Below are 55,884 nucleotides of genomic sequence, written 5' to 3'. Positions count from 1 at the left end.
GCTGCAGATAGGGCGGCAGCGTGCGCAGGTGGCGCACCGCCCGGCGCCGCTCGAGATGCGCTGCAAGCGCATCGATCGCCCGGCGGAAAAGGCCCGGGCCCCGCCGCGCGCCGCCGTCGACGGACAGGTGCGGCCGCAACGCGGCGGCACCGCCCTTGCCGTAGGCCGAATTCGGTTTCATGGCCGGTCGTCCCCCTTGGTTTCGCCGACGCGGCCCGGCGGGCCGCAGCAGTTGGGACGGCGGAAATGGGGGCCGGATGTTTCAGTCCAAGCACCGGCGGACGGCAATCTTGTTTCAGTTGTTTCCGCCGTCGGCGCGGCTCGATCGGATGCGGCCGGGGCTGCGCGGGCGCGACGTGGTCCGTGTCGCGCCGGCCTTGCCCGGAACCGGTCCGGGCAAGGTGCGCGGCAGGTCAGATGATCGTCGTGCTCAGCATGGTCGAGCCGTCCAGGGTGTAGAGGACCTGGTCGCCGATCGGGTTGCCGAGCACGAGGAACAGGGCAACCGTATCGGCGAGCGCCGGCGTCCCCAGGCGCAGGACGACTTGCTCGCCGTCGGACCACAGGTCGTACGCGTTGAAGTGGTGCGCCGCCTTCATCGCGTCGGTCCAGCCCGCGACGAGCGCGCTGAGGTCGATGTAGTCGCGTTCGAAGAAATTGTAGTCGGTGACAAGGTCGGGCCAGTAGTCGCCCGTCATGACGGCGAAGCCGTCGGCACCGGTGCCGCCGGTCAGGGTATCCAGTCCGTTGCTGGTGCGCAGCAGGTCGTTGCCGCTGCCGCCGAACAGCCTGTCGTCGCCTTCGCCGCCGTTCATGACATCGTTGCCGGCGCCACCGTCGAGATAGTCGTTGCCGGTGCCGCCAAGCAGAACGTCGTTGCCGGTGCCGCCGTAGATGGCATCGTTGTCGGCGCCGCCGTTGAGGGTGTCGTTGCCCTCCTGGCCGAGCATCCAGTCGGCGCCCGAACCGCCATAGGCCCAGTCGTCGCCGGCACCGCCGGCCAGGATGTCGTTGCCGGCATCGCCCCACAGCGAATCGTTGCCATCCTCGCCGAACAGTATGTCGTCGCCGATGCCGCCATGGACCTGGTCGGCATTGCCGCCGGCAAAGACGGTGTCGTTGCCGCCGTTGGCCCAGATCACGTCCTGCCAGCTGGTGCCGTGCAGGGTGTCGTTGCCTACGGTGCCGGTGAAGGTGAACGGGCTGATCGTTATCGGCCCCGGCATGTAAGGCAGCGGAAGAATGTCGAAGTCCGGCATCGCAATCTCCATTGCAGGTCTCGCCCCTCGGAATAGGACGCCGATGCGGCAATTCGCGTTCACCGATCCGGAGGTGGCCGCGCCGTCGCCCGGCGGCTCGGCGTGGATTGCGAGAGGGACAGGGGAGGCGCGATGCGCGCGCGCATTCGGCCGCGGCCGCGGCCAAGACGGTCAGGCGCGCAAAGGGCACGCGCCGCGAACGGCAAACGGTCTAACGTCCCGCGACCGAAGTGTCTAAAGTCCGATCCGCTGACAAAAAAACCGCCGGAATCGTTCGATCCGGCGGCCCAAGTCACAGGGAGGCTTCACGTCTGGGAGACATGAATGGATCGAAATCGACCCAATCTGCCCGAAACGTCGGAAACGTTTCGAACCGAAGCATGCAATAAATGACATCGGCGAGTTACATTTGCACGCCCCCGCAACGCAATGCAGCCATGCGCGCTGCGCATAGCACGGTCCGGTCCGGCCGCGTGAAATGCCCGCCGCACCGGGGACTTTAGCGGTTTAGTTTCCACGCGAAACGTCAGGGAGTTCGCCCTTGCAGGCCGACAAGGCAGAAAGATGCCCGACGGAGGGAACCGACGGCGACGCGGTCGGCGCCAGCCTCGTGCCCTGGCTGGCCGCCGACGTCCGCGACGCGCTGGGCGCATGGCTGCAATGGCTCGCGGCGGAGCGGCGCGCCTCGGCCCACACCGTTGCCGCCTATCGCCGCGACCTGATGGGGTTCACCCGCTTCGTCGCCGAGCATTGCGGCGGGTCGGTCGACTTCGCGTCGCTGGCCGGCCTGCGCGCCGCCGACCTGCGCGCCTGGCTGGCCGCGCGACACGGCGACGGGCGGGCGAAGACCTCGACCGCCCGGGCGCTGTCGGTGGTGCGCTCGTTCTATCGCCACCTGCGCCGCCGCCATGGCGTCGAGAATGCCGCCGTCGCCACCATCCGCAGCCCGCGCCTGCCGGTCACCGCGCCACGCCCGCTGAACGAGGCCGACGCCCGCGCCGCCATCGACCTCGCCGCGGCCTTGCCGGATCGGGAATGGATCGGGCTGCGCGACGCCGCGCTGGCCACCCTGCTCTACGGCTGCGGCCTGCGCATCGGCGAGGCGCTGGCGCTGGACGGCCGCGACCGGCCGGCCGGCGGCCTGCTGCGGGTGATGGGCAAGGGCGGCAAGGAGCGGCAGGTGCCGGTCCTGCCTGTGGTGACGGAGGCGCTGGCAGCCTATGAGGCGGCGTGCCCGTTCCCGCTGACCGCCGGCGCGCCGCTGTTCCGCGGCGCCAGGGGCGGGCGGCTGCAGCCGGCGGTGGCGCAGAAGGCGATGCGCCTGGTGCGCGGCGCCCTCGGTCTGCCGGCCAGCGCGACGCCGCACGCGCTGCGGCACAGCTTCGCCACCCACCTGCTCGCCGGCGGCGGCGACCTGCGCACGATCCAGGAACTGCTCGGCCACGCCTCGCTGGCCGCCACCCAGCGCTACACCGCCGTCGACGAAAGCCGGCTGCGCGCAGTCTACGACGCCGCCCATCCGCGGGCACGGGCCGCTCGCTCCAACGGCTGAGCGGCAGTCACTCGATGTCGATCTCGTAATAGCCGAGGGTCAAGCGGATCGGACCGTCAAGGTCGAGATTGCCGTCGTCGAGCAGGGCCGACCAGACGTCGACCCGGCCCACCGACTCCGCCCAGCCCTCGCGCGTCGCCGGGTCGGTCGCATGCGCCAGCACGCCGCGACGCACCGCCAGGAAGGCGCGCAGCCATGCGACCTCGTCGACACCATTCGATGGCCATCCGCCGACGGCGGCCTCGGTGGCATCGATCATCGACCACAGCGAGTCCGGGTCGTCGCCGTCGCCGTGCTGAATGATGGCGTCGTAGAGCGCCGCGCGGGCCAGCGCGGTCTGCAGCCCGAGTTCATCGGCGTAGCCGTTGACCGGGTCGAAATAGAGCTCCGCGTTGATCTCGTCCTGCGCCTGCCGGAAACCCGGATCTTCCGCCGCGGCGGCCCAGGCCGCCGCGAACCCCTGCAGTCCGCCGGTGTCGTCGTCCGCAGCGGCGGCGAGGCGTTCCAGCTCCGGCAGCCAGGCCAGGATCGGCGCATCGGGGCGCAACGTCGCGTAGCGCCGTACGACCAGCACCGCGTCGCCGGTCGCGGTGGTGAAGCCGGCACGGCCCGCTGTGATGCCGCGGCCGTCGCCGATATCCTCGGCATAGCCGTACTGGATGACCGGGGTCGCATTCTCGAAGATGCTGATCAGCTGCTCCGCCCGATGCAGCCGGACGCCGTCGAGGCCGCCGGCGCCGGCCGGCGCCGAAGCCAACAGCAGGACCGCCAGCAGCATGGCCGTCCGGCCTGCGACACGGCGGCAGCATGCGGTCATGAAGTGCCTCCCGGGGTGGTCCGGCTGCCGACGCCGCGTCGCTGCGAGGACCGCACACACGATAGCACGGCCAACGGGCGTTGCGCAGCCGGGCGCAACGTCGGCTACAGCCGGTCCCTCAGGCTGTACCACAGCATGCCCGCGACCAGCGCCGGCCAGCGCAGCAGCGCACCGCCGGGGAACCGCGGCTGCGGCACGCCCGCCAGCACGTCGAAGCGGGCCATCGTGCCCGCAGCCGCCTCGGCGATCAGCGCGCCGGCCAGCGTGGTCAGCGCCACGCCGTGGCCGGAAAAGCCCTGGGCGTGGAACACGTTGCCGTCGGCCCGGCCGAAGCTGGGCATGCGGTTCGGCGTCACGGCCAGCGTGCCGCCCCAGCCAAAATCCACCGGCGTACCGGCAAGCTGCGGGAAGACCTTCAACAGGTGCGGCCGCACGAACGCCGCGATGTCGGCCGGGAACCGCCGGCTGTAGGTCTCGCCGCCGCCGAACAGCAGCCGCCGGTCGGCCGACAGCCGGAAATAGTTGACCACGAACTTGGTGTCGGTGACCGCGACGTTGTCGCGGATCAGCGCGCGCGCTGCCGCCTCGCCCAGCGGCGCGGTGGCGACGATGTAGTTGTTGATCGGCATGATCGCGCCCATCAGCCGCGGCACCAGCCGGTCGAGATAGCCGTTGCAGGCGACGACGACGAAGCGGCAGCGCACGGTGCCGCTCGCGGTCGCCACCCGCGGCCGGTTGCCGCCGGCGACGGCGGTCGCCGATGTGCCCTCGTGCAGCACCGCCCCCGCCGTGCGCGCCGCCCGGGCCAGGCCCAGCGCGTAGTTCAGCGGGTGAAGGTGCCCGGCTCCTGTGTCGACGATGCCGCCATGATAGCGGACCGAGCCCAGCCGCTGGCGCACCGAGGCCGGATCCAGGCACTCGATCGCGTCATAGCCGTAGCGGCCGGCGAGGTGGTCGGCATAGGCGTGCAGTTCGCCCGTCAGCGCCGGCTTGTGCGCCACCGTCATCACGCCGGGGCGGTAGTCGCAGGCGATGGCGTGGCGGGCGATGCGGTCGCGCACGGCGGCCTTCGCCGCTTCGGCCAGGTCCCACAGCGCACGGGCGCGGTCGGCGCCGACCATGGCCTCCAGCGCCTCCTGGTCCTTGCGCTGGCCGGAGCCGAGCTGGCCGCCGTTGCGCCCCGAGGCGCCCCAGCCGACTCGCCGCCCCTCCAGCAGCCGCACCGAGAAGCCGGCCTCGGCCAGGTGCAGCGCGGCCGACAGGCCGGTATAGCCGCCGCCGATCACGCAGGCGTCCACGCTGCAATGGCCGTCCAGCGGCGGATAGCGGGTCCGGTCGTTCGCGGTCGCCGCGTACCACGACGGTGCGTGCTCGGTCGTCGCCATGGCCCAGGCTAGCGCGGCGCGGCTACAGCGGCCAGACCAGCAGCAGCAGCGGGGTCGCCACCAGCACGATCAGCACTTCCAGCGGCAGGCCCACCCGCCAGTAGTCGCCGAACTTGTAGCCGCCCGGCCCCATCACCAGCACGTTGTTCTGATGGCCGATCGGCGTGAGGAACGAACAGGAGCCGCCGATCGCCACCGCCATCAGGAAGCTGTCGGGGTTAACGCCGATCTGCCCGGCGATGGTCGCCGCGATCGGCGCCATCACCACCACCGTCGCCGCGTTGTTCATGATGTCCGACAGCGTCATCGTCACCACCATGACCACGACCAGGATCACCACCGGGCTGATCTCGCCGGCCAGCATCAGCACGGCATCGACGATCAGCTGGGTGCCGCCGGTGCTCTCCAGCGCGCCGCCAAGCGGAATCATCGCGCCGAGCAGCACGATCACCGGCCAGTCGATCGCCTCGTAGGCCGCGCGCGCGGTGATCGTCTGGCCGACGATCAGCAGCACCACCGCCAGCCCGAACGCCACCTGCACCGGGAACACGTTCAGCGCCGCCAGCACCAGAGCGGCGGCGAAGATCGCCACCGGCAGCCAGGCCCGGCGCTGTGAGGCCAGCTTCAGCGCGCGCGGCGCCAGCGGCAGGCAGCCCATCTCGCGCACGATGTCGGGCAGCGCGTCGATCTCGCCGTGCAGCAGCAGCACGTCGCCGGCGGCGAAGCGCACCTCGTCGATACGGTTGCGGAACGGCACGCCCTCGCGGGCGATCGCCAGCAGGTTGACGCCGAAGCGCCGGCGCATCCGCAGCCGCTCGGTCGAGCGGCCCTCGATGCGGCTGCCGGGCTGCACCACCGCCTCGATCACGCCGACCTCGTCGCTGCGCAGGTCGCCGGGATCGAAATCCTCGCGGCCGACGAAGTCGATCCCGCCCTTGCCGACCAGCTTCTTCAGGTGGCTGGGGTCGGCGCGCACGATGATGATGTCGCCGTCCGCGATCCGCTCCATGCGCAGGTTCTGATAGCGGCGCAGCTCGCCGCGGATCAGGCCGACCACCACGATGTGGCCCTCGCCGGCCGCCTCCAGCTCGCGCAGCTCGGTGCCGATCAGCTTGCAATCCTCGCCGATGCGCAGTTCCGAGACATAGTCGCGGATCTTGAACGCCTCGTCGGCCGACTGCCGGCCGCGCCGGTCCTTCGGCACCAGCCGCCAGCCGATCAGCACCACGAACGCGACCCCGGCCAGGGCGACCGCGACGCCGACCGGCGTGAAGTCGAACATGCCGAACGCTTCGCCGCCCAGCCGGGCGCGGTAGGTGGCGACCAGGATGTTCGGCGGCGTGCCGATCTGGGTGATCAGGCCGCCCAGGATGGTGCCGAAGGCCAGCGGCATCAGCACGTGCGACGGCTGCGCCTCGACCTCGCGCGAGGCGCGCAGCGCCAGCGGCATCAGCAGCGCCAGCGCGCCGACGTTGTTCATGAACGCCGACAGCAGCGCGCCGATCGCGGTCAGCGCCGCGATCAGCGTCACCGGCTTGTGCACCCAGTGCAGCAGCACGTCGGCGACCCGGTCGAGCACGCCGCTGTCCTGCAGCGCCCGCGAGATGATCAGCACCGCCGCCACCGTGATCACCGCGGGGTGTCCGAAGCCGGCGAAGGCCTCGTCGCCCGGCACCACGCCGGCCACCGTCGCCGCCATCAGCGCGCCGAACGCGACCACGTCGTAGCGGACCGGCCCCTTGACGAACAGCACGAGCGCCAGCCCGAGGACGGCGAAGATGATGATCTGGTCAGTGCTCACTCGGGCCCCTATGTTTGCCCTGCGTCCCTTGCGGCTCCGCCCGCCGGCGGCGCACCCGCCATCCCCGACGGCAACACTGGAACACCCCAGCCATGCCTCAGTTGCAGATTCACCAGGTGCCGGTGCTGAACGACAACTACGTCTACCTGGCCCACGAACCAGACAGCGGCGCCACGGCGGTGGTCGACCCGGCGGTGGCGGAGCCGGTGCTGGCGGAGGCCGTGCGCCTCGGCTGGACCATCACCCACATCCTCAACACGCACCATCACGGCGACCATGTCGGCGGCAACGCCGCAATCCAGGCCGCCACCGGCTGCACCATCGTCGGTCCGCGCGCCGACCGCAACCGCATTCCCGGCATCCAGGTCGAGGTCGGCGACGGCGACAGCTATGCGCTCGGCGACCAGGTGGCGACCGTGTTCGACGTGCCCGGCCACACCCGCGGCCACATCGCCTACTGGTTCGCGGATCTGCGCGCGCTGTTCTGCGGCGACACCCTGTTCGCGCTCGGCTGCGGGCGCCTGTTCGAGGGCTCGCCGGCGCAGATGTGGGCCTCGCTGGGCAAGCTGCGCGCGCTGCCGGGCGATACCCGCGTGTTCTGCGCCCACGAATATACCCAGTCCAACGCCCGCTTCGCGGTGACGGTCGACCCCGACAACGCCGCGCTGACGCGCCGTGCCGCCGCGATCGACGCCGCAAGGGCCAAGGGCGAGCGCACGGTGCCGTCGCTGCTGGCGGACGAGCTGGCGACCAACCCGTTCCTGCGCGCCGACGACCCCGCGCTTGCCGCCGCGGTGGGACTGGCCGGCGCCGATCCGGTGGCGGTATTCGCCGAGGTGCGCGGCCGCAAGGACCGGTTCTGAGGCGGGCGGCGCGGCCGGATCAGTCGCCGGCGTAGAGCTCGGTCTCGCGCAGGTACCCGGCCCAGGCGAACCAGTAGGCGACATGGCCGGCCACCCGCGGCAGGGTGGCGCCGTCGTCGCCGACCAGCGCGTCCTCGGTCACCGTCCAGCCCTGGCCGTCGGCCGCCAGCCTGTCGAGCCCGCCGTCGGCGGCGAAGTCGCGGCCCTCGCGGGCATAGGCGCGCACGGTCCGCGTCGCCGCGTCGCCGACCAGCACCACGTCGGAAAAGCCGACCCGGTCGTTGATCACCCGGCCGCCGGCGAAGACCGACAGCGGCCAGGCCTTGGCGCCGCCGGGCGCGCGGATGCCGAACACGAAATCCTTCGCCGCCAGCCCGCCTTCGGCCACCACCGCCGGGAACATCAGGTCCGGGCTGGCGAAATAGTCGGCATAGGCCGCACCGGGGGCGTAGTCGCGCTGATAGCCGGTGTCGAGCGACAGCACGGTGGTGTCGGGGTTGGCGTCGCGCCACGCCGCCCAGCTGGTGATCGCCACCGGCCGGATCGCGAGTTCGATGCCGCTGCCGGTCAGCGGGCCGACCACCGGCCGGCCGGTGAACTGGTTCCACAGGCTGCCGGTCTGGTGGTCGTACATCAGCTTGTTCGACCGGTAGAGCAGGCCCGACGAGCCGAAGGTGAACGGCGCGTCGCGGCCGGCGACCGTCGTCTCGAACAGGATGCCGGCGCCGCACAGCGTGCAATAGGCCAGCGATACCGGCACGCCGCCGACCACGTCGTTGAACATCTCGTGCCAGTCGAGAATGCGCAGCGGATAGGCACGCGCATCGCCGTCGATGGCGACGCCAAACACCAGGTCCTCGTCGCGCAGATAGCCGGCCTCGTCCGCCGGAACCTGGGCGGCGTTGACCAGCGCCGGGATGCCGTCGACCTTGACCCCGCCCCAGACGATCTCCTCCAGCCGGATCTCGTGGGCGACGCCGTCGGGCAGGAAGGCGGCGAAGCGCGGGTCGATCGCCTCCAGCACCGTGCGCTGCAGCGCGGGGAAGCTGGGGTGCGGGGCGAGCCCGGTCTCGCGCTCGCGCCAGACCATCCACTCGAACCAGCCGCCCCGGTCCGGCACGCCGGTAAGACGGCTCAGCGCGTCGCGCATCGCCTGCGGCGGCAGGAAGGTGTAGCGCATCGTCAGGATCAGGTTGTGCGCCACCCGCGGGTCGCCGTTCGCAACCAGCGCTTCCAGCGCCGTCGGCGCACTCGCGGCATCGCCGAATACCAGGTCCAGGCTGTCCAGCAGCACCTGGTTGTCGTTCAGCTGCGCCGCCGCCGGCCTGGCAAGGCCGACAAGCAGGGCAAGGCAGGCAAGCCATCGGGTCATCTTGGGAAGTCCGGCGCGGCGGCGATCGATCCACTAGACCCCGGAAGCGGGGCCCCCGCCAGGGGCCTTCACGCGCTTGTTGCCCGAAGTGACGCGCGGTGCCGGCCGGTCGTGCGTTGGCCACAATGTCCCGCTATGGCTACACTCCGCCCGGCCGCCCGCGCGGACCGGCCAGAAAAGGAGAGGGGCGCCATGACCATCGGAAAATCCACCGCGCTCTTTGCGCTGCTCCTGCTCGGACCCGGCGCGGCGACGGCGCAGTCGCCCGACCCGCTGGCCGGCTTCTACTACATCGCGCCGGGCGGCATCGGCGCCGGCTATGCCGACTACTATGCCCTGTTCGAGAACGGATTCTGGGAATATGGCGACGCCTATCTCTGCGCCGACGACGGGGCGTTGAACGAAGAGGCCGTCCCCTACCGCGCCGGCGGCTGGCGGCGCGACGGCGCCATCCTGATCCTGAACGAATCGGCGCGGACCGTGCACACCGGCGGCACCTGCGAATGCGACGCCATCGAGTGCCGCATCGTCGGCGGCACCGTCCGCACCCTGCATCCGATGCTCGACATCGTCGTCGACCCGGCCGCTGCCTGCGCCTCCGACCGCGACCCGATGGCCGATCTCGGCGTCGACCTGCCCTGCCTGACCATCAACGGCACCGGCTTCTTCCGGCTAGGCCGGGCCGAGGACTACCTGCCCTGACCGTGCTTGCGCGTGGAACCCGACGCCGCCGCTGTCGTTGACCCGTCAGGAGGCGGAGCGGCAGCGAAAGGACCGGACCATGCGCCATGTCAACGACGGAGCCGGACGCGACCACGTCGAGATCGAACCGACCGAGGCCCGCCAGGGCGAGCCGGGCCGGCCGATGATGTACGTGCTGCTCGGCGGCATCGGCGGCACGGTGTTCGGCTTCGCGATCGCGTTGCTGGCCTTCGCCGGCTAGCGGCTGGAGACGGAATTATCGTTTCATGAACGAGGGTTAACCTCCGGGTGACAGTCGTCACACGTTGGCGCGAGGAATTCCGCGGCCTTGCACGCAGGCCGTGTCATTGTCCCGCCGCCGGCCGATTTTTGCCACATCGCGCGCCCACCTGCCTTTCCGATGCTGCCCAGAAACAGACCGGGAGGTTTGTCGATGTTGGCTTCGGACCTGGTGGGATGGCTTGCCGCCGCGCTGACCCTGGTCGCATTCTCGATGCAGGCCATGGTGCCGCTGCGTATCGCCGCGCTGGCCGCCAATTTCTGCTTCATCGTCTACGGCACTCTCTCCGGGCTTTACCCGGTGGTCGCACTGCACGCCGTGCTGGTGCCCTGCAACCTCTACCGGCTGCACCAGCGGCTGCGCGCGTCGAAACCGGCGGCCGAGCGCCGCGAGCCCCGGCTGCCCCCGCTGGCGCCATCGCCCGCCACGTCGAGCACCCTGCGGGAGGCGCGCTCCAGCGGCAGCGTGGCCCCGGCACCGACCGTCCACCGGCAAGCCGCCTGAGCCGCGCCGTCGGCAGGGCCCGTGCGTGGGTTGCCATCGTATGATATTACCTTTGCCCCGCGTGGCGCTTCGGGACCCGGTCCGGATGCGAGATTCAGGCTGTTGCGGGAATGATTCATATGATTAATATGCGCCTGCCTGGCAGGCGGCAACGAGGCCGCCGTCGCCGCTCGCCGGCGGACGGGCAGGACGTCAAGAAACCGGTCCAGGCACGGCCGGACCGGAACGGGAGGGAAATCGATGAAGAAGCTGCATCTGATCGGCGCCACCGCGGCCATCGCGCTGGCCGCCTTCGCCGGGTCCGCCGCGGCCCAGGACAAGCCGAGCATGGCCTTCGTGGTCAACGCCGCGTCCGACTTCTGGAAGCTGGCCGAGGCCGGCGTGCGCGCCGCACAGGAGGAGCTGCCCGACTACGACCTGCAGTTCCGCTACCCGGCCCAGGGCACGGCCGCGCTGCAGAACGCGCTGATGGACGACCTGGTCGCCGCCGGCGTCGACGCCATCATGATCTCGTCGGTCGACCCGAAGACCTCGATCGACGCGTTCAACCGCATCGCCGGCCAGGTGCCGCTGTTCACCACCGACTCCGACGCGCCGGACAGCGACCGCATCGCCTATATCGGTTCGTCGAACACCGACGCCGGCCGCCAGGCGGGCGAGATCGCGATCGAGGCGCTGCCCGACGGCGGCACCTGCATGGGCTTCGTCGGCTTCCTTGGCGCCGACAACGCGGTCGAGCGCATCGCCGGCTTCCGCGAGGCGGTGGCAGGCCACAACATCGAGCTGGTCGACGTGCGCGGCGACGACGTGGACTTCGCCCGTGCCCGCTCCAACGTCGACGACGTGCTGGTCGCCAACCCCGAGGTGAACTGCATGGTCGGCTTCTATTCCTACAACCCGCCGAAGATCTACGAGGCGCTGCAGGCCGCCAACCGGCTGGGCGACATCACCGTGATCGCCTTCGACGAGGATCCGATCACGCTGGGTGCGGTGCGCGAGGGCTCGTTCGCCGGCACCGTCGTGCAGCAGCCCTATGAGTGGGGCTACCAGGGCATGAAGCTGATGGCCGCCTATCTCGAGGGCGACAAGTCGGGCATTCCCGCGGACGGGCTGATCATCGTCCCGACCAAGATCATCAACCAGGAGAACGTCGACGCGTTCCAGGCCGAGCTGACCGCTCGCATTTCCGGCAACTGAGGTCGCGCAGGGGCGGGCCGGCGCGGCTTTCGACCGCTCCGGCCACGCCCTACCCGACCGGTCCGCCGACCGACGCCGTCTTGCCCAAGCCCGTCCCGGGCAGACGCGGCCGACCCGTGGCGGACCGGACCGGATCGCCGGGACAAGCCCGGCGTCGACGTGCAACAATGGCTGCAGCGCCCTCGCATCCGGCCCACCATGACCGAACCGCCTTTGCTGGAACTGTCCGGGATCACCAAGATCTATCCCGGCGTCGTTGCGCTGGACGACGTCTCCTTCGCGCTCGGCGCCGGTGAGGTCGTCGGCCTGATCGGCGAGAACGGCGCCGGCAAGTCGACGCTGATGAAGGTGCTGGGCGGCGTGGTGGCGCCGTCGGCCGGCCGCATCCGCATTGGCGGGGTCGAGTGGGCCGGACTGACCGTGCAGCAGTCGATGGCGGCCGGCATCGCCTTCGTCCACCAGGAACTCAACCTGTTCGACAACCTGGACGTCGCCGCCAACGTTTTTCTCGGCCGTGAGCTGCGCAGGGGCGTGCTCGGCCTGGTCGACAATGCGGCGATGGCGGCCGCGGTACAGCCGATCCTGGCGCGCCTGGGCGCCACATTCCGGCCCGACACGCCGGTGCAGCGGCTCTCGCTGGCCGAACGCCAGCTGCTGGAGATCGCCAAGGCGCTGTCGCTCGACGCCCGCATCGTGATCATGGACGAGCCGACCTCCAGCCTGACCATCGCCGAGACTAAGCGGCTGCTGGCGGTGATCGCCGACCTGAAGGCGCACGGCATCGCGGTGATCTTCATTTCGCACCGGCTCAACGAGGTGGAGGAATGCGCCGACCGCGTGGTCGTGCTGCGCGACGGCCGTGTCGCCGGCGCGCTGAGCCGCGGCGAGATCGCGCACGACACCATGATCCGGCTGATGATCGGACGCGATCTGAAGGCGCTATACGACCCGCCCCGGGTCGCACGCGGCGATCCGGTGCTGCAGATCCAGGGGCTGCGCACCCAGGCTAACCCGCATGCGGCGGTCGACCTCGACGTCCACGCCGGCGAGATCCTGGGGCTGGCCGGGCTGGTCGGCGCCGGGCGCACCGAGCTGGCGCGCGCCGCCTTCGGCATCGACCCTTCGCGCGGCGGCGCCATCGTGCTCGGCGGCCGGCGGCTGGCCGGCCACAGCCCGGATGAGGCCATCGCCGCCGGTCTGTTCCTGGTGCCGGAGGACCGCAAGCAGTCGGGCCTGGTGCTCGACTTTACGATCATGGCCAACATCGCGCTGCCCGACCTGCCGTCGCTCGCCCGCGGCGGCCTGGTCCAGCGCCGGCTGGAGCGCGAGCGCGCCGACGCGCAGCGCAAGCGTCTGGCGATCAAGACGCCGGACGTGCTGCGGCTGGCCAACGAGCTGTCGGGCGGCAATCAGCAGAAGATCGTGCTGGCCAAGTGGCTGGCGATGGCGCCGAAGGCGATCATCTTCGACGAACCGACCCGCGGCATCGACGTCGGCGCCAAGACCGAGATTTATAGGCTGATGCGCGGCCTGGCCGACGCCGGCGTGGCCGTCCTGATGATCTCCAGCGACATGGAGGAGGTGATCGGGGTCAGCGACCGCATCGCGGTGATGCACAGCGGTGCGATTGCCGGCGAACTGGCGCGCGGCGACTTTTCCGAACACAACGTGCTGACGCTGGCCGTCGGCAACGGGCCGGCGCCGGGCGCGCGCGCGGCCGCGATGGCAGGTGGCTGAGATCCATGCATAAGAAAGACATCGGGCTGTTCGTGCTGATCCTGGTGGTCGGCGCGGTGGTGACCATCATCAACCCGCTGTTCCTGTCGGGCGTGAACATCGCCAACACCGCCAATCTGGTCGGTCTGTTCGGCCTGTTCGCCATCGCCCAGGCCTTCGTCATCATCACCTCCGGCATCGACCTGTCGGTCGGTCGGTGATCGCCCTGCTCGGCGTGCTGTTCGTCGACTTCATCGCGGTGCAGGAGGTGGCGGCCAGCCGCCATCCTGATCGTGCTGGCGCTCGGCCTGCAGTGATCGGCCTGATCCGCGGCTTCCTGTTCACGCGGATGGGACTGCAGCCCTTCGTCGTCACCTTGTGCGGCCTGCTGGTCTATCGCGGCGTCGCGCTTCTATACCGAGGACGCCACCGCCGGCTTCACCTTCGGCCGGAGTTTCCCGGCGCTGGACTGGCCCTGACCATCGAGCGGTTCCGCCGGGTGCCGCCTGATGGTCGCCTTCGCCGTCGTCGCGGCGGTGGCCTGGGTGCTGCTGCACCGCTCGGTGTTCGGCCGCCACCTGTTCGCGGTCGGCAAGAACGAGGAGGCGGCGCGCTATTCCGGCATCCGCACCACGCGGGTGATCGTCGGCGCCTATGTGATCTGCTCGGTGCTGACCGCGCTGGCGGCGGTGTTCTTCGCCACCTACACCCGCTCGATCTCGCCGGCCAGCCATGGCAATTTCTACGAGCTCTACGCCATCGCCGCGGCGGTGCTCGGCGGCTGCTCGCTGCGCGGCGGCGAGGGCTCGATCGTCGGCGTCGTGCTGGGCGTGATCCTGCTGCAGGTGCTGCAGAACCTGGTCAACCTGCTCGGCATCCCCTCCTCGCTCAACTTCGCGGTGATGGGCACGGTGATCCTGATCGGCGTGCTGGCGGACAGCCAGTTCGCCACCTTCCGCCAGCGCCGCCGCGCCGCCCGCTCGCTGGATGCCAGGCCCGCCGAGCAGCCGGCGGAGTAGCGCGCCGCCCCCGATCGCGGGGGTGCCATTTCCCCGTCACGATGTCATGCTTCGATCAGGCAACGGCAACGGATGCATGAGGACGCAACGATGGCGCTGAAGACCAAGCTGCTGGCCGGTTTCATGCTGGCGATCGGGATCCAGGCCGCGCAGGCGGAGGACCGGTTGACGCCGCTGCTGCGCTTCGTGCCGGCGTCGGCGTTGGCCGAAGGCGGACCGTCCAATGCGATCCAGTACAGCGATTTCGCGGCGATCCGCCACGCGGTCGGCCAGCGGCTGTCGCTCGGCGACGCGTTCACCTGGAGCCGGGAGGACCGCGAACTCGCCGCGGCGATGCGCATCGTGGTCGCGCCGCACATGCTGGCGAACTATTTCTCCCGCATGCTCGCGGCCGAGCGGCCGATGTCCGACTATCTCGGTTTCGGCATGATCGACATCGGCCAGACGCTCGGCTTCGCCCAGCCGCCAATGGTGCCCATGGTGCTGACCGGCAACGACGCCGTCACCAATGCGGCTGCGGTCGGCGCAGCCCTGGGCAATCACGGCTTCGCCGCGGAGAATCGCAACGGCCACACGATCTGGTGGTACCTGGACGACAATGCACTCGACCTCCGCAACCGCGACGTCAGCAACCCCCTGCGCGGCGATCTCGGGGGGTCGGCGCGCGCCGGCGTGGTCGACGGCGCCTTCGTCGCCGCCAGCCACTGGGGCACCATCGACGTGATGCTCATGGCGGTGGACGGACGGATCGGCACCGCGCAACAGTCGCCCGACATGCGGGCGCTGGCGGTCGCGCTCGACACGCCGGTGCAGGCCGATGGCGCGCTGCTGCAGGCCTATCTGTTCACCGGCACACTGTTCACCCGCGACATCGTCGATGCGCTCGGCCCGGCCGCCGACGAAGAGACCCGCGCAAGGTTGCTGGCGCAATTGATGGGCAGCGGCGACGGACCGGCGACGCCGCGCTACGAGGCGGTGGCACTCGCCGACCGCCAGGAAGGCGCAAATCCGGTCGGCGTCGTCGCGCTGTCCTACCGCAACCGCGCCGATGCGGAGCGGGCGACGCAGACGGTCGCCGAGGCCTTCGCGACGGCCACGTCGATGGCATACCAGCGGCCGTTCGCGGAGATCATGCCCTATGCGGTGGTGACCGACGTGGTCGACGTGCCCGACGCGGGCCGCGCCGTCGCCCGCATCGCCTTCGTCATGGTGCCGGAGACGACGCTGGAAGGGCCTTCGGACAACATGCGCACGCCGTTCTACGGCCTGATCCAGATGCTCTATCGCGGCGACCTCGCGCCGTTGGCTACGGCCGGGTAGCCGGCTGGATCAGAAGAAGCAGGCGTTGTCGTAATACTCGCCGGGTCCGTCATAGGCGAACAGCTCGGCAATGACCTGGTTGCTGCCGTCGACCAACAGCAGGCTGTCGCCGGTGCTCCATTCGCCGGTGACGCAACCGAGGGGCCCGTCGCCGGAATACCACCCGCCGTCGATGCACAGCTGACTGCCGCGCACCGACCAGGCGCCGTCGAACTCGTCATAGTCGCCGTAGTCGTTGACCCAGATCGACTCGTAGTAGCCGTCGCCGCTGAAATAGCCGCACTCGTAGCTCGGTCCCCACGGTCCATTGGCGAAGTGCTCGATGTAGGCACTGCCGTCGGCCAGGAATTCGTTCAGCTCGCGTGCCGTGGCCGTCGCGGGGTTCGCCGGTCCCGGCCCGGGGCCGAACCCGCCACCCTGGAAATTACCGCCGGCCGGCACGCATGCCGCGCACAGCAGCGTCCCGCCCAACACGACCGTATCGATTCCCCTGCGCACTGCGATCCTCCGCCAGTCCTGCTCGGGACAGCGTAGTTGACGGAGCGCGGGTGGCAACCCAAAACAGGCTCCGGCGCGCGGCCTCGATGTCGTGCGCCGATCCGGGTCGGCCTCAGTCCAGCGCCGCCAGTTCGTCGATCAGCCCCTCGACCACGGCCAGGCCCTTGTCCCAGAAGGCGGGGTCGGATGCGTCGAGGCCGAACGGCGCCAGCAGCTCCTTGTGCCGCAGCGTGCCGCCGGCCCTGAGCATGGCGAAATACTTCTCGGCGAAGCCGTCGGCGCCCTGCTGATAGACCGCATAGAGCGAGTTCACCAGGCAGTCGCCGAAGGCATAGGCGTAGACGTAGAACGGCGAATGCACGAAGTGGGGGATGTACGACCAGTAGACGTTATATTCGGGATCGAAGTCGAAGGCCGGGCCCAGGCTTTCGGTCTGCACGCCCATCCAGATCTGGCCCAGCCGCTCCGGCGTCAGCTCGCCCTCGCGCCGCTCGTCGTGGACCCGCCGCTCGAACTCGTAGAAGGCGATCTGGCGGACGACGGTGTTGATCATGTCCTCCACCTTGCCGGCCAGCATCGCCTTGCGGCGGCCGGCGTCGGTCTCCGCGTTCAGCATGGCGCGGAAGGTCAGCATCTCGCCGAACACGCTGGCGGTCTCGGCCAGCGTCAGCGGCGTCTGCGACAGCAGGTGGCCCTGGCCGGCGGCCAGCACCTGGTGCACGCCGTGGCCGAGCTCGTGCGCCAGCGTCATCACGTCCCGCGTCTTGCCCAGGTAGTTCAACAGCACGAACGGATGCGCCGACGGCACGGTCGGATGGGCGAAGGCACCCGACGCCTTGGCCGGACCGACCGGCGCGTCGATCCAGCCGCTGTCGAAGAAGCGCCGGGCGATGTCCGCCATCTGCGGGGCGAAGCCGGCATAGGCGCCCAGTACCGTGTCGCGCGCGTCGGTCCACGGGATCGTGCGGTCGTCGACGTCGGGCAACGGGGCGTTGCGGTCCCAGTAGGCCATCCGGTCGACGCCCAGCCAGCCGGCTTTCATCGTGTAGTAGCGGTGCGCGATGCGCGGGAAGGCGGCGCGGACGGCGGCGACCAGCGCGTCGACCACCTCGTCCTCGACCTGGTTGGCCAGGTTGCGGCTGGACACCGGGCGCGCGAAACTGCGCCACTCGTCCTCGATCGCCTTGTCCTTCGCCAGCGTGTTGGTGACCAGCGAAAGCAGGCGGATATTGTCGTTCAGCACCCGCGCGATCTCGTGTGCGGCAGCGCCGCGCACCTTGCCGTCGCTATCCGACAGCAGGTGCAGCGCCTCGGCGCTGGTCAGCGTCTTGCCGCCCACCGTGAAGCGAAGCGCGGCCATGGTCTCGTCGAACAGCCGGTTCCAGGCGGCGCGGCCCGCGATCGCCTTGTCGTGCAGCAGGCGCTCCAGGTCGTCGGCCAGCTGGTGCGGCCGGAACGCGCGCACGTCGTCCAGCCAAGACCGGTAGTGCGCGGCGGCCGGGTCCCGCAGCTGTGCGGCGAACACGGCATCGTCGATCCGGTTCAGCTCCAGCGTGAAGAACAGCAGGTGCGTGGTGATCTTGTTGACCCGCTCGCGCACGCCCTGCACGAAGCGGGCGATCTTGGGGTCGAGCGCGTCCAGCGCCTGCTCCAGGTCGGCATAGCTCAGCACCCGCGACAGCGCCTCGTCGATCGCCTCGTAGGCGGCGATCGCCCGGCCCAGCGCCGCACCGTCGAGGCCGGCCAGCTTGTCCTTGTAGGTGCCGGCAAAGGCCTCGGCATCGGCCAGCGCCTTGTCGAGCGCCGCACCGATCGCCGGGTCGTCGATGCTGGCGAACAGGGCGCTCAAGTCCCATCTTGGCAGCATGCCGAGCGCCGATTCCGTGCCGCTCGCGGCGCCGTCGGGGGCAGGATTGGCATTGTTGGAACGCGCAATTCGCATAATCATGTCCAATCGGTCGCGGTCGCAGCGGTAACTGTGCCCGGGATCGGCGCCAGGAACGAGAACAACAACGCACCAGAGGATACGCCGGCAGGGGGCCTGCACATGCAGTTAGCGGACTATAGGGCGATCGACAATCTCGCCTCGATGTTTTTCGACGAGGCCGACCGCCGCGGCGATGCCCCCTTCCTGTGGGCGAAGAACGGCAACGGCTACGCGCCCCGAAGCTGGCGCGGCGTCGCCGGACATGCCGCAGCGCTGGCCCAGTCGCTGCGCGACCTCGGGGTCGTCGCCGGCGACCGGGTGGTGATCGGCTCGGAGAACCGGCCGGAGTGGGTGATCGCCGACGAGGCGATCCTCGCCATCGGCGCGATCCCGGTGCCGGTCTATACGACCTATACCGTCGCCGACCACAATCACGTGCTGGCCGACAGCGGCGCGGTCGCGGCGATCGCCTCGACCCAGACCCTGACCCGGCGGCTGGCCGAGGCGGCGAAGGGCACCGACTGCCGCATCCTGGTCAGCATCGATGCACCGGACCTCAAGTCCAACATCCAGGTCGTCGACTGGGCCGACGTCGCCGCTGCCGACGGCGACATTGCCCAGGCCCGCGCCTGGGCGTCGGCGCAGCCGCGCGCCGGGACCAGCGCGATCATCTATACCTCCGGCACCGGCGGCAAGCCGAAGGGCGTGATGCTCAGCCACGGCGCGATCCTGTGCAACATCATGGGCGCGTTCAACCTGCTGAACGAACTTGGCCTCGACGAGGAAGTATTCCTCTCGTTCCTGCCGCTGTCGCACAGCTACGAACACGCCGCCGGGCTGCACTTCCCGGTCTCGATCGGCGCCCAGGTCTATTACGCGGAAGGGATCGACAAGCTCTCGACCAACATGACCGAGGCGCGCCCGACCATCATGACGGCGGTGCCGCGGCTGTACGAGACCATGCGCAGCCGCATCCTGCGCGGGGTCGAGAAGACCGGCGGGATGAAGGCGAAGCTGTTCGAGAAGGCGCTCGACATCGGCACCCGTCGCTACCATGCGCCGGGCTCGCTCGGTCTGGGCGACCGGCTGGTCGACCCGCTGCTCGACCGGCTGGTCCGCAACAAGGTCCGCGACCGGTTCGGCGGACGGCTGAAGGCGTTCGTCTCCGGCGGTGCGCCACTCAACCCCGACGTCGGCGTGTTCTTCCTGGCGCTGGGCGTGCGCGTGCTGCAGGGCTATGGCCAGACCGAGAGCGGGCCGGTCGTCTCCTGCAACCGGCCGAGCAAGATCAAGATGCACACGGTCGGCCCGGCCTTTCCCGACGTCGAGGTGAAGATCGCGCCCGACGGCGAGATCCTGATCCGCGGCGAGCTGGTCATGCAGGGCTACTGGAACATCCCCGACCTGACCGCCGAGACCGTGAAGGACGGCTGGCTGCACACCGGCGACATCGGCCTGATCGACGAGGACGGCTACATCCAGATCACCGACCGCAAGAAGGACATCATCGTCAACTCGGGCGGCGACAACATCTCGCCGCAGCGGGTGGAAGGTATCCTGTGCCTGCGGCCGGAGATCGCACAGGCGATGGTCTATGGCGACAAGCGGCCCTACCTGGTTGCCCTGGTCGTGCCCGACCCGGAATGGGCCAAGGGCTGGGCGAAGGAGCACGGCAAGCCGGCCGACGCCGCGACGCTCAACGCCGACCCGGATTTCCGCGCCGCGATCGCCGCGGCGGTGCGGGCCGGCGAAGCAGAGCTGTCGCCGATCGAGCGCGTGCGCCAGTTCGCGCTGGCCGACGAGCCCTTCACCGTCGACAACGGCATCCTGACCCCGTCGCTGAAGGTGAAGCGCCACGTGCTGCGCGAACTCTACGGCGAACGGCTGAACGCGCTCTACGGCCGCGGCAAGGACTGAGGATACCGGCGCCGCGCTCACCGATTTCACACGATCAGTTGAGGGATCGTGTGGTTACGCTGCGGTGTGCGCGTCCTATGGGTTGCCCCGACAGGAAACGTCAGGGGAGAAACACGATGATCCGGTCGACCTTCGCAGTGCTGGCGCTCGCCGGTGCAACCGCGCTGGCGGGCTGCATGCAGTCCGGCAACGGCGGCAACGGCGGAACCGCGGCGGCGACGGATGCCGCGGCGACGACGGCGGCAGCGAGCGGCCTGGAAACCGCACGCGGCAGTTTCCAGGGCCAGAGCGGCCACACCACCACCGGCAGTGCCAGCGTGTTCTGGACCGGTTCGCAATGGGTGGTGGCGCTCAGCAGCGACTTCAGCCAGGACGACGCGCCCGACCCGGTGGTCGGCCTCGGCGTCAACGGCGCCTACGACCCGGCCGCAAAGCTCGGTCCGCTGCAGGCGATGCAGGGCGCGCAGGTCTATCCCCTGCCCGCCGGCCTCGACATCGGCGACTATCTCGAGGTCTACATCTGGTGCGAGGAGTTCGCCGTACCGCTCGGCGTCGCGCCGCTGACCTTGCTCTGATCCGCAGCGGTGCCGTCGGGGCCGGCGTTCAGAACGGCTCCGACAGCACCGCGGTCTCGCCCGGCAGGATCTCCACCCGCAGCGTCTGCCCCGACCCGCCCTCGATCTCGACCTTGTAGACGCCGGCCCTGAGCTCGACCGGCGGGTCGCCGACCGTGCCGCTGGCGACCGCGCGCCCGCGCGGATCGAGCACGCGGAAGGTCGGCACCACCGCCTGGGTCAGCGCCAGGCCCAGCGATTCGGCGTCGCTGGCGTCGAAATAGCGCCCACCGCCCAGCTCCGCCCACTGCCGGAAGGTCTCCGCCAGCGCCGGGTCGTCCAGGTCGAAGCCGACGATGTTGATACGCAGGTCGATGCCCATCGACCGCAGCGCCGCGATCTCCGCCGCCGGGTCGCCGTCGCAGGTCTCCTCGCCGTCGGTGATCAGCACCACCAGCCGGTGCCCCTCGACGCCGGCCATGTCGTTCGGCACCTCGTGCAGCGACGCGCCGATCGGGGTGCGCGCCCGGTTGGTCGGCTCGATGCCGGCGATGACGCCGGCGATGCCGACGGGGTCGAGCGGCTGCGGCGGCAGCACCAGCGCGGTCTCGCAGCTGTCCGGCGGACCCTCGCCGAACACCCGAAGGCCCAGCACCGACCCGGCCGGGATCGTGTTGCCGGTCAGCTCGGTCAGGGTGCGCCGCGCGATCTCGATCTTCCGCTCGTCGTCGATGCGCGCCAGCATGCTGCCCGAGGCGTCGACGATCAGCAGGATGCCGCCGGACGCCGGGGCCGGCCCGCCGTCGGCCGCGGTCTCGGCGGCGGCCACCAGCTGCAGGTAGCCGGGCTCCGCCGGCGGCGGCGGGGGTGGCGGCGTCATGTCGACCGCCGCCGCGACGCGATAGGCGGTCGGCCGGCGCAGCCAGCCGGCAAGCCGCTCGAACGCCGTGTCGATCTCGCCCTGCGACAGCATCGGTTGGTAGAAGCCGCCGTTGAGCCCGGCCCAGTCCTGCATCAGGTTGCGGGTCAGCCACCATTCGTCGCCGGTGAAGGCGCCGGGAACCGCCAGCGCGAAGATCCGCGGCCGGGTCTCGCCCAGGCTGGCCCACAGCTGCGCCGTCAGGTCGGCGCCGTCGGACTGGGCGTCGGTCAGCAGCACGACGGCGCGCACGCCCTCGCGCGCGGCCAGTGCCTGGCTGGAGGCCAGCAGTGCCGCTTCCGCATTGCTGGAGCTGTCCTGCCATGGATAGCCGTGCAGCGTCATGAACGCGGTCAGCGGGTCGCCGGTCCACTGGTCGAGCAGCGCGCGGGTCTGGTCGCCGCGGAACGGGAACAGGTTGACCACCTCGCGGTCCGGCTGCAGACCCTGGGCATAGGCCCGCATCGCCTGCACGATGGCAGGGATGAACGCCTCGACGCTGCCGCTGGTGTCCCAGACCAGCGCCACCGATCGCGGCGGGTCGGCGATGCGCAGGCGATAGCTGCCGGCGCCGGCCTGGGCGCGATAGCGGCGCTCGGTCGGCGTGGTCTCGACCAGTTCCAGCGGAACCGCCGTGCCGGCAGCGTCCTGCAGCGTCGGCAACACGTCGACGCTGGGTTCGCCGGCCAGCGTCAGCAACAGCGCCTGGCCGCCGGCCGGCACGTCGACGGCGTACCAGTCCTCGTCCTCGGCAATCAGCACAGTGCCGGCGACCTCGGTGTCCAGCGGCAGCGCGTCGGCGGTTGCGGGCGTGTCGTTGTCGTCGGCCGGCGGCGGCGCGGGCTCGGCCGGCGGGTTCAGCCATTCGTAGACCGCATCCCGCCCGGTATCGCCCCACTCGCCCAGGATCGAGCGATAGTCCGCACCGCTCGGCGCCTCGCGCACCACCAGCGTCTCCGGCGCAGCGGCACGCCAGGTGTCCGGCGGCGCCGTCATGGTGAACCGCAGGAAGCGCGCCCAGACCGGCGCGTCGAACCGCAGCGTGGCGCTCGGCGCCTCGGCCGGCAGCGTCCAGACCGAAACCTGGGTCCACGGCCCGACCGCGCTGTCCAGGCTGGCCCAGACCGTGACCGACGCGATCCGCTCCTGCGGTTCCGCATCGCGCTGCGACACCCATTCCAGCCCGGTCACCAGGGCGGCCCGGTTGTCGCGGAAGCCGATGACCCACTCCAGCGGCATGCCCTGTTCGTCAAGGTACAGGTTCGGCCGATCCTCCTCGACCGTCAGCATGCGCTGCCCGTCGACCGCGGGCGCCGCCCAGACCACGTGCCCGCCGCGCTGCGGGTCGGCGATGTTGCGCCCGGCGCCGGCCGGATCGAGCGGATCGCCGCCCGGCACGGCTATCGCCTTGATCTCGCCCAGCGTCGTGCCGCCCCAGCCGCGGTCGCCGCTCTGGGTGTCGATCGGCTCGAGCCGCAGGTAGCGCGCCGCGACCGGTGCATCGAAGGCGAAGGCCTGCTCCACCGGCCGCGGCGACATCGCGGCGGTCAGCACGCGCGTGAAGTCGGTGCCGTCGTCCGACACCGAGAGCGCGAACCGACGCAGCCGATCGCCGATCGCCTCGGTGCCGGCCGGCGTCAGCAGCACGCCGGCCAGCGGCACCGGCGCGGCGCCGGCCAGCTGGATCACCGGCTGTTCGCCGTGCAGGAAGGTGCCGTCCATCCGCGCACTGGTCGCACCGTTGGCGCCGCCGTCGATCAGTCGCGGCATGTCCACCAGAACGGCCCCGCCATCCTGGCCGGCCGCCACGTTGACGCCGCCCAGCATCGCCGCCGGCAGCGGCCAGGCCAGGCGCCGGCCGACGGCCGGCGCCCGCGTCCGCGGCACGATCGTCGCCTGGGCGAAGCCGGCCGCGCCGTCCGGTCCGGCCGCCGACACGGCGATCTCCACCGGCCGGTCGGCCCAGGCATCGGGCGCGATCGTCACGGTCACCGGCACCGGCACCGCGACGCCGGGCACCAGGTCGATCCGGTCCTGGACGAAGTCGACCCGCCAGCGGTCGTCGCCGGCATGGCCGGACAGGGTCGCGGACACGGGTCCGGCCGCGTCCGTGGTCAGGGTGGCGAATCCGGTCACCGACTGCGCCGCGGTGTCGAAGGCGGCGACCTCCGCGGCGTCCAGGCTCAGCGCGACGCCGAACGGCGCCGCGGTGCCGGCCGCGGCCGGCGGCCCGCCGGCGCCGAGGTCGAGCGCGAACGCATAGGCCCCGGCCGCGTCCGTCAGCCCCAGGTAATAGCCGGTGCCGGCGGGCATCTCAGCCTGCCAGATGCCGTTGTCGCGGTCGAAGCGGACCGAGCCGATCGAGGTGCGCTCCCAGGCCGGCCACAGGTCCGCCGGATCGGCCGGGTCGGCCTGGACCAGCTGGAAGGCGGCGTCGGCCAATGCGCCGGTCCCGGGATCCAGGTCGCGCAGCGTCAGCACCGTGTCGGCCGGCACGTCGGGCAGCCGGTACCAGTCGGTATCCTCGTAGAAGCCGAAGCCGGCGACGCGCAGGTCCGCCGGCACCGGCGCGGCTTGCCACCACTGGTCGTTGGGTTCCAGGTCGACCGGCCGGTCGTAATAGGGCCGCTGCTCGAACAGCACGGCATAGGGGCCGTCGACCGGCGTGTCGGCGAAGACGGAGAGGTAGTAGTCGCCGCCGGGCAGCAGCCCGTCCCAGACCACCTCGCCGCGCTCAGCGCCGCGGTCGACCGTGTGCAGGCGGCCGACCCGGTACTCCGCGTTGGCGCCCCACTCCAGGTTGGCGGCGACCTGCGCCGCCGGCGGACCGGACAGGGTCAGCCGCACCCGCGTTTCCGCGCCCAGGTAGAAGCGGTAGTAGTCGTAGTCGCGCTCGCGGTCGACCGTGCCGGTGCGCGGCACGCCCGGCTCCAGCCGGGTCGCGCGGGCGATGTCGTCGTTCGGCTCCAGCTCGTCGGTCAGGCCGCTGGCCAGCACGTCGGCGATCGGCGTGCCCGGTGCCGGCGGCGTGCCGAGCGGCTCGGCGAAGATCCGATAGGGTGCGTCGGTGCCGCGCACGCCGAACACGTGCCGGCCCGGCACCAGCAGCAGGTTGTTCATCCGGATCGGCCCGCGGCCCGGCGTCGGCGCCACCTCGGCGATGGTGTTGCCGGCGGAGTCGTACAGCTGCAGCTGCTCGATGGTGTCGCCCTCGGCGGTGATCCGCCACAGCTGCAGCGGCGGCGCGACGTCGAGCGCGAACACGTCCCACTCGCGCCCGGCGAACTGCCCCTCCACCGCACCGTCCGGCGGCATCGCCGTCGCCAGTCCGAAGGCGTCGTTCGGCTCGCGCTCCGCCGCGGGCGGCAGCGGCGCCGCGTCCTCGACGGCCAGGCCATAGGTCTGCGACGGGTCCAGGCTGCCGTAGACGCGCACATAATACTGGCCGGCATCCAGGGTCAGGTCGGGCAGGCGCACCTCGCCGCTGCCGGTCCGGCTCTGCAGCTCCTGCCCGTCGGCATCGTTGAGCGAGAATTGCAGTTCGTCAGTGCCGGGCGCGCGCAACACCAGGTCGAACCGCTGGTCGCGCCACCCGTCGTCGACGGAAAAGGCGAACACGTCGGCGTCGCGGCTGCCGTCGCTGCCGATCAGGCGGCCTTCCAGCGGCAAGGCGGGATCGAAGGCGGCCGCCACTGCGGCGTCGCCGTTCGGCTCCTGCTCGCGGCCGGCCGCGCGGGCGCCGCTGTCGCGTGCCGCGATCAGCAGGCGCGCACCGGTGCGGCCCCTGGCCTGGATCGAATAGGTGCCCGGATCGAGGCCGAGGTCGGCCAGCGTGGCGATGCCGCCGGCCTGCAGATAGGCGTTGTCGAGATTCGAGCCGTCCTCGCGGTAGATGTCGACATAGGGCGAGGCGCCCAGGTCGGGCTGCACCGTCACCGTCCACAGCCGGCCGGCGGCGGCGGCGTCGATGGTCCAGCTCAGCGTCGCCTCGGTGCCCGGCACCGTCGCCAGCACGCCGGCGAAGCCGCCGGCCACCGTCGGCGGCAGCGGCCCGGGCAGCGGGTCCGCCGGCACCGCCGACAGGCGGTAGAGCAGGCCGTCGCCGTAGTTGCCCTCGACGCGGATGGCATAGTCGCCGGCGGCGAGCAGCAGCGGCGGGATCGCCGTGGCCGCCGTCGCCGCCTGCACCGTCTCGGTCAGGATCTCCTCCTCGACGCGGCTGCCGTCCTCGGCCGCGCCGATACGGACCAGCCGGACCCGGCCGTCCTGCCCGGGCAGCGCCTCCAGCGACACCGACCACAGCTGCTGCGCGCCGGCCGCGTCGATGCTCCACGCCACCGCGTCGCTGTCCGCCCCCTGGGCGAAGCCCGCCATGCAGAACGCGCCGCCGGTCGCGGCCAACGTCGCCGCATCGTCGTTCGGCTCGCTCTCCGACGGGCAGCTCTGCGCCGCCGCGGCCGCCGGCAGCAGCAGCACCGCGGCCAGCGCCGCAAGGCGCCGGGCAACGGCGCGTTTGGTCCGATCTGCGGTCATACCTGTCGTGCTTTCCTCATTTCGGGGCCCCACCTGCGCCGCAGGCGCCCTGCATCGCCGCGGCCCGTTGCCCGCGCCGGCGGGTCTCTTCCGCCGCCCGTGCGATCTTCGCTTCCACCTTCGCCGCCTGCCATGCGCCCTGCATGGCTTCCGGGCTGCCCGACAGGCCGAGCACCAGCGAGATCACGCCGACTGCCCGGTTCATCGTGCACAGGACGCGCCGGCCGAGGCTGCGGTAGGCCGGGGTCGACCGCCGCGCCGGCTCGTTGGTGGCCTGATACTCCGTTCCGGATTGGTGGCGGCCGTTCTCCATCTCGTCGCGCACCGCACCGGTGACCGGATCGAAGGTCCACCAGCCGAGCAGAGCGGCATCGGCCACCATCGCCGGCCGCGGCGGCGCAAACACGAGCCTGCCCTCGGCAAGGTGGGTGCGGATGCGCGCGACGGCCTCGTCGGAACCGCCGAGCGCCGGCGCATCGCCCGGCCCGAGCCAAGCCGGCGCCTCGCCGGCCGCCGCTGCCGCTTCGAACACCGCGGCCACGTCGACCGGCACGAACGGCGGCACGTCCGCCTCGCCCATGACCGGCAGCAACAGCCGGTCCACGCCGACGGTCAGCCGTTCCGCCAGCACGCCGCTGGCCGCCCACAGCGCGCCGGCCGCCGGATCGGCGTCGGCCCAGCCACCGCGCCATAGTCGGCGACCAGGTCGATCACCAGCTGGCGCCGGCATCGCCGGCATCCGGGGACCCAGCCGAGCAGGCTCAGCCCGGGAGCGGCCGACGGCGACGCAGGCGCCGAAGGGCCGGCTGCCGCCGCATAGAGCGCACTGCGCAACGGCCCGAAGGCGCGATGCACGACGGCGAGCCCGCCGACCAGCGCGTCGAGCGAGCCGTCTTCCGGCGGCAGCGGCGCATCGAAGGCCGGCATCGCGCCGGTCCACGCCGCCACGTTCCACCGCCGCGGCAAGCGCCCGGTACTCGCCGTCGATCTCCTCCAGCCTCGCCAGCGGCGCCACCTCGCCGGCGCCGACGGCACGGGCGGCGAATCCGACGCGATCGAACAGCGGCACGGTCCACGACGCCTCGCCGCTGCCGGGTCCGGTCAGCGTCAGTTCGAGCCACAGCGCGGCGGCATCGTCGACGACCGCATCCGCGTCCTGCGCGGGCGATCCGCCGAATCCGCCGAAGCCTCGAGCATGGATTGGCCCAGGCCACCCATCGCGTCGCCGGACTGGAACGATTGCGGCGCCGGCAACAGGAAACCGGCCCCGATGACCTCCTCGCCGCCGACGCGCAGCAGCGGCGTATAGCGCAGCGTGCCGGCAGGGGCTCCGGTTCCGCCACCAGCGTGCCGCGGCCGTTGCTCTCGGCGATCATCACCGTGACGCCGTCGTCGGCGAGCGCGGTCAGCGGCCAGCTGTGCTCGACCATCGCCTGCCGCCCCGCACCGCGCAGCTCCGCCACCACGCGCAGCGTCAGCCAGTGCTGCTCGGCGGCGGGCAGCGCCGGTTCGAGCCAGGTCGGCTCGCACAGCCGTGCCCCGGCCCGGCCGCCGTCGGCATCCGGGTCGAGATCCAGCCAGTCGCCGTCGTGCCGCACCTGCAGCCAGACATGGTCCGCCATCGCCCGCTGCACCGCCGCACGGTCGACAACCGGCGCGGCGTAGGGCAGTGCGGCCGCGTCCAGCGCACGTGCCAGGGTGGCGGCGGTGCGATCGGTCTGCGTCACCGCATCATCCCAGATCGCGGCCATCGCGTCGGCCAGCTGCCGCACCGCCGGGTCGGCGATTTCCGGCGCATAGCGGCCGGCCACGGCGATCAGCGGCTCCGGCGCGGCCGGCAGGCCGGACGCCGCCTGAGCCAATCGCGCGGCGACGGCGGTATCGAGCGTGCAGCCCGCGAAGCGCAGTTCGACCGTGGGGTCCGCCGCCCGGAGCAGCGCCTGCGGCAGCGCCCGGTCGGCAGCGCTGCCAGCTGCGGCGCCCACCGTGCCGCCCGCGCCGCGCATCGCGCCGGCATAGCCGTCGGCGGCAACGGACTGCGCAACCCAGGCGAGCAGCGCCGCCGGCTCGCCGCCCACCGCCGCGACCACGGCGGCGGGCGCGAACGGCGCGGACGGGGCCGGTGCGCCGGGCGCGGTCGACGGTGGGACGGCCCCCGCGGTCGCGATATCGGCCGGTTCCGCCCCGTTAGCCTGGCCAAAGCGGCGATTGCCGGGCCATAGCCCTCGTCCACCGCCCACTGGTACAGACGCATGGCCGCCTGCGCCTCGCCGGCCAGTTCCAGCGTCAGGCCATATTGATGCATCAGCCGGGCGACGCCCGGATTCAGGCGCAGCGCCTCGGCGCAGGCCTCGCGCGCCTGGGCGACGGCATCGCCCGACGGCTGCCGCGCCGGGACCGGCCAGCAGGTCGCAGCGCTCGACTGCCGACTGCCCGTGGGCGACGGGCACGCCGCCCGGCCAGCGTCAACAAGACCACGAACACGCGCATGAAGCCCATGGCTTTCACCCCGCCCCGCCGCCTCGTCTTGCCGTGCACCGCCGAGCCCAGGGCCCGCCGACGGCGCCTCAATCTATTGTGGCCAACCCCGGCGGCAGCAACTCTCGCCGACCGCGTCCTCCGGTCCTGCCAGGATCGCACCGCGCACGACAACCGCCGGCTCCGTGGTCAGAGGCCGACCCCGGCACCAAGCCCCCACGCCGGCGCCGACCAGGCCGCCGATCGCATCCGCGCCGGCCCAGGCGGCGGCATTGGCGGCGATTGCCGCCTCGGTCAACGGCGTGGTGACGAACAGGATGCGCGCCAGGCTCGCCACCGTGGTCAGTCCCATCCCCAGCATGCAGAAGGCATAGGCGGCCCCCGTCACCACGGCGCCGCCGGTCGACTCGACATGACCCGCGGCCGAGATGGCACCGACCGTGCAGCCGGCGAAGCCGATGATTTTGCCGAGCAGGGTCAGATACTCGACAAACTCCGAGCCGGCGCCGGTCGGGCCGATGCCCAGCGTGGTGCCGGTGGCCGGGTCGACCCGCCACCAGGCGACCGCACCGGTCGGCGGCGGCGCCTGCGGCACCACCGCCAGATAGCCGGCCCGCAGGGCGGCGGCGACCTCGGCCGCCACGACCGGCGGCAGGCCGATCGCGGCCTCGTCGCCGGGCCGCGACAGCGTCACCCAGGCCCGGCCCGCCGCCATGTCGTCGGCGAACAGGACAGCGGCATTGTGCGACGGCGACGGCGCGCCGAGCAGCGCCGATTCCAGCGCGGTATCGGCCACACCCTGGCGCAGCCGCCCATCGAAGGCGGCGACGGCGTCGGCACTCGCCGCGGCGATCCCGTTCTCGACGATGTCGAAGGCGGCATAGCTGGCGGAAGACCCGGACGTTGCCAGGCGCTGGCCCTGGCGCAGCAGCACGAGGTTCGGCCGGTCGACCACCAGCTCGGCGTCGCCGGCCAGTCCGGCCCGCCCGGCGGCGAAGCCATGCAGCAGCGCCTGCGACCGCGGCAGGCTGCCCAGCGCCGGCACGGCATCGATCCCGCCGGCGCGGGCGATGTAGGCCACCGTGGCGAACAGGGTCGCCGCCTCGCGCGCGATCCCGTCGGCGACGAACGGCACCGACGGCGTGGCGCCCCACAGCCCGATCTCGACCTGCTCCAACAGCCCCTCGGTGCGCCGGCGGCGCAGCGTCTCGTCGATGGCGACGGTCGCGGGTCCGGTGCCGACCAGGTCGAACAACGCGCGCCGATGCTCCACGGCCGGCCCGCCCGGCGCTTCGATGCGGAAGACCAGCCATTCGCCGACCAGGTCGGCCGGCGCCTGCGCACCGCCCGCCTGCCCGGCGATCGTGTCGTTCAGACCGGACAGCAGGCCGGCCATGCCACTGCTGAAGGTCTGCAGCGGCTCGCGCGCGCTGGCGATGCCGTCGACGTCGCCCGACAGCGAGCCGCCGTCGACCGTGGCGATCCGGTCGGCGAATACCGCGTCGCCGATCATCAGCACCGGCTGCCACGACCGTTCAGCCAGCACCGCCGCGACAATGACCGTGGCATCGCCGCCCGCAGCGACAGCGGGTCGGACAGGCCGAGCGGCTCGTGCCACAGCGTCACCGGCACGCCGGCCAGCTCCGCCGGAACCAGCGCCCGGCTCAGCAGCGTTTCCTGGCGCAGTGCGCCGTCGGCATCGCGGAAGGCGGCGACAACGCTGACCGTCACCCGCTGCGACAGGTCGGCAGGCAGGTCGGCCGGCGCCAGTTCGCGCACCGCGCCGCCGGCAAGCTGGGCGCCGCTCGGGTCCAGATCCTGCCACCCGTCCGCCGTGCGCAGCCGCACCCACCAGTGGTCGCGCAGCGCCGCGACGGCGCTGGCGCGCGCATCGGCGGACGGCGCGGCCGCCGGGCCGACCAGCGCCATCAGGGCGTCGGCCTGCTGCCGGGTGCGCTGCATCAGCGCGGTGCGCGTGTCCGCCGCCTCGCGCGCATCGCGTTCCATCGCCGCCGCGACCCCGAGCGGATCGCCAGCCGCGTCGATACCCAGCGCGGCCAGGGCCTCGGCCCGGCTCAGGCCGTCGCCAGACGGCGGCGGCGGCGCCCGCCGCGCATCGAACAGCCGGCCGGCCTCTTCCGCGCTCAGCTCGGCATTGGCCAGCACCGGCTGCCGGCCGGCCGCCTCGAGCAGATTGGCCAGCAGCAGCGCACGGTCGAGGCTGTTGCCGCGGCGGTCGAGCAGCACGCCGACCGGCCCGCGCAGCCGGCCGCGATAGGCCACCAGCCCGGTGTTGTCGGCAACCCAGGCGGTCAGATCGTCGGGATCGCCGCCGACCGCGGCGACCACGGCCGCCGGATCGAAGCTGTCGCGCGGCAGCAGGCCCCGCGCCTGCTCCAGCAGCGCGGCGATGCGGTCCAGCCGGTCTGCCGGCGTGTCGGCCGTTGGCGTGTCTGTCGCCGCCGTGTCGGCCGTCTGGTCCGCGCCTGAATCGGCGACGGCATCGCTGTCGTCCGGCGGCGGCGCGCCGGCCAGCCGCGCCAGCGCCGCCGCCGCGGGCTGGTAGCCGTCGCCGGCGGCCCATTCGTACAGCCGCGTCGCCATGACGATGTCGCCGGACAGCTCCAGCGTCAGCGCGTAGTGGGCGAGCAGGCGCACGTCGCCGGGATTGTCGCGCACCGCCTGGCTGCAGGCCTCGACCGCTTCCAGCAGCCGTTCGGCCGCCAGCGGCTGGCCGGAGCCGGCAAGCGCATCGCAGGTGTCGGCTGGCGTCTGCGCCGCTGCGCCCACGGATGCCAGACACCCGGCCAGCAGCACGGCGCACAGTTGGATGGCACGCATGGCCGATCCCCCCTTCCGGCCGTCGCGACGCTCCCCTGTCGCACGCCCATCGGTGCCGCCCACTATAGGCGCGCGCGCCGGCGCCGCAACTTACAACGACGCGCCCGGCAAGCCGCAGCCGCTTTACCCGGGCTTAACCGTAACCCTGCCAATGTGCGGCCACGCCCGCTCGGGGCGCAGACCACAGGCAGCGGTGACACCCGACCATGCAGCTCGACGACGACCTCGCCATCAGCACCATCGCGATGGAGATCCAGGCCCTGCTCGGCACGGCCCAGATGCCGGTGCACCAGCTGTTGAAGATGGGCCGCGGCGCGGTGATCGAGCTCGACAGCAACGTCGACGCCGACGTGAAGCTGTTCGTCAAGGGTCGCCGAATCGCCGAGGGCGAGCTGATCGTCAACAACGACCGCCTCGCCGTCAGCATCAACCGGATGACGCTGTAGGCACCGCCGCCGGCACCGGCGCGCGCGCCAGCCTGAGCGCGACCGCCACCAGCACGGCGCCCAGCAGGCTGAGCCAGCCGATCGGATCGCCGAACACGAAGGCGCCGAGCACGGCGCCCATGCAGATCGCGACGTAGTTGGCCTGGGTGACGAAGGTGGCGCCGCGGTCGCGGGCCAGGCTCAGATACATCATCAGCCCGACCACCTCGGCGGCGACCACCCAGCCGACCGCGGTCACCTGCACCGGGCTGAAAGCCATCCGGCTCCAGAAGTCCTGGAACGGCTGCGCCGCCAGCACCGCCAGCGCCACGATGATGGCCTGGCCCTGCGCCACCTGCACCGCGTCCAGCCGGCGCGGGAACCGCGAGGCGACGAACACGGTGTAGACCGCATAGAACAGCGGGATCGCCATCGCCAGCAGGCACCACAGCGGGTCGACCGCGCCCGGCCCCTCGCCGCCGCTGCTGTCGAAGGCGACCAGCCCGGCGGCGGCGAAGCCCAGCACCACGCCCGTGGCGCGCACGGCCGAGATCCGCTCGGTCCCCACCGCCGCGGCGACCAGCATGGTCCACACCGGCGCCGTGGTTACGATCAGGATCAGCACGAACACCGGCAGCCTGGCGGCGACGATCGCCTCCAGCCCGAACGGGCAGATGAAGCCGAGCAGGCCGCTGAGCAGGTAGAACCGCACGGTGTCGCGCCGCAGCGGCGGCCAGGTGCCGCGCAGGGCGTTGACCAGGGTCAGCCCGATGGCAATGCCGAGCACCGCGACCTGGATGGTCACCGGCGCCGGCAGGCCGGCGTTGATCGCGTATTTCAGCGCGCCCAGCCGCGTCGCCCAGATCGCGCCGAGCACGACCAGCATCAGATAGGGGTTGGGCATTGGACCGGCGGCGCCTCCTGACAGGCGCCGAGCCTACGCGCCGCCGCCGTGCCCCACAATCGCCAGCGGGGCCGCCGCCAGGCCGTTGGGCCGCTCCCTGGAATGCCGCGCCGCCTGCCGGCGGCTCGCAATAGCGGCGGGGACGGGTGCTGGCGGTCGCTTGGCAGTCGCCAGGGCACTGCGCGCGATGCGGCGGCGTCAGGCCTCGCGCAGCGTGACCTTCAGCGGGATGCCGTGCTTCGGGGTCAGCACGATGCGCGACAGCGGCACCGGGTCGGGACCGCGCGGCCAGTCGAAGCGGGCGGCGCGGACCACGCTGGCCAGGATCGCCGTCGCCTCGATCATGGCGAAGGCGCCGCCGACGCAGACCCGCGGGCCGCCGCCGAACGGCATGAACTGATAGCGGTCGTGCGCCTTCTCGCGCTCCGGCGCGAAGCGGGCGGGGTCGAACGCCTCCGGCCGGTCCCACAGCGCCTGGTGGCGGTGGATGGCATAGATCGGGATGCCGACGATGGTGCCCTTCGGCACCTGCCGGCCGCCCAGCTCGACATCCTCGGCCGCCATCCGGGTCATCACCGGCACCGACGGGAACAGCCGCAGCGATTCCTTCAGCACCTGGCGGGTGACGGCCAGCCGGTCGATGTGGTCGCCCGCGACCGGGCCGTCGCCGACCACGGCGGCGACCTCGGCAAACACCCGCTGCTGCCACGCCGGCGCACGGGCCAGCAGGTACAGCGTCCAGGCCAGCGCCTTGGCGGTGGTGTCGTGGCCGGCCACCAGGAAGGTCAGCAGGTTGTCGGTCAGCTCGTCGTCGGTCATCCGGCGGCCGGTGTCGGGCTCGGTCGCCGCCATCAGCCGGGCAAGCAGGTCGTCGGGTCCCGCAGCCTCCTGCCGCCGCTGCCGCACGATCTCCAGCACCGCGCCGCGCACCAGCGCCTCGCGCCTGCGCATCATCCGGCGCAGCGGCCGCGGCGCCCATTCCGGCACCCCGACCGCAGCATAGGCCAGCGACCATTGCAGGCCGTGGCCGTAGCGCTCGGCTTTGACGCCCAGCGCCTCGCCCACCTTGTCGCCGCCGCCGGCCAGGACGGTGTTGGAGATGACGTGATAGGTCGCCCGCGTCATGTCCGCATCGACCTGGTGGCGGGTGCCGGGCGGCGTCGCCCGCCAGGCGGCGACGGCGACGTCGGCACCCGCGACCATCGCCGGCACATAGCCGAGCAGGTCGGCGTGGCGGAACAGCGGCGCTACCGTCTGCCGCTGCCAGCGCCAGGACTGGCCTTCGGCGGTGAGGATGCCGTCGCCGACGATCGGACCGAGCACCCGCCGGCCCAGCAGGTCCTTCGGGAACAGCTCGCGGCGGTCGAGCAGCACGTCCTTGACCAGGGACGGGTCGCAGACCCAGAACACGTCGCGCACCCCGCGCGCATGGACGATCGGCTCGCGATAGGCCAGCGCCGGGATGGTCTCCAGCGGGTTGCGCAGGAAGGTGGTTATCCCCTTCAGGAACGGCATCGGGCGTTCCGGCGGCTCCGGGCTCCACGGCACGAACGGCGCCTCGACGGGGATGTTGTCCAGCGGCATCGGGGTTCCTTTCCTCAGGCTTTCGCCACGCGGGCGACCGCGGCATAGGCGTCGCGCGCCCTGCGCAGCCGGGCGACCAGGACGGCACGGAAACGGGCCGGCTTCGCCTTGGCCGGCAGCCGGCTGAGCCAGTGGCCGTTGGGGCCGGCGCCGTTGCCGCGCGCGGCCGACAGTTGCCGCGTGGTCGGCAGCGGGTTGCGCGACAGCACGTCGATGACATGGTCGAGTTCGGCCAGCGAGGAGAAGGTCAGGGCGACGCCGTCGACCTCCACGTCCAGCACCGGCCAGCCGCGGCCGCCGACCGGGCCGGGCAGCGGCGGACTGTAGGCGCCGGCATCGCGCCAGGCCGGCACCGGGCCGGTCGGCACATGCACCCAGGCCGAAACCGGGCTGGGCCGGAAGCGCGGGGTGTAGCCGATCGTCGCCTTCTTCATCGCCGTCGCCGCATGTCCTGCCAGCTATCTAGGCCGCAGCGGCGCCGGCCGCAATGCGCGGCCCGGCGCCGCCCCATGATCACGATCACATCGACAGTGGCACGCGAATGAGGCATGGCTGGGGCATGCGCGTGCGCCTCGACGACCGGCCGGTCCGGATCAAGCGGCTCGGCCCTGCCACGGGACCGACGCTGCTGTTCGTCCATGGCGCCGGTCTCAATGCCGAGGCCTGGGGCGACCTGCCCCGGCTGTGCGCGGCCGGCGGGCGCGCCACGCTGGCGGTCGACCTGCCCGGCCACGGCGGCTCCGGCGGCCCGGCCCTGCCGACGGTCGCGGCGATGGCGGACTGGCTCAACCGGCTGGTGGCACGGCTGCGGCCGGACCGGCCGGTGCTGGTCGGCCATTCGATGGGTGCGCTGGTCGCGCTGCACGCCGCGGCGACCGCGGTGCCGCCGCCGGCTGGCCTGGTGCTGCTCGGCGCCGGGCTGGCGATGCCGGTCAACGGCCGCCTGCTGCAGGCGGCAGCGGACGCGCCGGCCGAGGCCGCGGCGCTGATCGCGCGCTGGGCGTTCCGCGACGGCCGCCATCCGTCCGGACGCAGCCTCGCCGACGCCGGCCATGCGCATGGCCGCCCGCCGCATGCTCGGCGAGGCCGGGCCGGGCGTGCTGACCGCCGACCTTGCCGCCTGCAACGCCTGCGACACCGCCGGTGCGATGGCGGACCGCATCGCCTGCCCGGCGCTGGTGCTGATCGGCGGCGCCGACCGGATGACGCCGCCGGCCGCCGGCACGGCGCTCGCCGCCCGCTTTGCCGGCGCACGGACGGTCGCCGTCGCCGCCTGCGGCCATATGGCGATGGCGGAGGCGCCGCGCGCCGTGCACACCGCCATCGCCGGCTTCGTCGCCACGCTGCCGGCCGACGGCGCTGCCACCACAGTCAGGGAGACACACGCGTGACTCGCACCGCCCCGCCCTCGCGGCAGGCCTTCCATTTCTTCCAGGCGATCCCGACCCGCTGGATCGACAACGACCAGTACGGCCACGTCAACAACGTGGTCTACTACGCCTATTTCGACACGCTGATCAGCGAGTTCCTGATCGGCATCGCCGGGCTTGACGTCGACGAGGGCCCGGTGATCGGCGTCTGCGCCGAGAGCGGCTGCCGCTACCTGAAGTCGGTCGCCCATCCCGCCACCATCGACGCCGGCCTGCGCATCGCGCGCCTCGGCACCTCCAGCGTCACCTACGAGATCGGCATCTTCCGGCAGGGCGAGGACGACCCGGCCGCCTTCGGCTTCTTCGTCCACGTCTTCGTCGAGCGCGCCTCGATGCGGCCGGTGCCGATCCCGGACCGGATTCGCCGCGAGATGGAAAAGATCGCGGCCGGTTAGCCCAGCTTCGCCAGCAGCGCCGACAGCGTCGCCGCCTCCATGTCGCTGAACCGGCCGGCGAAGCGGGCCTGGACCGCGGCCCGATAGGCCGGCCACATCCGCTGGCGCAGGGCGAGACCGGCGGCGGTGGCGTGGACGCTGTGGCCGCGGGCATCGTCCGCGCAGGGCCGGCGTTCGACCAACCCGTCCCTTGCCATCCGGTCGAGCAGGCGCGACAGGTTGTACTGTGCCAGCAGCATGCGCTGCTGCAGCGCGCCGGGCCGGAGCCCCGCCTCGCCGGCACGGCCCAGCTCCAGCAATACGTCGTACCAGACCAGCGGCGGAAAGCCCGCCGCCTTCAGGTCCGCCTCCACCGCCGCCAGCACCGCCTGGCCGACGCGCACGAAATCGGCCCAGGCCGTCATCGTCGCCTGCGAGACCCGCGCGCCGCCGTCCGTCCCGTCGCCCATGGCCCCGCCATAGACGGTTCATGCAGATGCATCAATCTTGAAATTCCATGCAGATGCATCTATTTCGCCCGCAGTTATATGCACTTGCATGGAAAGGACCGACCATGACTGGCCTGACCCTGGTCTCGCACCCGCTGTGCCCCTATGTGCAGCGCGCCGCGATCGCGCTCGCCGAGAAGGGCGTGGCGTTCGACCGCGTCACAATCGACCTCTCGGCCAAGCCCGACTGGTTCGTCGCCATCTCGCCGATGGGCAAGGTGCCGTTGCTGCAGGTGGCGGGCGACGACGGCGCAGCGGCGGTGCTGTTCGAATCCGCCGCGATCCTGGAATATCTGGAGGAGACCCGGCCGCGGCCGCTGCACCCGGCCGATCCGCTGGACCGCGCCCGGGCGCGCGGCTGGATCGAGTTCGGCTCGGCGGTACTGGCCGGCATCGCGCGCTTCTACAACGCGGCGGACGAGGCGGCTCTGGCCGCGGAAGATGCGAAGCTGGCGGGCCAGTTCGCGCAGATCGAAGCCGCGCTCGGCGCCGGGCCCTGGTTCGCCGGCGCCCGCTTCGGCCTGGTCGACGCCGCCTTCGGCCCGGTGTTCCGCTATTTCGACGCCTTCGAGCGGATCGGCCGCTTCGCCGTGCTCGACGGCAAACCGAAGGTGGCGCGCTGGCGGGCGGCGCTGGCCGCGCGGCCGTCGGTGCGCGGCGCGGTCGACGCCGACTATGCGCGGCGGCTGGACGCCTTCCTGGCCGGCCGCGGCGGCGCGCTCGCCCGCCGGATGGCGGCCTGAGACGCACGAACGAAAAGCCCCCGGCGCCGGGCGCCGGGGGCTGCGTCATATCCGGTGCGGCCCGCGCGGGCCGCACCTGCATGGGCGTCGAGGCGTCAGGCGGCCTTCTGCTCGATCACGCGCTCGGCAGCCTCGCCGTTGCGGATCTGGATGGTCCGGGGCTTCTTCTCCTCGGGAACCACCCGCTCCAGCGCCACATGCAGCATGCCGTGCTCCAGCTTGGCCTCGCCGACCTGGATGTCGTCGGCCAGATCGAAGCGGCGCTCGAAGGCGCGGGTCGCGATGCCGCGATGCAGATAGGCGCGCTCGCCCTCCTCGATGGCGGACTTGCCCTTCACCACCAGGCTGCGGTCCTGGACGGTGATCGTCAGCTCGTCGGGCGAAAAGCCGGCCACGGCCATCGAGATCTGATAGGCGTTCTCGCCGGTCTTCTCGATGTTGTAGGGCGGATAGCTCGCGCTCTGGTCCTGGGCCGCGTCCAGCAGACGGGACAGGCGGTCGAAACCGATGGTCGAGCGGAAAAGCGGGGAAAGATCGAACGTGCGCATGGCAACAGTCCTCCGTTGAAGCAACTGATGATGTCTGGCCCCCGCACATGCGGCGAGCCGGTCGTTCCGGGATCGGCCCGGTTGCCCAGCGCCGATCCCGCATTGCCATATGGGGACTGCCGCCGGCGGTTCAAGCCCGCCGCCCGGTTGCGCCCGCCGGGCAGCCGGGAATTGCCCAAAGCGTTGATTTCCGGCATAGTTCGGCCATGGCCGAGGACGCATCAGGGCAGGAAGGCCCGACCATCCCCAGAACGGCGCCGCTGTACTTCTCGCGGACCTACGACGAAACGCTGGGTCTGCTGCACGAGGCGCGCAGCTGCATCATGCGCCACGGCGACGGGCCCGCGCTGTCGATCCGGGCGCGGCTGACCTTCAGCAAGGAAACGATGCGGCTGACCACCCGGCTGACCTCGGTGATGGCGTGGCTGCTGGCGCAACGCGCGGTGCACGAGGGCGAGATCGAGCGGAAGCGGGCCGGCGACGAACATGCGCTGACCGCCCGCGAACTGTGCCTGGAGGATGGCGACGCCGAAGACAAGGCGCTGCTGCCGGCCGACCTGCAGATCCTGCTCGACCGCAGCCATTCGCTCTATGCACGAGTGGCCCGCCTGGACGACCAGGTTCGGGCGTCGGCGTGAGGCCGCCGGTCGGCGGCCGCGCGTGATCGTGCGTGCCAGCGCCGCGACGCTGGGCCGCGCCTCAGCCGAGGCCCAGCCCCTTGAAGCGCTTGTTGAAACGCGCAACCTGCCCGCCGGAATCGACCAGCCGATGCCCGCCGCCGGTCCAGGCCGGGTGGGTGTTGGGGTCGATGTCGAGCTTCAGCGTGTCGCCCGCCTTGCCATAGGTCGAGCGTGTGCGAAACTCCGTACCGTCGGTCATGATGACCGTGATGTCGTGGTAGTCGGGATGAATGTCTTTTTTCATGGCGCCGCTCCGAAACAGGCCGCGTTCTATATAGAAGCGGCCGGCGGGTTGCAAGGCCGCAGCGGCCGCGACGCCGCGAGGCGCGGCCGATGAGCCGGCTCAGCGCCCGCTACGGCGACCGGCCCGGCCAGAAGGACATGGCCGTGCTGCGCCGCCTGATCGCGATGACCCGGCCCTATCGCGGCCGGATGGCGCTGGCCGCGCTGGCGCTGCTGGTCTCCACCGGCTGCGTGCTGGCGATCGGCCTGGCGCTGCGCAAATTCATCGACGACGGCATCGGCGCCGACGACAGCGGCGCGTTCAGCACCGCGCTGGTGCTGTTCTCCGCCATCGTCGTGCTGCTGGCCGGCGCCACCTTCGCGCGGGCCTATCTGGTCAACTGGGTCGGCGAGCGCGTCGCCGCCGACCTGCGCGTCGCCGCCTATCGCCGCGTGATCCACCAGGACGCGCTGTTCTTCGAGACCGCCAAGTCCGGCGAGGTGCTGGCCCGGCTGACCGGCGACGCCGGCATCGTCAACCTGGTCATCGGTTCGACCGCGACGGTGGCGGTGCGCAACATGCTGCTGCTGCTGGGCGGCACGGTGCTGCTGGCGGTGACCAACGCCACCCTGACCGGCGTGGTGCTGCTGGTGGTGCCGCTGGTGGTGGTGCCGATCATCCTGTTCGGCCGGCGGGTGCGCCGGCTGTCGCGCGGCGCCCAGGACCGGCTGGCCGACGCCGGCGGCTATGCCAGCGAGACCCTGGGCGCGGTCGCCACCGTGCAGGCCTTCGGTCACGAGCCGCAGGACATCGCCGCCTTCGGCAACCGGGTCGAGGCGGCCTTCCACGCCGCCCTGCGCCAAGTGGCGACCCGCGGGCTGATGGCCGCGGTGGTGATCTTCCTGGTGTTCGCCGCGGTGATCGCGATGCTGTGCCTGGGCGGCGCCGGCGTCACCCGCGGCGACCTGACCCCCGGCGACCTCAGCGCCTTCGTGTTCTATGCGGTGGTCGTCGCCGGCGCGGTCGGCGGGCTCAGCGAGGTCAGCGGCGACCTGCAGCGCGCCGCCGGCGCCTGCGAGCGGCTGTTCGAGCTGATCGACCGCGAGCCGGAAATCAAGGCGCCGGCCGACCCGGTGCCGCTGCCCGAGCCGGCGCGCGGCGCGGTCGCGTTCGAGGATGTCAGCTTCCACTATCCGAGCCGGCCGGAGAGCCGCGCGCTGCACAATGTCGGCTTCGCGGTGGCACCGGGCGAGACGGTGGCGGTGGTCGGCCCGTCCGGCGCCGGCAAGTCGACCCTGTTCCAGCTGCTGCTGCGCTTCCGCGACCCGGTCGAGGGCCGGGTGACGATCGACGGCGTCGACATCGCCACCGCCGACCCGGCCGCGGTCAGGGCGCGGATCGGCACGGTGCCGCAGGACCCGGTGATCTTCTCCGGCTCGGTGCGCGACAACATCCGCTACGGCCGGCCGGCGGCGGACGAGGCCGATGTCGCCGCCGCGGCGCGGGCGGCGGCGGCCGACGGCTTCATCGCCGCCCTGCCCCAGGGCTATGACAGCGAGATCGGCGAGCGCGGGGTGCGGCTCAGCGGCGGCCAGCGCCAGCGCATCGCGCTGGCCCGCGCCATCATCCGCGACCCGGCGATCCTGCTGCTCGACGAGGCGACCAGCGCGCTCGATACCGAAAGCGAGGCGCAGGTGCAGGCGGCGCTGGGCCAGCTGCGCACCGGGCGGACCACGCTGGTGATCGCCCACCGGCTGTCGACCGTGCGCGACGCCGACCGCATCCTGGTGATGGAGAGCGGGCGCATCGTCGCCACCGGCACCCACGAGCAGCTGATGGCCGACAACGCGCTGTATCGCCGGCTCGCCACGCGCCAGTTCGCCGACACCGCGGCGGACGGCGCCGGCGACCCGGCCGTCACCGCCCTCGCCGCCCGGCGCTGAGCCCGCTTGACGCGCGCGGCGGCGGCGCGCAATTCAGCCCGCGAACGCAAGAACGACAGCAACCGGAGGAAACCCCGTGCCGCATTTCGTCATCCTGGTCGAATTCACCCTCGCGCCCGACCGGGTCGAGGACTTCTTCGCGGCGGTATGCATCAACGCCGCCGCCTCGGCGCGCGACGAACCCGGCTGCCGCAAGTTCGACGTGCTGCGCGACATCGCCGACCCGGCGCGGGCCAACGTGGTGACGCTGTACGAGATCTACGACGACGAGGCCGCGTTCGACGCCCACCTGAAGACCCCGCACTTCGCCGCCTTCGCCAAGGCGATCGAAGGCATGGAGACCGGCCCGCGCGCGCTGCGCAGGCTGCACGTCTGGGAGGACGGCCGCACCGCCTGAGCGCGCCGCTTCAAGGCCTGGAGCCGCCCCCGTGCGTCCTTCGAGACGCCGGCCTGCGGCCGGCTCCTCAGGATGAGGGACGTCGTGCCGGGCAGTGCCGGCGGTTTCGGTCGGTGCGTCCTTCGAGACGCCGCCCGTCGGGCGGCTCCTCAGGATGAGGGACGACGGCGGATGCCATCGCCGATTGCTGCCGGACCGGCGCCGGTGCGTCCTTCGAGACGCCGGCCGTTGGCCGGCTCCTCCAGGATGAGGAACGACAGCGCGTGCCAGCGCCGATCGCTGCCGGACCGGCGGTGCGTCTTCGAGACGCCGGCCTGCGGCCGGCTCCTCAGGATGAGGGACGTGGTGCCGGGTCAACGGCCCGATGGCGTGCTCGGTCGTCCTCATCCTGAGGAGGCGTCCGGCAGGACGCCGTCTCGAAGGACGCATGGCCGGCGCCCCCGGCGGCGATTGCTGTGGCCACGCCAAACCCTGCATGATCCCGCAGAGCCGGACGCCGTCTCGAAGGACGCACGAAACCGCCGGTCGCCGATCGCACCGGGAGACACCGATGCCCGATGCCCTGTTCGAGCCGCCCTATTACGCGGTGATCTTCTGCTCCGTGCTGAAGCCCGACGCCGAGGGCTATGGCGAGACCGCGGCGCGCATGGTGGCGCTGGCGGCGGCGATGCCGGGCTATCTGGGCATCGAGAGCGCGCGCGACCCCGCCACCGGCGAGGGCATCACCGTCAGCTACTGGCGCGACCTCGATGCGATCCGCGCCTGGAAGCGGCAGGCCGAGCATGTCGAGGCGCGGCGCATGGGCCGCGAGCGCTGGTACGGCGGCTATACCTGTCGCCCGGGTGGAGCGGGAATACGACCTGCAGGCGCCGGAAATCTGAACGCCGCCGCCCCGGCCCGCCCCCGCCCCCGCCCCGGCCCGGCTCAGAACGCGGTGAAGTCGCGCACGCCGGGGCCAGGCCTGCCAGGCCGGCCAGCGGGCCACGGGCGGCGAGCGCGGCGTAGCCGGCGGCGTCCGGATGGGCGCCGTCGCCGCCGGTCACCGCGTCCATATAGGCGCGGGATTCGCGCAGCAGCGGATAGACCGACAGATAGGGCACGCCAGCCTCGTCGGCGACCACCGCCAGCGCGCGGTCGACCGCGGCGATGCGCATGTTGACCGCGTCGTCGGCGATCGGCGTCGGCCCGACCAGCAGCACCCGGCCGATCGCCGCGGCCTCGATCAGAATCGCGGCGGCGTTGTCCTCGGTGGCGGCGAGGTCGAGCCGCGGCCCGCCGGTTTCCGGCTCGGTGTTGCTGTCGTTGACGCCGAACGCGAACACCAGCGCCGTCTCCGCGCCGGCGAACAGCCGGGCATCGACCTCCGCCCGCCAGCGCCGGCGGATATCGGCCGAGGTGTCGCGGCGGATGCCGAGGTTGTAGAGCGTGACCTCGCGGTCGGCGCGCTTGGCCGGGCGGACGGCGCGGCCGATCCAGCCCAGCGCCTCGGCGTCGCCGGTGCCGTTCATGATGCTGTCGCCGATGGCGCAGATTCGCATGGGCCGCCTCCTATCGGTTGGCGTGGTCGGCCAGGGCCAGCGCCTGCAGCCCGGACCGGTAGGTGGGATGGCGCCAGGCCAGCCCCAGCGCGGCCTTGATCCGCGCGCTGGAGACCCGGCGGTTGGCGGCGTAGAAGCGGCGCGCGGCGGGGCCGAGCGCGGCGGTCTCGAACGGCTCCTCCGCCGGCGGCGCCACGCCGGCCAGCGCGCAGGCGAAGGCGGTGACGTCCTGCGGCGGCGCCGGCTCGTCGTCGCAGACGTTGAACACGCGCAGGCCGTCCGGCCGGGCGATGCAGGCGCGGACGGCGGCGACGATGTCGTCGACATGGATGCGCGAGAACACCTGGCCCGGCTTGACGATGCGCCGGGCGCGGCCTTCGCGCACCGCGTCCAGCGCCGAGCGGCCGGGGCCGTAGATGCCGGCCAGCCGCAGGATGTCGAGCGCGATGCCGCTGTGCGCCTGCCAGCGCCGCCACGCCGCCTCCGCCGCCAGCCGCGCCGCCGCCTTGGCGTCGGCCGGCGCGGCCGGGCTGTCCTCGTCGACCCAGGCGCCGCCGGTGTCGCCATAGACGCCGGTGGTCGACAGATAGCCGGCCCAGGCCAGCCGCGGCGGCGTGCCGGCGGCCGCCAGCGCGCGCAGCGCCGGGTCGCCGCCGGTGTCTTCGCCCCCGGCCGCCTCGTCCGGCGGGATCGAGCCGAGCAGGTGGGTGGCGGCGGCGAGCCGGGCGGCCAGCGCCTCGCCCACCGTCGCGCCGTCATAGGCCAGCATCGCCAGCCCCGGGCCGGACAGCGCCGCCGCCCGCGCCGGGTCGCGCACCGTGCCGGTCACCTGCCAGCCGTCGGCGACCAGCGCGCGGGCGAGGTGCGCGCCGACATAGCCGAGGCCGAAACAGACGAGATGCATGAACCGGTCTCCGAACCGATGCCGGGAAAAGCGGGCGCGGCGCGGCGCCGCGCGCCGAAGCCGTTGTAACAGGCCGGCGCAACCGACAGAATGGTCACCGAACCGCAGCAATTCCATGGGCGCCGTCCGGCGCCCGGCCGGCCGCGCGCCGGCACCGCATCCTGGGGAGGCAACAATGGCGACGGACCTGGCCAAGGCCGCGAAGGACAAGGGCATCCGCTTTTTCCTGGTCAACTTCACCGACCTGTTCGGCGTGCAGCGCGCCAAGCTGGTGCCGGCCGCGGCGATCGCCGACATGCAGAAGACCGGCGCGGCCTTCGCCGGCTTCGCCACCAACCTGGACATGACGCCGGCCTATCCCGACATGTTCGCGGTGCCGGACCCGGACAGCCTGATCCAGCTGCCGTGGAAGCCGGAGGTCGGCTGGGTCGCCTCCGACCTGGTGATGGACGGCAAGCCGGTGGCGCAGGCGCCGCGCGTGCTGCTGAAGAACGCGATCGCCAGGGCGGCCGCCGCGGGCTATGTGATGAAATCCGGCGTCGAGGCCGAGTATTTCCTGATCTCGCCCGACGGCGAGGCGATCTCCGATGCGCGCGACACCCAGGCCAAGCCCTGCTACGACCAGACCGCGCTGATGCGCCGGTTCGAGGTGGTCAGCGCGATCTGCGACGCCATGCAGGCGCTGGGCTGGGGCCCCTACCAGAACGACCACGAGGACGCCAACGGCCAGTTCGAGATGAACTGGGAATACGACCTGGCGCTGGTCACCGCCGACCGCCACGCCTTCTTCAAGTACATGGTCAAGACCGTCGCCGAGCAGCACGGGCTGCGCGCCACCTTCATGCCGAAGCCGTTCTCCAACCTCACCGGCAACGGCTGCCACGTCCACGTCTCGCTGTGGGACGCCAAGGGCAGGAAGAACCTGTTCGTCGACACCAACGACGCGCTCGGCCTCAGCGAGCTGGCCTACAAGTTCCTCGGCGGCCAGATCCACAACGCCGAATCGATGGCGGCGATCACCAACCCCACCGTCAACAGCTACAAGCGCATCAACGCGCCGCGCACCACCTCCGGCGCCACCTGGTCGCCGAACACGGTGACCTACACCGGCAACAACCGCACCCACATGATCCGCGTGCCCGACCCGGGCCGGTTCGAGATGCGGCTGGCCGACGGCGCCGCCAACCCCTATCTGCTGCAGGCCGCCTTCCTGGTCGCCGGCCTGGACGGCATCGCCAACAACCGCAAGCCCGGCAAGCGCTACGACATCGACATGTATGCCGAGGGCCACAAGGCGCGCAGCGCCAAGAAGCTGCCGCTCAACCTGCTCGACGCCGTGCGCGCGTTCGAGAAGAGCCCGGTGATGCAGGACGGGCTCGGCCGCGGCTTCGTCCAGTCCTACACCAAGCTGCGCATGGCCGAATGGAACGAGTACTGCAAGCACCTGTCGAGCTGGGAACGGGCGAGCACGTTGGATTGTTAGTGACGGCCTCGCGTAGCTCGGGGCCGCAATGGCGCGAAGCCTGCAAGACGGCATCCTCAGAAAGCGTCATGCGCGGGCTTGACCCGCGCATCTCCGGCGGCCGATGCGAAGCTGCCAGGAGATCGCCGGGTCAAGCCCGGCGATGGAATTGCAGGGATGCTATACCCAACTCGGCACGCATTTGGTGGTTGAGTAGTGTGTCCCCGCATTTCCCTGGAGGAACAGCTCGTAGGGGTGGCGGTCGGGCCGGCCACAGAACCTCGCGGCCGTTGTCGGAGAGCACGACATCGATCGCGGCACCGGCGTCCTCGAAGCTGGGGATGACGTCGCCGTTCATCAGCTGGACGGCGGTGATCGGCAGCTTGCTGGGGTAGAGCCTGGCCCAGGCATGGCGCGAGTGGCAGTCGATCGCGGTCTGCGGTAGACTTTTCCCGACACCCTTCAGGGTTCCGACGAAGAAGGGTGTCGACGGCGACGAGTGCGCCGGTGTGGGGTGCTTCGATGTGGCGCTCGCGGAACTCCGGCGAGAACCGCTCCAGCAGGCGCACCTGCTCGTCGCTGAGGCTGAGCTTGCGCTCGGCGGTGGCCTTTTCCAGCCGCAACAGGCGCTCGTGCTTGGTCAAGAACGCATGGCGCTGCCACACCCCGCGCACGCCGCCTGCGGAGACCTGCAGGCCCTTGAGCCAGCTCCTGCTCGACCCGGAGCGCGCCGTGGCAGGGATGGGCGAGCGCATGGTCGAGGATCTCCGCCTCGATCTCGGCCGCGACCCGGTTCGGGTGCGGACCTCTGGCGCCGGGCAGCCGGTCAATCAGGCCTCCGCCCCGTAGGTCTGGAAGTTCGCCGGATCTCGTAGAACTGCTGGCGCGAGTAGCCCATCACCTTGCAGGCCCGGCTGACGTTCTCCAGCTCCTTGGGAGCTCCAACAACGACAGCTTGCGCGTGCTACCTTGTCTTTCGTGGTCATGTCTTGCTCCTCGTGGACTCGGACGGTTTTGGCGAACTCATCCTAAGCCCCGCAGGAGCATAGCCCGGCCGGCCTCGGCCGGCCGGGCGTGGCGCCAATAATATTTTGATCTCGGACAAACTGCCCCCGCTACAGCCTTTATTCAATAATTGAGAACACATCAAATCGATAGTCAATAGCAGGATCAGCGGATGGTCGATCAACTCTATAGCAGTTGAATTCTACATGGCTTTTCGACGTGCTTGTTACCTATTGTGGCAAAATTGTCCTCTACCTTCAGAGAAGCATTTACAGGGTATCGGGGGCTGTAATATCACTACCCCTTGGTGTGTCTGTGCCCAAATTTAGACTCGTCAGCTTAATTCTGGTGAAACTATCAATATTAAGCGCGTCTGTTGACGCAATATGAGTTCCTCTTTCATCTATTCTTTCAGCGTTGACCTTCACTTCTATCTCTCTTCCCCAACGCGTTCGCATCGGAGATCTTGCTGGCCATTACCTAGAACTCCCATCCATCGCAGATCTGAAGAACCTTGTTTGTCGCCCACCCAACCCAGGATCCCCATCTGGAGACCTCTTGGACAGATGATCGTGCCTCTGATTGGCTAGATGCGCAAGGTGGTCGGGGTATGCCTGTATGCTCGCAGACGCGGGCAGACCCGGTAGACGCAGCGACAGACTGCCGCTTTGGTAAATACGGCGGATAATCTGGGGCGCCTCACGGGTTCTGTGCCCGGTTACGGTGACACTGCACGAAATCGTCTCCAAACTTCCGCAAGCCGAACACTGCCGCGCCAACCCTCGGTAAGCGCCTAGCCCGCTTCGCCGATGCGCATTTCGACGTGCAGGCCCGCAGCAACCGCCATGTTGACCAGCGTGTCGAGCGCGAACAGGTCGATCTTGCCGCGCATCAGGTCGGAGATGCGGGGCTGGGTCACAGCGAACCGGCTCGCAGCCTCGGCCTGGGTCCATCCCTGACGGCCGATCCGGTCCCTGAGCGCAATCATCAGGGCTGAGCGCAGCTTCATATTCTCGGCCTCCGCCGGCGTGTCCTCGATCGCGTCCCAGACGCTCGCGAACCGTTCCTCGCTCATCCTCGTACCTCCCGCACCAGGTCCCGGTAACGTTTCGTCGCCAGATCGATGTCCTTCGCCGCGGTCCGCTGTGTCTTCTTCTGGAAGCAATGCAGCACATGCACGGCATCGGCGAAGTTGGCGACGAAGATCACCCGGAACGCACCAGCCTCGTCGCGAATCCGAATCTCCCGGACGCCCAACCCGATCGCCTGCATCGGCTTCCAGTCGTCCGGGTCACGGCCACGCTGCACCCGGTCGATCTGGTGCCCAGCATCGCGCCGCGCCGAGGCCGGGAAAGCACGCAGGTCATCGAGCGCATTGCCGCGAAAGACCACCGGCCTGAGATCGCTCATGCGCCACTATACAAGTTCTTGTATGCCGGCGCAATTCTCACGCATGCGCGGCTCGGGCGGACGGTTTCAGAGGGACACGAACATCTCGGCGATCGGCTCGCCCGTGCCGGTCTGGCGGAGCGCGGACGGCGCGGGTGAAGGCAGGCGGATCGGGCCGCCCGCCGACGCGCCCGGCGGCGGGACCAGGGTGAAGGCCTGGCTCGCCGGCGGGTGTTCGCGCAGGGCCAGGGGGTCGCGCAGGGTGATCTGCCAGGCCTGGCGCCCGTCCGCCAGCCGGATCGCCTCCGCCGGGTCCTGATCGACCGGCGTGCCCGGGGCGCTGTCGCGGCGCACCGTCCAGCCGTCCATCGACCCGGCCTGCCCGCCGGGAACGAAGATCCAGCGCCAGCGCACCGCCGGCTGGAAAGCCCGATCGTCGCCGCGACGGGAAGCGGCCCGCCGGATCCGCCTGGATCGCGATGGTGGCCCAGTGACCCGACGGCTGCGTCGCGACCGTGAAATCGGCGATCGCGGGGGAAAGCACGGGGTCGGCCGCGGTGAACGCCGCGAGATACGGGTCCGACGCGCTGACCTCGAACGTGAGCCGGTCGGCGAGGACGGCGGACGGTGCCGCCAGCAGCAGGCCGCCTTGCAGGCGCAGCACGGCGCCGGCCTGCTCAGGCAGCCGGGCGGTCTCCGCCGACGGCGCGCGAGCCGGCAAGCGGAACAGAGCCCGCTTGCATAATAGTCGTGCGCGATCTCCAGGGTCAGGACCCTCGTGAGCCCCCTGGCGGCCACACCGCCCCTGCGGCGGCAGCTGGGCCTGAGCCTCGACCGGCGCCGGCGCAACCGGGGCGGCGGCCTGCGGCTGCCCGCATCGCCGCCGGACACGGTGTTGCAGGCCGCCACCGCGACCGCAAGCAGCAGGCAGGCGGCTGCCAACCTCATCGCCAGGCTCCAGGTGGGGAATGGCTGATCTGGCACGCCGGCGGCCCCCACGATCGCGGCTGGCGCCATTGGTGACATGCGCGCAGCCACGATGCCAGCCCGGCCAGGAGCGTGCGCGAGGGCCCGGCGTTCGCGCAGCGCGGACGCCCGGAGCGGGTCCGGTTGCGGTGAGACTCCACTGCTTTCCTGAGCCGCCGGGCACTGCTGCGCGCCCGTATGCCCGCCCCTTCCGCGACAGCATCGAGCGCGGGCTCGACCCGCGTCTCCCCTGCCCATGCGCGCCCGGCGGGAGATCGGCGGGTGGCGTCCGGCGATGACGTGGGGGAGCTGACGACAGCGGCGGCGGCCTGCGCGGCTCAGGCTGGCGGAGGATCCGGCCGTCGCTGCCGCGTATCCACCAGGTGTCGCCCCTGGCTGTCCATGCAGTCCCAGAAGCAGGTGCCGCCGAAGTCGGGCGGGGTGCCGCAGCCGTGGGCGCGGCAGATGTCGTGGCGCCCGTCGCTGCTGGCGCAGCCGCAATTCGCGAGCGCGCGGATCTCGCCGGTGCCGGGCACCTCGACCGCCTCCGGCTGCCCCGGCGTCCAGACGCCGCCGCCCGCCGCGGTGCCGGTGCGGGCGCCGGCGACGACCTCGTCGGGGAGCGGCTCGAAGATCGAGGGTGCGAGAATCCCGGCATAGCGCCGGGACTCGCCCCGCAGCCCGGTGCGGAAGCTGCGGGCGAGCACGGTCTCCGCGCTGTCGTCGGGCAGCGCAGCCACGGTCTCGAAGCGCTGCACGATGGCATCGAGCACCAGTCGCCGCCCCGGGTCGCTTCCGGCGAAGGCGGCCTGCTGGCCGAGCACATGGCCGAAGCGTTCGAACAGCACGGCCATGCCTTCGCTGGAATCCATCTCCGTGAATGTCGGCGCGACGATGCGATGCCAGCCGGACCGCCTCCGGCATCCGGCCGAGTTCCTCCGCGCTGAAGAACGGCGATCTCGACCGGTGCCGGCGCCGGCTGCGCGGGTGTGGGCATCGCGGCGGCCAGCAGGACGACAAGGGCAAGCAAGATGCGCGGGCAGCCGCATGGGACGCCTCGAACCCGGCAGGTCGCGGACAAGCCAGCGTAGCCCGGCTGGTGCGGGGCGCAATGCGGCACATGGTGCCGGCGCCACGGCCCGCCCTCCCGCATCGGATCGCCGGGTGCCGATGCTCGCACCGGCCGGGCGCCGTCGCAAGCCGGTCGTGGCGGCGCGTCCGGCGGCAGATGAAATTGCGGTCACCCCTGCCGGCGCCGCCCCATTTTCGCCCAGATTCGCCGCCGTGCTGGCTCGGCGCGGATCGCCTGGCGGCGCCGCGCCGGGCAGGGGCTGCCCGGGCGCTGACGGGGTGCGCCGGATCTCGGAGAGGAGCAGCGGCAATGCGGACGACTCACTTCTGCGGCCTTGTGCTGGCGCTGGCGCTGGCGGCGACCCCGGCCTTAGCCGACGGCGGCCACGGCCGGCACCACCACGGCGACGACGACGACGACTGGGGCGAGCACGGCTTTCACGGTTTCCAGGGGCCGCAGCAAAGCGGCTGGATCGCGACGGTGCCCGGCGCCGGCCCGTGCCGGGTGGAGCCGAATGGCGGCCGAACGGCGCCTATCGCGAGGAGGTCGACTGCCGCGGCGGCGCGGCCTTCGTGCCGCAGCTGCCGGTGTTCGTCGCGCCGCCGCGGGTGCCGACGCTGAGCATCACCATCCCGCTCGACTGACCGCCGGGTCGCGCCCGACCCGGCGCTACGCCGGCCGACGGGCGTGCCGCCGGTGCGCGCCCGGCGCGAAATCGCCGGGCCGTGGGCCGGCGCTGACGTGCGGAACAGGGAGTTGGCTGGCAGGCCGCCCGCCTCCTCCCCCGGTCACGGGGGAGGGAGAAGGCGGAGTTCCCGCCGGCTGCCCGCCCGCTACAGCCTTGCGGCGATGGCGGGCACCAGCTCGGCTAGACCTGGAGGGTGGCGGCGCACATCGCGGGGCTTGCGAAGTGGGCCTCGGCGTTGGCGCGACCGCGCCGGCCGATGGCGAAGCGGGCCTCGGGGCCGAGGGCGAGGCGTGTCGAGGGCCGCGGCCAGCGCCGCCGGTCCCCGGGCGGCACCAGCCAACCGGTGCCGCCGGCCGGATCGCGGGCGAGGTCGACGACCGTCTCCACCGTGCGCGCTGTGCGATCACCGGCCGCTGCATCGCCTGCGCCTCGACCGAGACCGGCCGAACGCCCCGGGGTCGGTGGAGGCGGAAACCACCACGTCGGCCGTCTCGTAGGCTGCCGGCATCGCCCGGGTGTCGCCGACGAAGCGCACGCGGTCGCCGATGCCGAGGCTGGCGGCCAGCGCCTCCATCTCCGCCCGATAGGCGTCGTTGCCGCCGCCAACCATCAGGCACAGCGCATCCTTGTCGGCCAGTTGCGCCATCGCGCGGATCAGCACGTCGTGCCCCTTCCACCGCGCCAGCCGGCCGGGCAGCATCACGATCGGCGGCCAGCCGATGCGGCCGTCCAGCCCCCAGCTCATGCGCAGCGCCAGCACGTATTTCGGGCCGTTGTCGGCCGGGTCGAACACCGCCAGGTCGATGCCGCGCGGGATGGTGCGCACCCGCGCCGGCGGGCAGATGTCGGCATAGTGGGCGGCGATGTGCGCGGCGATGAAGCGCGAGATCGCGATCACCCGGTCGCCGCGCGCCATCACGCCGTTGTAGCGGCGCTTGAGCCGGCCGCCGAGGCCGGGACCGAAGTTGTAGGTGCCGTGGAAGGTGGTGACGAAGGGCAGCCCCAGCCGGCGCGCCGCCCACAGCGCCGACCATGCCGGCGCCCGGCTGCGGGCATGGATCAGCGCCGCGCCGGTGGCCTGCGCCACCCGGGCGATGCGGCCGGCGTTGCGGCGGATGACCAGCGGGTTCTTCGACTGCACCGGCGCGTCGACATGCACGAGCCCGTCGGCGACCAGCGCGTCGGCCATCGGCCCGCCGGCCGACATCACCACGGCGTTGAGCCCGGCATCGGCGATGGCGCGGGCGATGTCGCAGGCGCCGCGCTCGACCCCGCCGGTGACCAGGCTGGGCAGCACCTGCAGCACGGTCGGCACCCCGGGCTTGAGCGCAGGCCCGCGCCACTTCATGCTGGCGCCCAGGGCGGGCGCGCCGTCAGCCGCGTCGGTCATCGGCGATGCCTCGCGACCGCCCGGCGGCGGCGGGCGACGGCGCATGCGGGACAGGCACGGAAGGAGAGCTCATTGCCCGACGACGCACTGCAGTTCCTCGCCCGCGCCGACGGGGTGCGGCTGGCCTACCGCCACCGGCCCGGCGACCCGGCGCGGCCCGGCGTGGTCAGCCTGCACGGTTTCCGTTCCGACATGACCGGGCAGAAGGGCGAGCACATCGCGGCCTGGTGCGCCGCCCACGGCGTCGGCTGCACCCGGCTGGACTATTCCGGCCACGGCACCTCCGGCGGCGCTTTCGCTAACGGCAGCATCGGCGCCTGGACCGCAGACGCGCTGGCGGTGATCGATGCGGTCACCGCCGGACCGCTGGTGCTGGTCGGCTCCAGCATGGGCGGCTGGATCATGCTGCTGGCGGCAAAGGCGCGGCCGCAGCGGGTGGCCGGGCTGGTCGGGCTGGCCGCCGCGCCCGATTTCACCGAGGACCTGCTGTGGGCGGCGATGCGCGAAGACCAGCGCGCGGCGATGGTCCGCGACGGCCGCATCGAGGCGCCGTCGGCCTACAGCGACGCGCCCGACGTCTACACCCTCGGCCTGGTCGAGGACGGCCGCGCCAACCTGGTGCTGCGCGACGCCATCCCGTTCCGCGGGCCGGTGCGGCTGCTGCACGGCCAGCGCGACCCCGACGTGCCGTGGCAGACCGCGCTGCGCACCGCCGAGGCGCTGGCCGGCGACGACGTGCGCATCACCCTGGTCAAGGACGGCGATCACCGGCTGTCGCGCGCGGAAGACCTGGCGCTGCTGTCCGCCACCCTCGACGAGATTACGGAAACCGTAGCCCGGATGCAGCGCAGCGAAATCCGGGACCGGCGCTGACGCCGGCGCGGTCCACCCCGGATTGCGCCTTGCTCCATCCGGGCTACCGGGCCGGGGCGTCACGCGGGGCGGTACCGGGCCTGCAGCGCGGCGAACAGGGCGCGCGGGCCCTGGGCCTCGCCGCCCTTCGGCCGGCCGGGCTGGTCCGACGGGTTCCAGGCCATCAGGTCGATATGCGCCCAGGCCACGCCCGGCGTGACGAACTTCTCCAGGAACAGCGCGGCGGTGATGGCGCCGCCATAGGGGCCGTCGCTGATATTGCTGGTGTCGGCGATCTTGGTGTCGAGCAGCTTGCGGTAGGGCGCGTAGAGCGGCATGCGCCACAGCGGGTCGTGGACGGCGGCGGCCTGCTGGACGAAGGCGGCGGCCCAGCCGTCGTCGTTGCAGAACAGCGCCGGCAGCTCGGTGCCCAGCGCCACTCGCGCGGCGCCGGTCAGGGTCGCCATGTCGACGATCAGCTGCGGCCCCTCCTCGCAGGCCAGCGCGATGGCGTCGCACAGCACCAGGCGGCCCTCGGCGTCGGTGTTGCCGACCTCGACGGTGATGCCGGCACGGCTGCGCACGATGTCGAGCGGGCGGAAGGCGTTGCCGGAGACGCTGTTCTCCACCGCCGGGATCAGCACGCGCAGGCGCACCGGCAGGGCGGCGTCGATCACCATCCGGGCCAGCGCCAGCACGTTGGCGGCGCCGCCCATGTCCTTCTTCATGGTCAGCATCGCCGACGACGGCTTCAGGTCCAGCCCGCCGCTGTCGAAGCACACGCCCTTGCCGACCAGGGTCACCTTCGGCGCCGCCTCGTCGCCCCAGCGCAGATCGATCAGCCGGGGCGCATCGTCGCAGGCGCGGCCGACCGCATGGATCAGCGGGAAGCCGGCCGACAGCAGGTCGTCACCGACGATGACGCGGATGGCGGCATCGGTGTCGTCGGCCAGCGCCTCGGCGGCGGCGGCCAGCTCGCTCGGCCCCATGTCCTCGGCCGGCGTGTTGATCAGGTCACGGGCCAGATCGGTGGCCAGCGCGGCACTGGTCACCGCGGCGCGGTCGGCAGTCGCGGGCCAGACCAGCTCCGCCGGCGCGCGCTTGCGCGCGGTATAGCGGTCGAAGCCGTAGGCGCCCAGCGCCCAGCCCAGCGCCAGGCGGTCCGCCAGCCCCGGCTCGACCGCGTGGTCCAGCCGGTAGCGGCCGGCGGGCAGGCCGGCCGGCGCGGCGCCGAACGCGCGCAGCGGCCGGTCGCCCTCGGCTCCGGCGGGGTCGCCGACCAGCGCCAGCGCGCCGTCGGCGCCGTCGGGCACCACCGCCACGTCGCCCGGCCGGGCGGCGAAGGCGATGCGCGCGATCCAGTCGCGCACCGCCTGCGGCCGGGCCGCCGCCCACGCCTCCAGCCCGTCGGCGGCCACCACGTGCAACGGCGTCGCCGGCGCGGTGTCTTCGGAATCCGCCAGTCCCAGCGGCGTTCTGCGTGTCAAGAAAACTCTCCCGTCGTCGGTGCGCGCGTTAACCGGTAAGATGCACGTTCGCCACGCCGCCGCAACAGCCTGCCGCGCCCGTCGAGACGGGTCGGAACGGGCGTCAACGAGCGCGCAGGCGCACAGGGAAGGCCGCACCGGAGGGCGGGAATGAGCGATTTCCAGCTGGTCATCGGCAACAAGAACTACTCGTCGTGGTCGCTGCGCGCCTGGCTGGCGCTGCGCCAGACCGGCGCGGACTTCGAGGAGATCCTGGTCCCGCTCGACGAGCCGGACACCCATCTCGAGATCCTGCGCCACTCGCCGTCGGGCAGGGTGCCGTGCCTGCTGCACGAGGGCCGGGCGATCTGGGATTCGCTGGCGATCTGCGAGTATCTGGCCGAGCTGTTCCCGGAGGCCGGGCTGTGGCCGGCCGACCGCGCCGCCCGCGCCCACGCCCGCTCGATCAGCGCGGAGATGCATTCGGGCTTCGCCGCGCTGCGCAGCATCATGCCGATGAACATCCGCCGCAAGCCCGGCGCCTTCCCGATCGGCGAGCCGGTGCGCGCCGACATCGCGCGCATCTGTTCGATCTGGCGCGACTGCTGCAACAGGTACCATGCCGACGACGACCCGGACGATCCCGGCTTCCTGTTCGGCGCCTTCGGCGCGGCCGACGCCATGTACGCGCCGGTGGTCTGGCGGTTCCACAGCTACGGAGTCGACCTGCCGGAAAGCTGCGCCGGCTATGCCCAGCGCATCCGCGCCCTGCCGGCGATGAAGGAATGGGCCGACGCCGCGCGCGACGAGCCCTGGGTGATCGAGAGCGAGGAGAAGTAGCGCCGGCTCAGCAGCGCTCCAGCGCGACCATCAGCGCGCCGCCGACTTCGATCCGCACGTCGTCCTCGTCGATCAGCAGCGTCAGCTGACCGCTGCTGAACGACAGCGCGTCGGGCGACAGCCGCATCTCGTCGCCGTTCGATCGGCGCCAGACGATCGCGTCGTCGTCGAGCTCGCGCAGGATGACATCGTCGCCTGCCGGCGGGCCGAGGCGATAGCGCTGTTCGCCGGGGCCGGCGCCGACATAGGTCAGCGCCGCGCCCGGCACCAGGGTCGCCAGCGCGGCGACGTCGGGCACGAAGGCCGGCCGGTCGGCGCCCAGGCTCATGTCGACGGCGGCGGCAGTGCAGTCCATGCCGGCCGGCGCCCACGGCCCGGCCACGGCCCGGCCGACGCCGGCCAGGTTGGTCTCGATCGCACGGGCAAGGTCGGCCGTGGTCCAGATTGCCGGCTCGGCCGGCCCGGTCTGGCAGGCGGCGGGCAGCGCAAGCACAAGCGCAAGCGCGGCGCGCGGCGGGACTGTCGGAAAGGCTGACATGGGGCGCAGCTTCGCCGCCGATCGTGCCGAATTCAAGGCAGCGCGGCGCCCGCCGGCGCCGCTCAGCCGTCGATCAGCTCGACGAAGCGCTTGAACAGATAGTGGCTGTCGTGCGGGCCGGGGCTGGCCTCGGGATGGTACTGCACCGCGAATACCGGCCGGTCCTTCAGCCGGAAGCCCTCCAGCGAGCCGTCGAACAGCGAGCGGTGGGTGGCCTCGGCGCCGGCCGGCAGCGTGGCGGCGTCGACCACGAAGCCGTGGTTCTGGCTGGTGATCTCGACGATACCGGTGCCCAGGTCCTTGACCGGGTGATTGGCGCCGCGGTGGCCGATCGCCATCTTGGCGGTGGTCGCCCCCGCCGCCAGCGCCATGATCTGGTGGCCCAGGCAGATGCCGAACATCGGCTTGCCGGTCTGCATCAGCGCCTGCACCACCGGGACCGCATAGGCGCCGGTGGCGGCCGGGTCGCCGGGCCCGTTGGACAGGAAGATGCCGTCGGGCTGGTGGCGCATCACGTCCTCGACCGAGGCCGTCGCCGGCACCACCGTCACCACGCAGCC

The 55,884-nt window shown here is 71.9% G+C and carries 51 protein-coding genes and 4 pseudogenes (1 of these 55 only partly in view); 23 read left to right on the top strand and 32 right to left on the bottom strand.

The window, feature by feature from the left end; all coding sequences use genetic code 11:
* Together R3F55_21410 and R3F55_21405 are read right to left on the bottom strand one after the other, a co-directional pair.
* Positions 1-181, bottom strand: the 5' portion of a protein-coding gene (locus tag R3F55_21410; GenBank protein MEZ5669942.1) for a DUF1127 domain-containing protein. 107 nt of this gene lie to the left of the window's left edge; 181 of the gene's 288 nt are visible here — the first part of the coding sequence; its start codon is at positions 179-181; its stop codon lies beyond the left edge, outside the window.
* 232 nt (positions 182-413) lie between these two features.
* Positions 414-1,259, bottom strand: coding sequence for a calcium-binding protein (locus tag R3F55_21405; GenBank protein ID MEZ5669941.1), 846 nt, complete (start codon positions 1,257-1,259; stop codon positions 414-416).
* A 541-nt stretch (positions 1,260-1,800) separates the two neighbouring features.
* Between R3F55_21405 and R3F55_21400 the strand changes: the two genes are divergently transcribed.
* Positions 1,801-2,811 (top strand): tyrosine recombinase XerC, encoded by a 1,011-nt coding sequence (locus R3F55_21400; GenBank protein MEZ5669940.1) that lies wholly within the window; start codon positions 1,801-1,803, stop codon positions 2,809-2,811.
* Positions 2,812-2,818: 7 nt separating this feature from the next.
* Here the strand turns inward: R3F55_21400 and R3F55_21395 are convergent, their stop codons facing one another.
* The 3 genes from R3F55_21395 to R3F55_21385 all read right to left on the bottom strand — a co-directional run bounded on the left by R3F55_21395 (position 2,819) and on the right by R3F55_21385 (position 6,814).
* Positions 2,819-3,589 carry a chitosanase gene (locus R3F55_21395; protein ID MEZ5669939.1) on the bottom strand — a complete coding sequence of 257 codons (771 nt, stop codon included), beginning with the start codon at positions 3,587-3,589 and terminating at the stop codon, positions 2,819-2,821.
* Positions 3,590-3,732: 143 nt separating this feature from the next.
* Positions 3,733-5,013, bottom strand: coding sequence for an FAD-binding oxidoreductase (locus R3F55_21390; GenBank protein MEZ5669938.1), 1,281 nt, complete (start codon positions 5,011-5,013; stop codon positions 3,733-3,735).
* A gap of 22 nt (positions 5,014-5,035) precedes the next feature.
* Positions 5,036-6,814: an SLC13 family permease gene (locus R3F55_21385; GenBank protein ID MEZ5669937.1), complete on the bottom strand. Its 1,779-nt coding sequence runs from the start codon at positions 6,812-6,814 to the stop codon at positions 5,036-5,038.
* Positions 6,815-6,906: 92 nt separating this feature from the next.
* Between R3F55_21385 and gloB the strand changes: the two genes are divergently transcribed.
* Positions 6,907-7,677 (top strand): hydroxyacylglutathione hydrolase, encoded by a 771-nt coding sequence (gene gloB / locus R3F55_21380; GenBank protein ID MEZ5669936.1) that lies wholly within the window; start codon positions 6,907-6,909, stop codon positions 7,675-7,677.
* Between the two features lie 19 nt (positions 7,678-7,696).
* On the opposite strand, the gene R3F55_21375 is transcribed toward gloB, so the two are convergent.
* Entirely contained in the window at positions 7,697-9,049 is a 1,353-nt protein-coding gene (locus tag R3F55_21375; GenBank protein ID MEZ5669935.1) for a DUF3179 domain-containing protein, read from the bottom strand.
* Between the two features lie 192 nt (positions 9,050-9,241).
* Here R3F55_21375 and R3F55_21370 point away from each other — a divergent pair, with 192 nt between their 5' ends.
* The 7 genes and pseudogenes from R3F55_21370 to R3F55_21340 all read left to right on the top strand — a co-directional run bounded on the left by R3F55_21370 (position 9,242) and on the right by R3F55_21340 (position 15,787).
* On the top strand, positions 9,242-9,751 hold the full coding sequence (locus tag R3F55_21370) for a hypothetical protein (protein ID MEZ5669934.1): 510 nt from the start codon (positions 9,242-9,244) through the stop codon (positions 9,749-9,751).
* 79 nt (positions 9,752-9,830) lie between these two features.
* The gene (locus R3F55_21365) at positions 9,831-9,992 is read left to right on the top strand and encodes a hypothetical protein (GenBank protein ID MEZ5669933.1); all 162 of its coding nucleotides are present in this window, start codon (positions 9,831-9,833) and stop codon (positions 9,990-9,992) included.
* A 192-nt stretch (positions 9,993-10,184) separates the two neighbouring features.
* Positions 10,185-10,535, top strand: coding sequence for a hypothetical protein (locus R3F55_21360; GenBank protein ID MEZ5669932.1), 351 nt, complete (start codon positions 10,185-10,187; stop codon positions 10,533-10,535).
* A 240-nt stretch (positions 10,536-10,775) separates the two neighbouring features.
* A complete protein-coding gene (locus tag R3F55_21355; GenBank protein MEZ5669931.1) occupies positions 10,776-11,732 on the top strand; it encodes a sugar-binding protein in 957 nt (318 codons plus the stop codon).
* Positions 11,733-11,930: 198 nt separating this feature from the next.
* Positions 11,931-13,469: a sugar ABC transporter ATP-binding protein gene (locus tag R3F55_21350; GenBank protein MEZ5669930.1), complete on the top strand. Its 1,539-nt coding sequence runs from the start codon at positions 11,931-11,933 to the stop codon at positions 13,467-13,469.
* A 5-nt stretch (positions 13,470-13,474) separates the two neighbouring features.
* Positions 13,475-14,467: pseudogene (locus R3F55_21345) on the top strand (ABC transporter permease).
* Between the two features lie 72 nt (positions 14,468-14,539).
* Entirely contained in the window at positions 14,540-15,787 is a 1,248-nt protein-coding gene (locus R3F55_21340; protein ID MEZ5669929.1) for a hypothetical protein, read from the top strand.
* A gap of 9 nt (positions 15,788-15,796) precedes the next feature.
* Here the strand turns inward: R3F55_21340 and R3F55_21335 are convergent, their stop codons facing one another.
* Positions 15,797-16,285 carry a hypothetical protein gene (locus R3F55_21335; GenBank protein MEZ5669928.1) on the bottom strand — a complete coding sequence of 163 codons (489 nt, stop codon included), beginning with the start codon at positions 16,283-16,285 and terminating at the stop codon, positions 15,797-15,799.
* A gap of 112 nt (positions 16,286-16,397) precedes the next feature.
* A complete protein-coding gene (locus R3F55_21330; GenBank protein ID MEZ5669927.1) occupies positions 16,398-18,152 on the bottom strand; it encodes a M3 family oligoendopeptidase in 1,755 nt (584 codons plus the stop codon).
* Between the two features lie 180 nt (positions 18,153-18,332).
* On the opposite strand from R3F55_21330, the gene R3F55_21325 reads away from it, so the two are divergent.
* Complete coding sequence (locus R3F55_21325) at positions 18,333-20,129, top strand: AMP-dependent synthetase/ligase (protein ID MEZ5669926.1); 1,797 nt, start codon at positions 18,333-18,335, stop codon at positions 20,127-20,129.
* Positions 20,130-20,245: 116 nt separating this feature from the next.
* Positions 20,246-20,704, top strand: coding sequence for a DM13 domain-containing protein (locus R3F55_21320; GenBank protein ID MEZ5669925.1), 459 nt, complete (start codon positions 20,246-20,248; stop codon positions 20,702-20,704).
* A 28-nt stretch (positions 20,705-20,732) separates the two neighbouring features.
* Here R3F55_21320 and R3F55_21315 read toward each other — a convergent pair whose 3' ends face one another.
* The 5 genes from R3F55_21315 to R3F55_21295 form a co-directional block, all read right to left on the bottom strand.
* Positions 20,733-26,135, bottom strand: a complete 5,403-nt coding sequence (locus R3F55_21315; protein MEZ5669924.1) for a discoidin domain-containing protein — start codon at positions 26,133-26,135, stop codon at positions 20,733-20,735.
* A gap of 16 nt (positions 26,136-26,151) precedes the next feature.
* The gene (locus R3F55_21310; GenBank protein MEZ5669923.1) at positions 26,152-26,865 is read right to left on the bottom strand and encodes a hypothetical protein; all 714 of its coding nucleotides are present in this window, start codon (positions 26,863-26,865) and stop codon (positions 26,152-26,154) included.
* Positions 26,866-26,896: 31 nt separating this feature from the next.
* Positions 26,897-28,225: a hypothetical protein gene (locus tag R3F55_21305; protein MEZ5669922.1), complete on the bottom strand. Its 1,329-nt coding sequence runs from the start codon at positions 28,223-28,225 to the stop codon at positions 26,897-26,899.
* Positions 28,226-28,707: 482 nt separating this feature from the next.
* Entirely contained in the window at positions 28,708-30,159 is a 1,452-nt protein-coding gene (locus R3F55_21300) for a hypothetical protein (protein MEZ5669921.1), read from the bottom strand.
* Positions 30,126-31,454 (bottom strand): hypothetical protein, encoded by a 1,329-nt coding sequence (locus R3F55_21295; protein ID MEZ5669920.1) that lies wholly within the window; start codon positions 31,452-31,454, stop codon positions 30,126-30,128. Before R3F55_21295 ends, R3F55_21300 begins: the two co-directional genes overlap by 34 nt.
* Before the next feature lie 206 nt (positions 31,455-31,660).
* On the opposite strand from R3F55_21295, the gene R3F55_21290 reads away from it, so the two are divergent.
* Positions 31,661-31,900 (top strand): FliM/FliN family flagellar motor switch protein, encoded by a 240-nt coding sequence (locus R3F55_21290; GenBank protein ID MEZ5669919.1) that lies wholly within the window; start codon positions 31,661-31,663, stop codon positions 31,898-31,900.
* Here the strand turns inward: R3F55_21290 and R3F55_21285 are convergent.
* The 4 genes from R3F55_21285 to R3F55_21270 form a co-directional block, all read right to left on the bottom strand.
* Complete coding sequence (locus R3F55_21285) at positions 31,881-32,783, bottom strand: DMT family transporter (GenBank protein MEZ5669918.1); 903 nt, start codon at positions 32,781-32,783, stop codon at positions 31,881-31,883. The two genes, R3F55_21290 and R3F55_21285, sit on opposite strands and share 20 nt — an antisense overlap.
* 198 nt (positions 32,784-32,981) lie before the next feature.
* A complete protein-coding gene (locus R3F55_21280; GenBank protein ID MEZ5669917.1) occupies positions 32,982-34,367 on the bottom strand; it encodes a cytochrome P450 in 1,386 nt (461 codons plus the stop codon).
* Between the two features lie 14 nt (positions 34,368-34,381).
* Positions 34,382-34,801: a hypothetical protein gene (locus R3F55_21275; GenBank protein ID MEZ5669916.1), complete on the bottom strand. Its 420-nt coding sequence runs from the start codon at positions 34,799-34,801 to the stop codon at positions 34,382-34,384.
* Positions 34,798-35,427: a hypothetical protein gene (locus tag R3F55_21270; GenBank protein MEZ5669915.1), complete on the bottom strand. Its 630-nt coding sequence runs from the start codon at positions 35,425-35,427 to the stop codon at positions 34,798-34,800. Before R3F55_21270 ends, R3F55_21275 begins: the two co-directional genes overlap by 4 nt.
* Here R3F55_21270 and R3F55_21265 point away from each other — a divergent pair.
* Together R3F55_21265 and R3F55_21260 are read left to right on the top strand one after the other, a co-directional pair.
* Complete coding sequence (locus tag R3F55_21265) at positions 35,420-35,758, top strand: alpha/beta fold hydrolase (protein ID MEZ5669914.1); 339 nt, start codon at positions 35,420-35,422, stop codon at positions 35,756-35,758. The genes R3F55_21270 and R3F55_21265 overlap by 8 nt on opposite strands.
* Positions 35,755-36,192: a thioesterase family protein gene (locus R3F55_21260; protein MEZ5669913.1), complete on the top strand. Its 438-nt coding sequence runs from the start codon at positions 35,755-35,757 to the stop codon at positions 36,190-36,192. The genes R3F55_21265 and R3F55_21260 overlap by 4 nt, the downstream gene beginning before the upstream one ends.
* On the opposite strand, the gene R3F55_21255 is transcribed toward R3F55_21260, so the two are convergent.
* Positions 36,189-36,641: a MarR family transcriptional regulator gene (locus R3F55_21255; GenBank protein MEZ5669912.1), complete on the bottom strand. Its 453-nt coding sequence runs from the start codon at positions 36,639-36,641 to the stop codon at positions 36,189-36,191. The two genes, R3F55_21260 and R3F55_21255, sit on opposite strands and share 4 nt — an antisense overlap.
* 104 nt (positions 36,642-36,745) lie before the next feature.
* On the opposite strand from R3F55_21255, the gene R3F55_21250 reads away from it, so the two are divergent.
* Entirely contained in the window at positions 36,746-37,423 is a 678-nt protein-coding gene (locus tag R3F55_21250) for a glutathione S-transferase family protein (GenBank protein ID MEZ5669911.1), read from the top strand.
* A 95-nt stretch (positions 37,424-37,518) separates the two neighbouring features.
* Here the strand turns inward: R3F55_21250 and R3F55_21245 are convergent, their stop codons facing one another.
* Entirely contained in the window at positions 37,519-37,971 is a 453-nt protein-coding gene (locus R3F55_21245) for an Hsp20 family protein (protein ID MEZ5669910.1), read from the bottom strand.
* A gap of 206 nt (positions 37,972-38,177) precedes the next feature.
* Between R3F55_21245 and R3F55_21240 the strand changes: the two genes are divergently transcribed.
* Entirely contained in the window at positions 38,178-38,609 is a 432-nt protein-coding gene (locus R3F55_21240; protein MEZ5669909.1) for a DUF1465 family protein, read from the top strand.
* Positions 38,610-38,670: 61 nt separating this feature from the next.
* Here R3F55_21240 and rpmE read toward each other — a convergent pair whose 3' ends face one another.
* The gene (gene rpmE / locus R3F55_21235) at positions 38,671-38,895 is read right to left on the bottom strand and encodes a 50S ribosomal protein L31 (protein MEZ5669908.1); all 225 of its coding nucleotides are present in this window, start codon (positions 38,893-38,895) and stop codon (positions 38,671-38,673) included.
* Between the two features lie 89 nt (positions 38,896-38,984).
* Between rpmE and R3F55_21230 the strand changes: the two genes are divergently transcribed.
* From R3F55_21230 to R3F55_21220, 3 genes and pseudogenes are all read left to right on the top strand, one after another.
* A complete protein-coding gene (locus R3F55_21230; GenBank protein MEZ5669907.1) occupies positions 38,985-40,817 on the top strand; it encodes an ABC transporter transmembrane domain-containing protein in 1,833 nt (610 codons plus the stop codon).
* A gap of 76 nt (positions 40,818-40,893) precedes the next feature.
* Positions 40,894-41,214 (top strand): putative quinol monooxygenase, encoded by a 321-nt coding sequence (locus R3F55_21225; GenBank protein MEZ5669906.1) that lies wholly within the window; start codon positions 40,894-40,896, stop codon positions 41,212-41,214.
* Positions 41,215-41,764: 550 nt separating this feature from the next.
* Positions 41,765-42,095: pseudogene (locus R3F55_21220) on the top strand (antibiotic biosynthesis monooxygenase).
* A gap of 174 nt (positions 42,096-42,269) precedes the next feature.
* Here the strand turns inward: R3F55_21220 and R3F55_21215 are convergent.
* Both R3F55_21215 and R3F55_21210 read right to left on the bottom strand, forming a co-directional pair.
* Positions 42,270-42,722, bottom strand: a pseudogene (locus R3F55_21215) (GDSL-type esterase/lipase family protein).
* A 40-nt stretch (positions 42,723-42,762) separates the two neighbouring features.
* Positions 42,763-43,656 carry an SDR family oxidoreductase gene (locus tag R3F55_21210; GenBank protein MEZ5669905.1) on the bottom strand — a complete coding sequence of 298 codons (894 nt, stop codon included), beginning with the start codon at positions 43,654-43,656 and terminating at the stop codon, positions 42,763-42,765.
* Positions 43,657-43,831: 175 nt separating this feature from the next.
* Between R3F55_21210 and glnT the strand changes: the two genes are divergently transcribed.
* The gene (glnT, locus tag R3F55_21205) at positions 43,832-45,139 is read left to right on the top strand and encodes a type III glutamate--ammonia ligase (GenBank protein MEZ5669904.1); all 1,308 of its coding nucleotides are present in this window, start codon (positions 43,832-43,834) and stop codon (positions 45,137-45,139) included.
* 213 nt (positions 45,140-45,352) lie between these two features.
* Here glnT and R3F55_21200 read toward each other — a convergent pair.
* From R3F55_21200 to R3F55_21180, 5 genes and pseudogenes are all read right to left on the bottom strand, one after another.
* Positions 45,353-46,104: pseudogene (locus tag R3F55_21200) on the bottom strand (IS481 family transposase).
* 812 nt (positions 46,105-46,916) lie between these two features.
* Positions 46,917-47,198: an XRE family transcriptional regulator gene (locus tag R3F55_21195; GenBank protein ID MEZ5669903.1), complete on the bottom strand. Its 282-nt coding sequence runs from the start codon at positions 47,196-47,198 to the stop codon at positions 46,917-46,919.
* Complete coding sequence (locus R3F55_21190) at positions 47,195-47,533, bottom strand: type II toxin-antitoxin system RelE/ParE family toxin (protein ID MEZ5669902.1); 339 nt, start codon at positions 47,531-47,533, stop codon at positions 47,195-47,197. The genes R3F55_21195 and R3F55_21190 overlap by 4 nt, the downstream gene beginning before the upstream one ends.
* Positions 47,534-47,599: 66 nt before the next feature.
* The gene (locus tag R3F55_21185; GenBank protein ID MEZ5669901.1) at positions 47,600-47,881 is read right to left on the bottom strand and encodes a hypothetical protein; all 282 of its coding nucleotides are present in this window, start codon (positions 47,879-47,881) and stop codon (positions 47,600-47,602) included.
* A gap of 935 nt (positions 47,882-48,816) precedes the next feature.
* Positions 48,817-49,350 (bottom strand): hypothetical protein, encoded by a 534-nt coding sequence (locus tag R3F55_21180; GenBank protein MEZ5669900.1) that lies wholly within the window; start codon positions 49,348-49,350, stop codon positions 48,817-48,819.
* 697 nt (positions 49,351-50,047) lie between these two features.
* Here R3F55_21180 and R3F55_21175 point away from each other — a divergent pair.
* Positions 50,048-50,194, top strand: a complete 147-nt coding sequence (locus R3F55_21175; protein MEZ5669899.1) for a hypothetical protein — start codon at positions 50,048-50,050, stop codon at positions 50,192-50,194.
* Between the two features lie 224 nt (positions 50,195-50,418).
* On the opposite strand, the gene R3F55_21170 is transcribed toward R3F55_21175, so the two are convergent.
* Together R3F55_21170 and R3F55_21165 are read right to left on the bottom strand one after the other, a co-directional pair.
* Positions 50,419-50,625 (bottom strand): hypothetical protein, encoded by a 207-nt coding sequence (locus R3F55_21170; GenBank protein MEZ5669898.1) that lies wholly within the window; start codon positions 50,623-50,625, stop codon positions 50,419-50,421.
* 16 nt (positions 50,626-50,641) lie between these two features.
* Positions 50,642-51,628: a glycosyltransferase gene (locus R3F55_21165; protein ID MEZ5669897.1), complete on the bottom strand. Its 987-nt coding sequence runs from the start codon at positions 51,626-51,628 to the stop codon at positions 50,642-50,644.
* Between the two features lie 72 nt (positions 51,629-51,700).
* On the opposite strand from R3F55_21165, the gene R3F55_21160 reads away from it, so the two are divergent.
* On the top strand, positions 51,701-52,501 hold the full coding sequence (locus R3F55_21160) for an alpha/beta hydrolase (protein MEZ5669896.1): 801 nt from the start codon (positions 51,701-51,703) through the stop codon (positions 52,499-52,501).
* A gap of 59 nt (positions 52,502-52,560) precedes the next feature.
* On the opposite strand, the gene R3F55_21155 is transcribed toward R3F55_21160, so the two are convergent.
* Positions 52,561-53,967: a leucyl aminopeptidase family protein gene (locus tag R3F55_21155; GenBank protein ID MEZ5669895.1), complete on the bottom strand. Its 1,407-nt coding sequence runs from the start codon at positions 53,965-53,967 to the stop codon at positions 52,561-52,563.
* A 150-nt stretch (positions 53,968-54,117) separates the two neighbouring features.
* On the opposite strand from R3F55_21155, the gene R3F55_21150 reads away from it, so the two are divergent.
* Positions 54,118-54,786 carry a glutathione S-transferase family protein gene (locus R3F55_21150; protein ID MEZ5669894.1) on the top strand — a complete coding sequence of 223 codons (669 nt, stop codon included), beginning with the start codon at positions 54,118-54,120 and terminating at the stop codon, positions 54,784-54,786.
* A gap of 7 nt (positions 54,787-54,793) precedes the next feature.
* On the opposite strand, the gene R3F55_21145 is transcribed toward R3F55_21150, so the two are convergent.
* Both R3F55_21145 and R3F55_21140 read right to left on the bottom strand, forming a co-directional pair.
* The gene (locus R3F55_21145) at positions 54,794-55,279 is read right to left on the bottom strand and encodes a hypothetical protein (protein MEZ5669893.1); all 486 of its coding nucleotides are present in this window, start codon (positions 55,277-55,279) and stop codon (positions 54,794-54,796) included.
* 107 nt (positions 55,280-55,386) lie between these two features.
* A partial coding sequence (locus R3F55_21140) for a gamma-glutamyl-gamma-aminobutyrate hydrolase family protein (protein ID MEZ5669892.1) occupies positions 55,387-55,884 on the bottom strand: 498 nt, incomplete at its 5' end.

Source organism: Alphaproteobacteria bacterium, assembly GCA_041396705.1.
GTDB lineage: Bacteria > Pseudomonadota > Alphaproteobacteria > CALKHQ01 > CALKHQ01 > CALKHQ01.
The sequence above is the reverse complement of the archived record's forward strand: the minus strand, read 5'-3'. Positions and strand labels throughout refer to the sequence as shown.

What these genes read in the sequence shown, in the direction of transcription:
- glnT (MEZ5669904.1), top strand. Translation starts at nt 43,832, where the DNA reads ATGGCGACGGACCTGGCCAAGGCCGCGAAGGACAAGGGCATCCGCTTT.
- R3F55_21370 (MEZ5669934.1), top strand. Translation starts at nt 9,242, where the DNA reads ATGACCATCGGAAAATCCACCGCGCTCTTTGCGCTGCTCCTGCTCGGA.
- R3F55_21275 (MEZ5669916.1), bottom strand. Translation starts at nt 34,801, where the DNA reads ATGAAGAAGGCGACGATCGGCTACACCCCGCGCTTCCGGCCCAGCCCG.
- R3F55_21310 (MEZ5669923.1), bottom strand. Translation starts at nt 26,865, where the DNA reads ATGCCGGCGCCAGCTGGTGATCGACCTGGTCGCCGACTATGGCGCGGT.
- R3F55_21165 (MEZ5669897.1), bottom strand. Translation starts at nt 51,628, where the DNA reads ATGACCGACGCGGCTGACGGCGCGCCCGCCCTGGGCGCCAGCATGAAG.
- R3F55_21365 (MEZ5669933.1), top strand. Translation starts at nt 9,831, where the DNA reads ATGCGCCATGTCAACGACGGAGCCGGACGCGACCACGTCGAGATCGAA.
- R3F55_21255 (MEZ5669912.1), bottom strand. Translation starts at nt 36,641, where the DNA reads ATGGGCGACGGGACGGACGGCGGCGCGCGGGTCTCGCAGGCGACGATG.
- R3F55_21375 (MEZ5669935.1), bottom strand. Translation starts at nt 9,049, where the DNA reads ATGACCCGATGGCTTGCCTGCCTTGCCCTGCTTGTCGGCCTTGCCAGG.
- R3F55_21250 (MEZ5669911.1), top strand. Translation starts at nt 36,746, where the DNA reads ATGACTGGCCTGACCCTGGTCTCGCACCCGCTGTGCCCCTATGTGCAG.
- R3F55_21320 (MEZ5669925.1), top strand. Translation starts at nt 20,246, where the DNA reads ATGATCCGGTCGACCTTCGCAGTGCTGGCGCTCGCCGGTGCAACCGCG.
- R3F55_21245 (MEZ5669910.1), bottom strand. Translation starts at nt 37,971, where the DNA reads ATGCGCACGTTCGATCTTTCCCCGCTTTTCCGCTCGACCATCGGTTTC.
- R3F55_21405 (MEZ5669941.1), bottom strand. Translation starts at nt 1,259, where the DNA reads ATGCCGGACTTCGACATTCTTCCGCTGCCTTACATGCCGGGGCCGATA.
- R3F55_21290 (MEZ5669919.1), top strand. Translation starts at nt 31,661, where the DNA reads ATGCAGCTCGACGACGACCTCGCCATCAGCACCATCGCGATGGAGATC.
- R3F55_21240 (MEZ5669909.1), top strand. Translation starts at nt 38,178, where the DNA reads ATGGCCGAGGACGCATCAGGGCAGGAAGGCCCGACCATCCCCAGAACG.
- R3F55_21360 (MEZ5669932.1), top strand. Translation starts at nt 10,185, where the DNA reads ATGTTGGCTTCGGACCTGGTGGGATGGCTTGCCGCCGCGCTGACCCTG.
- R3F55_21210 (MEZ5669905.1), bottom strand. Translation starts at nt 43,656, where the DNA reads ATGCATCTCGTCTGTTTCGGCCTCGGCTATGTCGGCGCGCACCTCGCC.
- R3F55_21355 (MEZ5669931.1), top strand. Translation starts at nt 10,776, where the DNA reads ATGAAGAAGCTGCATCTGATCGGCGCCACCGCGGCCATCGCGCTGGCC.
- R3F55_21185 (MEZ5669901.1), bottom strand. Translation starts at nt 47,881, where the DNA reads ATGGACGGCTGGACGGTGCGCCGCGACAGCGCCCCGGGCACGCCGGTC.
- R3F55_21395 (MEZ5669939.1), bottom strand. Translation starts at nt 3,589, where the DNA reads ATGCTGCTGGCGGTCCTGCTGTTGGCTTCGGCGCCGGCCGGCGCCGGC.
- R3F55_21150 (MEZ5669894.1), top strand. Translation starts at nt 54,118, where the DNA reads ATGAGCGATTTCCAGCTGGTCATCGGCAACAAGAACTACTCGTCGTGG.
- R3F55_21330 (MEZ5669927.1), bottom strand. Translation starts at nt 18,152, where the DNA reads ATGCTGCCAAGATGGGACTTGAGCGCCCTGTTCGCCAGCATCGACGAC.
- R3F55_21195 (MEZ5669903.1), bottom strand. Translation starts at nt 47,198, where the DNA reads ATGAGCGAGGAACGGTTCGCGAGCGTCTGGGACGCGATCGAGGACACG.
- R3F55_21180 (MEZ5669900.1), bottom strand. Translation starts at nt 49,350, where the DNA reads ATGGATTCCAGCGAAGGCATGGCCGTGCTGTTCGAACGCTTCGGCCAT.
- R3F55_21270 (MEZ5669915.1), bottom strand. Translation starts at nt 35,427, where the DNA reads ATGCGCATGGCCGGCGTCGGCGAGGCTGCGTCCGGACGGATGGCGGCC.
- R3F55_21390 (MEZ5669938.1), bottom strand. Translation starts at nt 5,013, where the DNA reads ATGGCGACGACCGAGCACGCACCGTCGTGGTACGCGGCGACCGCGAAC.
- R3F55_21280 (MEZ5669917.1), bottom strand. Translation starts at nt 34,367, where the DNA reads ATGCCGCTGGACAACATCCCCGTCGAGGCGCCGTTCGTGCCGTGGAGC.
- R3F55_21350 (MEZ5669930.1), top strand. Translation starts at nt 11,931, where the DNA reads ATGACCGAACCGCCTTTGCTGGAACTGTCCGGGATCACCAAGATCTAT.
- R3F55_21295 (MEZ5669920.1), bottom strand. Translation starts at nt 31,454, where the DNA reads ATGCGTGCCATCCAACTGTGCGCCGTGCTGCTGGCCGGGTGTCTGGCA.
- gloB (MEZ5669936.1), top strand. Translation starts at nt 6,907, where the DNA reads ATGCCTCAGTTGCAGATTCACCAGGTGCCGGTGCTGAACGACAACTAC.
- R3F55_21285 (MEZ5669918.1), bottom strand. Translation starts at nt 32,783, where the DNA reads ATGCCCAACCCCTATCTGATGCTGGTCGTGCTCGGCGCGATCTGGGCG.
- R3F55_21190 (MEZ5669902.1), bottom strand. Translation starts at nt 47,533, where the DNA reads ATGAGCGATCTCAGGCCGGTGGTCTTTCGCGGCAATGCGCTCGATGAC.
- R3F55_21325 (MEZ5669926.1), top strand. Translation starts at nt 18,333, where the DNA reads ATGCAGTTAGCGGACTATAGGGCGATCGACAATCTCGCCTCGATGTTT.
- R3F55_21230 (MEZ5669907.1), top strand. Translation starts at nt 38,985, where the DNA reads ATGAGCCGGCTCAGCGCCCGCTACGGCGACCGGCCCGGCCAGAAGGAC.
- R3F55_21265 (MEZ5669914.1), top strand. Translation starts at nt 35,420, where the DNA reads ATGCGCATGGCCGCCCGCCGCATGCTCGGCGAGGCCGGGCCGGGCGTG.
- rpmE (MEZ5669908.1), bottom strand. Translation starts at nt 38,895, where the DNA reads ATGAAAAAAGACATTCATCCCGACTACCACGACATCACGGTCATCATG.
- R3F55_21340 (MEZ5669929.1), top strand. Translation starts at nt 14,540, where the DNA reads ATGCATGAGGACGCAACGATGGCGCTGAAGACCAAGCTGCTGGCCGGT.
- R3F55_21315 (MEZ5669924.1), bottom strand. Translation starts at nt 26,135, where the DNA reads ATGACCGCAGATCGGACCAAACGCGCCGTTGCCCGGCGCCTTGCGGCG.